Source organism: Anaerovorax odorimutans DSM 5092 (assembly GCF_000426305.1).
Classification (GTDB): domain Bacteria; phylum Bacillota; class Clostridia; order Peptostreptococcales; family Anaerovoracaceae; genus Anaerovorax; species Anaerovorax odorimutans.
This window is the reverse complement of record NZ_AUFC01000001.1, coordinates 115,344-173,014: the sequence shown is the minus strand read 5'-3', so window position 1 is coordinate 173,014 and position 57,671 is coordinate 115,344. Positions and strand designations below refer to the sequence as shown.

Here is a 57,671-nt window from a genome sequence, read left to right as displayed (position 1 = left end):
TGAGCCAATTCTACTTGAAGCTTTCCTTCTCTTGAAACAGCTCTTTTAGCAAATATATCCAATATAAGAATTGTTCTATCAATAACTCTAAGTCCTAATCTCTCCTCTAAATTTCTTATTTGCATACCTGAAAGCTCATTATTAAAAATAACAGTATCTGCTTCCATATTTTCACATAATTCCAATAACTCATCGACTTTGCCTTTTCCAATAAAGGTAGCACTATTTGGTTTTTCTTTATTTTGTACCATCTCTCCAAGGACAACAATTCCCACAGCTTCGGCAAGACCCCAAAGTTCTTTCATATAATAAGAAATATCTTCATCAATCTGAACTCCTACCAATATTGCTCTACATTCATCCTCTTTTATTATCTCATTTTCATCATTGAATTTTACCACTTATTCCTCCATATATATTTATATATTTAATAATACTCTTTCTTTATAAGCATTCAAAAATGCAGTTTTTATTACTTCTTGACCTTTTTCATTTGGGTGTATTCCATCAGCACAAAGATAATCACTATATCGAGGAATAGACAAAAATTTATCTCTGACATTAATAACGTATATATCTTTAATTTTTGCTATATGTTCTATTGCTCTAGAATATAGTTCTTGATGTCTATAAATAAAATTTTTATCACCTAAAAACTTCAATAATAATTCTGCTTTATTTTCATCTCCTTTAACAATCCAATTAAAATATCTGTCCGCATCAATAGGCGGAAGATTCATTAAAACCGGAGTTTTACCAACAGATAAAACTGATTCGATCATATCACTTATGGTTTCTATAAATTTACTGTATGAAGTATTTGGATAATGGTTTTGAAAAGGATTTAAAAATATCTTGTCCCAATCAAAATCACAATCATTTCCACCAAATTCAATAAGTACAACTTCTGAATCATCCGTACCCTTTACAATAAATTTATTTAATTTTTCCATTCCTTTTGAAACAGTACTTCCAAATTTAGAATAGTTTATTACTGCAATTTGGTTTATTTTTTCAAAAGCACTAACTGCGCTCTGCTTTAAAAACTTATATCTTCCGGCTACTTCATCATAAATAACACCTTTTAAAATTGAATCCCCAACCACACTTATTTTATTTAGTGATTTTAATTTTTCCATAATATCACCCCAATCTTAGTTATTAAAAAATAACTACAATCTAATTTTATAAGAACAATAAACAAAAGTAAATAAGTATATAATTATAATATTCTCATTTTTTTTTAATTTATTGCATCCATTATTTTATCTTCTGGTACTTTTACATAAGTGTCTGGAACTCTGCCAACTATAATTGCTTCTGCAACTAAAATTGTATTATTAACATTTATATTATTCATTGAAAAAGGAACTAGAACTTTTGCTTGACTTTCAAATTCCAAAAATACTTTATATTTAGTTTGATTAATACCACAGCTTTCAAATTCCGTTCTAAAATTAGCTTTTGACATACCTATGGGTAAAACCTTTAAATTTACATTCGGACCCATCTGAGATAAAATTTGACTACCTATAAGGCTTCCTACAGGAATTCTAATATCTTGTGGTTCCATATTTTTAAATTTAGTTTGGGCTGCTGTAGCTAATCCCGCTGCTAGTTCATTCATAGCAGAGGCATTTGCTTCTACAAAAGTAACGTTACCATCATTATCAGTTTTCATATCAAGCAATTGACGAATATCCGTATCTAAAATAAATTCCTCTTGAATTGAATCATTTATAGTTTGAGTAATAATAGATTTTACTTTTACTTCTGAAATAGAAGCTATAGTGGGTTTAATAACTTTGTCAACAAAAAGAAACCCATACATTGTTAATATAATTAACAAAACAAGGCTAAAAAACCATTTTATTTTATTTTTTTTTTTGTTGCCCCTATAAGTTTTCATATAAAAACCCCCAACTAACTTGTAATATACTATGTTAATCGGGGGATTTTTGTTACTGATTAATTTTAATTAAACTTCCAATTTATCTAATTCTTCTGAGAATTTACTGTTAACAATCTTTATATGTGTACCCTTCATACCAAGAGAACGAGATTCAATAACTCCTGCACTTTCTAATTTTCTAAGTGCATTAACAATTACAGATCTTGTAATTCCTGATCTGTCAGCAATTTTACTTGCTACAAGAAGACCCTCTGTTCCATTAAGCTCTGTAAAAATTTGTTGTACCGCCTCAATTTCAGAATAAGATAGTGTACCGATTGCCATTTGAACTACTGCTCTTTTCCTTGCATCCTCTTCGATTTCCAAAGTCTTTCTTCTTTGAATTTCAATACCCACTACTGTAGCACCATATTCACCAAGTACTAAATCCTCATCACAAAATTCTGGTTTATATCTTGTAAGAATAAGAGTTCCTAACCTCTGACCACCTGCAACTATAGGAATAATCGTATGCAGCTTATCATAAGTATCATAATCATATTTAAAAATCTCTAAAGCTTCTTCATCAGTTAAGTTAGCCTTTGTCTCTACAATTTTCAATAATTCTTCATTATATTCATTTGGAAACTGCTCGTTTCCTGTTTCCGGATCTGTAATAGTAGCACTATCAGATTTTATTTTATAATGAACTCCTATAACTTTACCTCTTTTATTTGCAATATATACATTTGCATCCATTAAGTCACTTAAAATATCGCAAAGATCATTAAAAGAAAAAACACCAGAAGCACTTTCTTGCAGTACCCAGTTTAACTTTCTCACCTTAGAGAGTATGTCTCTATTCATTCATAAATTCCTCCATTTGTTTATATTATTAAATTTTAATATTTGTTTTAATTATATGAATATTATAACTCAAATTATTTAACTTACAAACATTTTTTTTGATAATAATATAATTTTCTTCATATTTCTACATATATTTATAGTTATTGTTTAATAATTTGTGTTTTTTTATATTTAAACTAATTTTTTTTATATAAATTTTTATTCAAACTGTATAAAAAAGCTCTGCAAAATTCTTTTATATTTATTCAATTAAATTTAATCCGTAATCTTTTTTAAACCTTTTGTTATTATTATAAACCAATATTCTTTACTTTATTAAAAAAGAACAAATTGTGTAATATGCATTTCTATTTTCATATATTGATAGTTTAATATACATATCTTCCAGTTATTTATTTTTCTTATATTACGATTATACAACTTCTATGTCTTACAAGTGTTAATTAATTGAATGGTAACAATAATTCCGAATAAAAAAATTGGATAAGAAATTATTTATCCAATTTTTTATTATAAAATATATTACAAAATAAATCTATCAATATCATCTGCGTGAATCCTATCAATAAACTTATCTCTTACATATTTCTCATCAATAACAATTTCCTCATTTTCCATTTCAGGAATATTAAATGAAATATCTTCAAGTAATTTTTCCATTATTGTATGAAGTCTTCTTGCTCCTATATTCTCTGTCTGTTCATTAGTTAAATACGCCATAGTAGCTATTTCGTTTACAGCATCATCAGTAAAGTTCACATTTACACCTTCAGTTTCCAATAGCATTTTATGTTGCTTCAGCAATGCATTTTCTGGAACAGTTAAAATTTGAACAAAAGCTTCTTTAGTTAAATTTTCAAGTTCAACTCTAATAGGAAATCTTCCTTGCAATTCGGGAATTAAGTCAGTAGGTTTTGAAATGTGAAAAGCACCTGCCCCTATAAATAAAACATGATCTGTTTTAACAGGACCATACTTCGTATTGATTACACTGCCTTCAACTATAGGGAGTATATCTCTTTGTACTCCTTCTCTGGAAACATCTGCACCAGAACGATATTCTGACCCAGCAATTTTATCTATTTCATCAATAAAGATAATTCCGTTTTGCTCTGCATTTTCAAGAGCTTCCGATGTAACTTGATCCATATCTATAAGATTTTGAGCTTCTTGTTCTCTTAAAATCTTTCTTGCATCTTTTACCCTAACTTTTTTCTTCTTTTTTTTCTGTGGCATCATGTCTCCAAAAATATTTCCTATAGCTATACTCATACCTTCGGTTCCAAGATCCAACTGATTCCCTTTTGGAACATCATTTACTTCTATTTCTATAAACTGTTCTTCTAAAAGCCCGTCTTTAAGCTGTTGTTTTACCTGTTCTCTTGCTAATAATTCTTCCGCCTTTTCATCTGAGTTTTTATCTGTCTGTTCTGAAGAAATTTTTTGTTGATTTTGCTGTGCTTGAAAACCTCCTCCAAGTATAAAGTCAAAAGGTCCTCTAACTCCACCTGTATTACCCGATGATGATTTTTTCTTTCCAGGAATAATTGCTTCTATTATCTTTTCTTCTGCAATTTCTTCTGCTATTACATACTTTTCTTGAAGTCTTTTTTGCTTAATAATTCGAATAGAAGCTTCAACTAAATCTCTCACCATAGAATCAACATCTCTTCCCACATAACCAACCTCAGTAAATTTTGTAGCTTCTACCTTTACGAATGGGGCATCCATTAATTTTGCTAATCTTCTTGCAATTTCTGTTTTACCAACACCTGTAGGTCCCATCATTAAAATATTTTTTGGAGTAACCTCTTCTCTCATTTCTTCTGGAAGTAAACTTCTTCTGTATCTATTTCTAAGTGCTATTGCAACAGATTTTTTTGCTTGATCTTGTCCGATAATATATTTATCTAACTCCTGTACTATTTCCTTAGGAGTCATGCTATATAATTCACCCATATTTCTTTCCTCCTATAATTTCTCTACAGAAATATTATTATTTGTATATACGCAAATTGATGAAGCAATATTTAACGCTTCTCTTACAATTTCCTCTGCATTCATATCAGTATGCTTAAATAAAGCATTGGCAGCCGCATAAGCATAGTTGCCACCGGATCCAATAGCTACAAAATCCTCATCAGGCTCAATTACTTCACCGTTACCCGAAATCAAAAGCATGCTCTCTTTATCTGCTGCAAGCATTAAAGCCTCTAGATTCCTCATCGCACGATCACTTCTCCAGCTTTGAGCTAAAGCAACAGCTGCTCTCTTTAAATTTCCAGAATGTTCTTCTAGCTTTTTCTCAAATTTTTCTGTTAATGTAAATGCATCCGAGACTGAACCTGCAAATCCTGTAACAACTGTATTTTTATATATTTTCCTCACTTTTTTAGCAGTATGTTTCATAACTGTAGTTTCACCCATAGTAACTTGACCATCTCCGCCAATACAAATATCATTTTCTCCTCTTCTCACCGCTACAATAGTAGTAGCATGAAAATTTCCCATAAAAAGACCTCCTTAAATTTATAATTATTATTCTTTATACCCGCATTCACTATTTGAACACACATATTTCGTAGTTTTTGTTGGTTTTTCCATTAAAAGAGAGCCACATTCCGGACATTTTTTATCAACTGGTTTATTCCAATATAGTTGATCACACTCCGGATATCCACTGCATCCATAGAAAATTCTTCCTTTTTTGCTTTTACGTGCCACAATATCTCTTCCGCATTTAGGACACTTAACTTCTATTTTATTTACTTTTGTTTTTGTATTTTTACATTCTGGATAACCAGAACATGCTAAAAATTCGCCGAAACGACCATGTTTTATAACCATAGGTTTTCCGCAAATCTCGCAAACTTCATCTGTAACTTCATCTTCTATTTTTACTTTTTCAATAGCTTCATCAGCAATTTTAAGTTCTTCTTCTAATGTCTTATAGAAATCTACTATAATATTTTTCCAATTATTACCCTTTACTTCTACTTCATCCAACTTATCTTCAAGTTCAGCTGTAAAGCTTGCATCAACAATTTGTTCAAAATAAGTCTCCATTAAATCTGTTACAATAAAACCTAGTTCTGTAGGTATTAAAGTTTTCTTTTCTCTTGTAACATATTTTCTTTCTATTAAAGTCGCAATAATAGGCGCATAGGTACTTGGTCTGCCTATATTTTTATCTTCTAAATATTTTACAAGTCCGGCTTCACTAAACCTTGATGGTGGTTGTGTAAAGTTCTGTTCGCTTAAAATTTCAATTTTATTAAGCTTGTTTCCTACTTCTAATTCGGGAAGAGTTTTTTCATTATCTCCGTCATTAATATTCTTATATACTTTCAGAAATCCTTCAAACTTTAGTTTTGAACCATTTGCCTTAAAAGTGTAATCATTATTTTTAATTTCAGCACTCACACTGTCATAAACTGCCGGTTTCATTCTACTAGCAACAAATCTACTCCAAATAAGCTTATATAAATTATATTGATCTTTTGTAAGAGATTCTTTAATGTCATCAGGTTTTAAGTTAACATTACTTGGTCTTATGGCTTCATGTGCATCTTGTACATCCTTTTTCTTGTTTAAGAACACATTATTGCCTAAGTAATCTTTAGAATAGTTTTCAGTTATAAATTCCGTTACCGAAGCTTGTGCTTCATCAGAAATCCTAACTGAATCGGTCCTGATATATGTTACCAAACCAACAATTCCATAACCTTTTATTTCAATTCCTTCATAGAGCTGCTGTGCTATTAACATGGTTTTTTTAGTATAAAAGTTGAGCTTATTTGATGCCTCTTGTTGAAGACTGCTGGTAGTAAACGGTGCCTGAGGATTTTTAAGTCGTTCTCTTTTATCTATTTTATTAATAACAAAATTATCATCATCTAATTCAGAAAGAATCTTATCTGCCTCTTTTTTATTATTGATTGTGATTTTTTTTCCTTTATATTCTGTCAATCTAGCAGTAAACTGTTTTTTCTTTGCAGAACTTTTACTTGCATTAATCAGAACAGCACTTATTTCCCAATATTCTTTTGGTATAAACTCCAAAATTGATTTTTCTCTGTCACAGATTATTTTCAAAGCTGCAGATTGTACTCTCCCTGCACTTAAACCTCTTCTTATTTTTCTCCATAACAAAGGACTAATCTGATAACCTACTAATCTATCTAAAACACGTCTCGCCTGCTGTGCATCCACAAGTTTTTTATCAATAACTCTTGGATGCTTAACAGCATTTTGTATAGCACTTTTCGTAATTTCATTAAAAACGATTCTACATGGTTTATTATCATCAATTCCAAGCAAATACGCAATGTGCCATGATATGGCTTCACCTTCTCTATCAGGGTCAGTTGCTAGGTATATTTTACCTGCATTCTTAGCTGCCTTTTTCATTGCTTTAATAACATCACCTTTTCCCCTGATGGAAATATATTCAGGAGTAAAATTATTCTCAATATTAATACCAAGCTTACTTTTAGGTAAATCTCTTACATGTCCCACCGAAGCAACAACTGTATATTTGCTCCCCAAAAACTTACCTATAGTCTTAGCTTTTGAAGGTGATTCTACAATAACTAAATTTTTATCGGCCATAATATAGCCTCCTTTGTGAATTTACTATTACAAAAATTGATTATATTTGTAAAATTATTATTTTGCAACAAAAATTTTTCCCAAAGCTGTTTGAATAATTCCTTTAATTTCTAAAATTGTTATGATTGAATTTACTTCAGACACTGATTTTCCCGTAGTTCTGCAAAGAAAATCTGAAGTTACTTCACCATTTTGTAACAGTATTTCATAAAATAATTTTTCGTCTTCACCAAGTAAAAGTTTATCTTTTTCATCTATAGATTTTCTTTCTATACAAAGTTCATCTATTATATCATCTATTACTATTATGGGAGTTGCTCCATCTTTTATCAATTTATTTGAACCTATACTATTCATATTATTTATATTCCCTGGTACAGCATAAATATTCCTCCCTTGTTCTGCTGCATATTCAGCTGTAATAAGAGATCCGCTGTTCAATCCAGCTTCCGCAACTATTGTGCCAATGGAAATTCCACTTATTATTCTATTTCTTAGAGGAAATCTATAAGGTAATGGCTTTGCTCCTGGTTCAAATTCTGACAGAATCAGCCCATTTTTTGAAATTCTTTCCATCAAATTTTGATTAGAAACTGGATAACAAATATCTACCCCGCAACCTAAAACCGCAATTGTTTTTCCCTCATTTTCCAATGCGCCTTTATGTGCAAAAGTATCTATTCCATATGCCATTCCACTAACTGTAACAATATCATACTCTGCAAGTTTTACTGCTAAATTATAGGCTGCCCATTTACCATAGTCGGATGCTTTTCTTGCTCCTACAATTGCAATAGAAGCTTTATTTGCTAATTTAATATTACCTCTATAGTATAATTCTTTAGGAGGTTCATTTATATACTTCAGTAAATTAGGATAGTCTTCTTCATTTATTTTAACTTTTTTTATATCTAAAAATTTCATTTTATATTCCTCTGACAATTTTATCTAAGCTTCTGTACTGAATTGCTTCAGCTATATGTTTAGCTTCTATTTGATTTATTCCATCAATATCCGCTATGGTTCTGGATAATTTTATAATTTTATTATATGCTCTTGCACTTAAAGAAAATTTATAAAAAGCCTCTTTCATTAAATCCTTACTTTCTTTGTTTAAAATACAATATTTCTTTATCAAATTGGGATTCAACTGAGAATTATAGTTAATGTCTTCTTTTTTATATCGTTCTAATTGAACAGTTCTTGCTCTTTCAATCTCTTTTCTCATTTCTTCAGAATTTCTTGGTTTTATCTTATTATTACCTATAAGTGAATCATAATTTACAGGCATGATTTCTATTTGAATATCCATTCTGTCCAGAAGAGGACCTGATATTTTAGATAAATAATTATGTATTTGATAAGGCTTACAAGTACATTCATGGTTTGAGTCACCATAATAACCACAAGGACAAGGGTTCATTGCCGCAACAACCATTATTTTACTAGGGAAAGTCAATGAACTAGAAATTCTATTAATTGTAATTTTTTCATCTTCCATAGGCTGTCTTAACATTTCAATAACTTTCCTGTTAAATTCGGGAAATTCGTCTAAAAATAGCACGCCATAATGAGCTAGAGAAACTTCTCCAGGACGAGGTTTAGAACCCCCTCCCACCATTGCAACCGCAGATATAGTGTGATGCGGTGCCCTGAAAGGTCTGTCTAAAATCATAGGTGATCTTTCTGATAGTTCTCCCGCGATACTATATAATTTGGTTACTTCCAACTTTTCTTCATATGTCATAGGCGGCATAATAGAAGGTATCCTTCTTGCAACCATAGTTTTACCTGCACCGGGAGGACCTATCATAAGTATGTTATGTGATGCTGCTACTCCTATTTGTAAAGCCCTTTTTACAGTTTCCTGTCCTGATACATCAGAAAAGTCAGCTTTATCTTTTCTTAGTGTAGTTATTATATTATATCCACTATTTTTATAAGGTTTTATAATAGTTTTATTAAGAAAATAGTCAACTATTTCATCTATTTTGGAAATAGGATAAATTTCAACATCATCTATAATACTCACTTCTTTTGCATTAGATATAGGTAAAACAATTTTTTTTATACCCTTATTACGAATACCAATAACTAATGGCAAAGCACCATTAATATGATTAACTTTACCGTCTAAGGAAAGTTCTCCAATAAATGCAAAATCTTTTATTGTCATACTGTCAATAATTTTTATACTGGCTAAAATACCTATGGCTATGGGCAAATCAAAGTGAGTACCTTCTTTTTTTGTACTTGCTGGTGCAAGATTTATTGTAATTCGCTTTGCCGGAAATTTATAATTACTATTAATAATTGCCGATCTAATCCTTTCCTTAGATTCCTTAACTGTCAAATCAGGTAATCCTACCAATGTAAGAGCAGGTAATCCTGCAGATAAATCAGTTTCTACAGTAATAAGTTCAGATTCAAGCCCATATAGAGATCCTGTAAATACTCTTGATAACATTCTATTCCTCCAACTCATGTCAAAATGCATTTTTTATGTGATGCAAATAGACTTTATCTTTTATTTTTAATATTTCTACTACATCAATTCGCATGTCAAAATATCGTAATTCATTTTTCGCTATATAGTAATTTGCAACTCTAATTATATGTCTTTTTTTATTTTCAGTAATGGATTCACACGGCAAGCCGAAATTTAAATTGTTTCTTGTCTTAACTTCAACAAACACAATAGTATTATTTGTTCTTGCAATAATATCAAGTTCACCAATTTTACACGAATAATTACGTTCCAAAATAAAATAATCTTTTTTTATAAAATATTTTGCAGCCACTTCTTCTCCCCAAGTTCCTAAGAGCAAATGTAATCATCCTTTCAATATAAATTTTACATTTTTAATTATTTCATTAATATTTTTACTTGTCAACCATATTTTTACATTTATAGCTATGTTTCAATCACAAAAATTAAAGATTTTGTTTAAATAAGCTAAATATTATTTAATATATCCAAAAATTCTTTATTGTATTTTCTTATAAATTTCATATTGCATGAATCTCCGTGCCCTGGATAAATCATTATTTCATTACTCCAATTATTAATAATATCTAAAATTGAATGCCTCATTTCATTTTCATCACCATCAATGAGATCAGTTCTTCCTAAGTCTACATTAAATATAGTATCACCTGTAAATGCAAGCTTACTCTTATCCGAAAAATAACAAACACTTCCTTTTGTATGCCCTGGGGTATTTATTACTGATATTTCTTCTGATCCAAGCATTATCTTATCACCATCTTCTAAAACACAATCTACTCCATTTTTATATAAATCCAAATCACCTCTGTGCATATAAACAAGGCAACCTGTATTATCTTGTATTTTTTTTACACCCCCTATGTGGTCATAATGATGATGAGTCAATAAAATACCTTGTATTTTCAATTTAAGCTCTTCAACTTTTTTTAAAAAGCTATCAGGATTATAGCCTGGATCAATAATAAAACATTCTTTAGTAGTTTTATCGTATATTATATATCCGTTACTTTGAAGATTTCCTCCAATTAATCTTATTATCTTCATTCTATGTCTTCCTTTCATATAGATCAACAAAACTTTCTATATTTAAAATTCTAATTTAACTATTATTTCTATTATAATTCATGTTAAAGAAAATGTATAATTTGTATGTAAAAATTAGAAAAATATAATAATAAATAGCTATTTTGAAAAGACTATACTATTTTTATTAACCAAATTAATTATCTAAAAATCATGTATATTACAAAAATTTTTTTACTTCTTTTTTGTATATTTAACCAATATTTTAGCTTATTTAAAGCAATAATAACAAATAATTATTGCTTTAAATAAAAATAGTGATAGAATAATGTGTATGTCAATATAAAAAATGTGTATGTCAATATAAAATGAAAGGAAAAATTTAAAAGGAAATAGTTATGAAAATAGCAATAGCTGGTGCAGGTAAATTAGGTATTAAAATTACAGAAGCACTTTTAGAAGGTGACCATTCTGTTACCTTAATAGATAAAAATGAAGCACTTTTACAAAGGCTTTCTTCACAAATGGATTTAATGACAATACCAGGGAACGCGAAACAAATAAGTCTATTGAAAGGTATGGACATACAATCCTATGATTTTCTCCTTGCCGCTACAAATTCAGATGAAAAAAATATTGTTATTTGTGCATTTGCAAAGAGATTGGGTTGTTCAAAAGTAATAGCAAGAGTTAGAGATCCCGAACATATGAATCAACTTGATTTCATAAAAGATACAATGAATATAGATTATATTGTAAATCCCGACCTATCCATTACTATGGAAATATATAAATATTTAATAGAAAAATACACGTTAAGCAATGGTATCTTTTCTAGCGGAAAAATTGCAATAATAGAATTTTTATCGGATAAAATGCCTGAAATTATTGGACGACCTATAACCGAGATTATTGAAAGTTTAGGGAATATGCTTGTAATTGCAATTTCAAGAAATGGAAAGGTAATTATTCCAAACGGATCAACAATTATTTTAGAAAATGATAGTCTGTATGTAATTGGAGAAAAAGAGCCTATTCTTGAATTAAATAACAAGGTTCATGAAAAAGGTAAATATACAAACTTACAAAGAGTAATGATTGTTGGAGGTGGAAAAACAGGTTTATATCTTGCAAAAAAACTATCAGAATTCGGTGTATCTGTTAAAATAATTGAAAATAATAAAGCTAGATGTCAATATCTAAGTAGTCATTTAAATGATGTTCTCATTTTACATGGTGATGCTACCGATATTGATTTACTTGAAGAAGAAAATATAGATGAAATGGATGGATTTGTAACAGCGACAGGCTATGATGAAGAAAACCTCCTCTTAGCACTTATGGCTAAACAACGAGGAATTGAAGATGTAATAGCTAAGGTTAGCCGAGAAAGCTATGCAACTCTTATCGAAAGTATGGGAATTGATATGGCTTTAAATCCTTTGGATATGACAGCAAGTCATATTCTTCGTTTTATACAAGGTTCTAAACGAATAATATCTTCACAACTGATACAGGGTCAAGCGGAAATAATAGAAATTATTGCCGATGAGCATATGAGATTAATAGATCGACCTATTAATTCTTTACAACTTCCTGATGATGTTATAATCGCGGCTATTCATAGAGGAACAAATGTAATAATTCCAAATGGTGACACTGTTATAGAACAAGATGACCGAGTTATTATAATTTTTCTTTTATCAGATGTTTCAACTTTGGAAAAAGTTCTTCGTTGTGATAGAACAGGTATATTTAAATAAGGTGGTGCAGTTTTATGGTTTTAAATTATAAAGCAATAACAAAAATAATTGGTATGATTATACTTATTATTGCAATATCAATGCTGCCATCTGCTTTGGTATCATTAATCTATAATGAATTTTCTACCTTATTTGCTTTTATTAAATCAATAATTCCAATGTTTATTATAGGATTGATTTTAACATTAAAAACAAGGCCAGATTCTACTAATCTGAAAATGCGTGATGGTTTTGCAATTGTTGCGTTATGTTGGCTTTTAGCTTCACTTTTAGGCTCTGTGCCTTTTATGGTCTCAGGTTATATACCTAGATTTGCCGATGCTTTTTTTGAAACTGCATCCGGATTTAGTACAACAGGTGCATCTATACTAACAAATGTAGAAGCCTTACCAAAAGGGCTTTTATTTTGGCGCTCTTTTACACATTGGCTTGGAGGTATGGGTATTCTAGTTTTCGCTATTGCCCTATTACCTACACTGGGAATTGCCGGTCACAGAATAGCAAAAGCAGAAACAACCGGGCCTACCTTAGGAAAATTAATGCCTAAAATGTCTGATACTGCTAAAATATTATATATAATATATATGGTATTTACTATAGTAGAAACAATTTTATTATTATTTGGTGGTATGGATCTTTTTGATTCATTAATACATACCTTTGGTTCAGTAGGAACAGGGGGATTTTCAAGCTATAATGACAGCATTGGTCATTTTAACAGTGCGTATATTGATTTTGTAATATCATTTTTTATGGTTTTATGTGGAATTAACTTTACTTTATTTTACTGTGTTGTACATAAACATTACAAAGATTTATTCAAAGATGGTGAATTTAAAGTATATATTACAATTTTAATTAGTTGTATATTACTGATATCAATAAATTTATTATATAACAATACATATGATACACTTGGAGATACAATAAGATACTCAATATTTCAAACATCTTCCATAATAACCACAACCGGTTATGCAACAACAGATTTTGATTTATGGCCATCCTTCAGCAAGATGATTTTATTTTTCTTAATGTTTGTGGGAGGGTGCTCATCTTCTACAACAGGATGTATGAAAGTAATAAGAATTTTAGTTCTGTTCAAACTTATTAAGAGAGGCATAGCACTAAGGCTTCACCCACATGCAGTTATTTCTGTTAAACTAGACGGTAAAGCTATTCCAGCAGACAGAGTTTCAGCTATTACAAATTTTATCTTCTTATATCTTGGTATTGTTGTACTAGGTTCAATAATTATTTCGTGGGATAATTTTGACTTAATTACAAGCTTAAGTGCCATGGTATCTTGTATAGGAAATATAGGTCCGGGATTTGGATTAGTTGGTCCATCTATGAATTACAGTATTTTTTCTGAACCTATAAAAATTTTCTTATCATTTGTGATGCTAGCAGGACGTTTAGAATTATTTACAATATTATTATTATTGACTCCATCTTTTTGGAATCCAGATAAAGCTATTAGAGTATAGTTTAAAACTAATAAAAATATTCTAATATTTAGAATAAAAGTGGACAGTCTAATTATATAGGCTGTCATTTTTATTTTAATCTTATAATTATTAAATGGAGGAATACATTTTGAAAGTAAAAGATTTAATGTCTACTTCTATAGTATGTGTGCGACCTGAAACATCATTAAAACAGATTGCATCTTTAATGAAACAAGAAAATATAGGTGCAATTCCTATTTGTACAGATCGCAATGAAATTTTAGGTATAATCACTGATAGGGATATTGTCCTTAGAGGTATGTCTTCATCACTTGAAAATCAAACAGCAGAAAGTATTATGTCGAGAAATATTGTATATGCAACTCCAAATATGAATAGCCATGATGCAGCACTTTTATTATCAAAAAATCAAGTCAGAAGATTACCTGTTTTAGAAAATGGTAAGTTAGTTGGAATACTTGCACTTGCTGATATAGCAAGAAAACCTATGTATATTGATGAAGCCGGTGATGCACTTAATTCTATATCTAAAATAAATAATCTATATTGATAAGCTGTCATAATGATTTTTATGACAGCTTTAATTCATTGAATAAAATAAAATTAATTTCTTTATTTAAAAGATCTACGGAATGAACTATTATTCTAACTTTATTTCCCAATGAATAAATATTATTGGTATGTCTACCTATCAACCTATACATATTTGGCTCATAATCATAATAGTCATCTGTTAAAGACTCTACTCTTACCATTCCTTCAATAGTATTTTCAATCTCAACAAAGAATCCAAAGGATGCAACACCACTGATTATTCCCTCATATACTTCATTTATATGATAAGACATATATTCTGCCTTCTTTAATTTTTCAACTTCTCTTTCTAATTCTTGTGCCTGTCTTTCAGTGATAGAAGATTGATCTGCGGCAATATTTGTTCGTTTTTTTAAAATTTTTATCCGTTTATCATTTAGATTTCCATTTATAGTTTCTTTTATAATTCTATGAATAATTAAATCAGGATACCTCCTTATTGGTGAAGTAAAATGACAATAATATTTTACTCCTAACCCAAAATGCCCTTCACATTCTGTTCCATAAAAAGCCTTTTTCATTGCGCGAAGCATTATCGTATTAACAATATGTTCTTCAGGTTTTCCCTCTACAGATTTAATAATTTCATTCAAAGCTTTAGGATGTATATTCTCCAAATTACCTTTTAATGTTAAGCCAAAACTGGCAATAAATTTTTTAAACTCTTCTATTTTTTCTAAATCCGGTTTTTCATGAACTCTGTATACAAAAGGTATTTGCATCCAATAAAAATGTTCTGCAACAGTTTCGTTAGCAATAAGCATAAATTCTTCTATTAAACGATTTGCTACTCTTCTCTCCGCAGTTTCTACACTAGTTGGTATACCTTTGTCATTAAGTGTAATATATGCTTCATCAAAATCAAAATCTAAACTTCCTCTTATATCTCTGGATCTCTTTAATAACTTTGCTAATTCTCCCATTAATAATATATCTTCATATATATCTTGATACTTTTCAATTAAATCTTTAGAATGATATTCTAAAATATCAGATACATCTGTATATATCATTCTCGCTTTAGATTGTATAATGCTTTCAAATATTTCGTGTGTTAAAACTTTACCATCTTTACTTATTTCCATTTCTATAGATAAAGTTAAACGATCAACATTAGGATTTAAACTACATATTCCATTAGAAAGCTTTTCAGGCAGCATTGGAATAACTTGATCTATTAAATATACACTATTACCTCTTTTCAAAGATTCATTATCTAAATTGCTGCTTTCTTTTACATAATGGCTCACATCTGCAATATGAACTCCTAATAAATAGTTTCCATTATCCAGTTTTTCTACTGAGACTGCATCATCAAAATCCTTAGAATCTTTTCCATCTATAGTGATAATCGTTTTACCTCTTAAGTCTTTTCTATTAATTATTTCATCTTGTAAAATATCTTCATTTATTTTATTTGATTCATTTATAACTTTTTTAGGAAATTCTTTAGTTAAATTATATTGCCTTATTAAAGCTTTAATATCTCCACCCTGTTCATCTTTTCTGCTTATAATCTCTGTTATTATTCCTTCCGCACTATTTTCCTTATTAGGCCATTTGGTTATGGTTGCAACTACTTTATCTCCTGTATTAGCACCATTAAAATCTTTTTTTAATACAAAAATATCATCATTAATTTTTTTATCATCCGGAACTACAAATCCAAATCTTTTATTTTTTTCAAAAGTACCTATTATTTCTGTAATCGATCTTTTTACAATATTTTCTATAATCCCTTCTCTAGTTTTCTCAGAATTATTTGAATCTAGTAATTTGACATTAACTATATCTCCATTCATCGCATTCTTTATATTATTATTTGATATAAAAATGTCTCCATTCTTATCATTTTGAGGAATTACAAATCCAAACCCTTTTCTGTGTTTTTGTAATGTTCCTATAATTAAATCCACATCTTTTAATGTTTTTCTATGTTTTTTATTATCATTTAATACTTTAATATTCATAATTCCTCCAAGTAACAATACTTTTACATTATTATAATAACATATTTATGTAAAAAGCACAAAAGGATTAAATCCAATTGTGCTTCTGCTTCTGTTGCTTTGTTATTATCAAAGTAATAATATATTTTATTACCTTTTATTTTAATTATTCATTTAAAGCACTTGGAGTAACATCATTATCAGTAATGTTATCATTATTAATATCATTATCATTATCCGTAATATCGTCGGTTATATCATCAACTCCATTTTTAATATCATCTGCTCCATCTTCGATATCATCTTCAATATCATCTGTTAACTTATCATCTGTTATGTCATTAGTTTCATTTGGTGTATCTGGATCAATTGTATCATTTGTATTTCCACAACCATAAAACATAAACAAAGATAAAATTAATAATAATACTAGAAAAATCCTTTTATTATTTTTCATTTTTTCAACTCCTCTCTTTTATATTTCTCTAACTTATTATTTGCTAAATAATAAAATTTTAATCTAAATAAAAAGAAAAGCTTTTAAAAAAAGAGGAAATCTCTAAATTTCATATATTTATATATTTTGACTTTTTGTATTTTTAAAAATGTTTAATTAATTATTTTTTATATTTTTTTAAATTTTATCTTTTATAGTTAATATTTACTACATAACAAAAGCCTGAAAAGATTAATCTCTAACAGGCTTATTTTTATTTTATCCTTGATTTTTGATTACATTTAATACTAAATATCCTCGCTTTTTAAGTTCTTCTTCAATATCATCAGTATTAAGTGCATTTGTTCTGATTACCACATCACTCTTTCCTCCGCTGCCTCTGTAATCTGCTATATGAGTAATATTTGCATCAAAGGAACTGAAAATATTTCCTATATCTGCCAAAGCACCAGGAACATCATTAGCTTCTACAGTAATTCTACTTCCTATATCTCTAAATCCCAGTATATCGATAAAGGCATCAAAAATATCACTTTCAGTTATAATCCCTACTAATTTATTCTCTTTCACAACTGCTAATGTACTAATTCTATAAGACCTCATTAAAACTGCAGCTTCTTCCAAAAGTGCATCAGGTGAAATGGTAATTACTTCTTTTGTCATAGCATCTCTTACTAATGTCTTTGAAAGTAAATAATTAATTTCATATATACTTAGAGTTGTGGCTTTTGTTGGAGATACTTTTTCTAAATCGCTACTTGTAATGATTCCAACTACTTTTTCATCATCAACAACTGGTACTCTTTTTAAGTTTTTTTCATGCATCAATTCAATAACTTCATTAATAGGTGCATTAAATGCAATAGTATACGGATTTGCAGTCATTCTACTTTTTACATACATACTATTCCCCTCCTAAATAAGCTTTCTGTATTTCGTTGCTTTTAGCCAATTCTTCACCTGTACCACTGATAACTATAGCTCCTGTTTCAATAACATACGCTCTACTTGCAATAGAAAGTGCCATACTAGCATTTTGTTCTACTAATAGTATTGTCGTTCCAGTATTATTTATATCTTTAATTATATTGAAAATTTCACGAACTAAAAGAGGTGCAAGTCCCATAGAAGGTTCATCTAAAAGAAGAATTCTAGGTCTTGACATAAGAGCACGGCCCATAGCTAACATTTGCTGTTCTCCACCTGATAAAGTTCCTGCCGTTTGTCTTTTTCTATTTCCTAAAATTGGAAATCTATTGTAAATTTTTTCAATATCTTTTTTAATTTCAGCTTTATCATTTCTTAAAAATGCACCTAGTTCAAGATTTTCTAATACACTCATCTCTGGGAAAATTCTTCTACCCTCAGGGACTTGTGAAATTCCCATTTTAACTCTTTGAGGAGGCGCAATATTTGTTATATCTTTTCCCTCTAATGAAATTTCTCCGCTGGTAGCTTTGTTTAAACCAGATATTGTACGTAATGTTGTTGTCTTACCTGCACCGTTTGCACCAATAAGTGTTACAATTTCACCCTCATTTACTTCCAAAGAAATATCTTTTAGGGCATGAATAACTCCATAATGGACATTAAGATTTTTTATACTAAGCATTGTTAACATCCTCCCCTAAATAAGCTTCAACAACTTTTCTGTTTTTCCTTATATCTTCAGGCCTTCCGGATGCTATCATCATGCCGTAATCCAATACGTAAATACGTTCACATATTTTCATAACCAATGACATATCATGCTCAATGAGGAGAACTGTAAGATCAAACTCTTTTCTGATTCTTGCAATAGTTTCAGTTAAAGCTGCTGTTTCATTTGGATTCATTCCTGCAGCAGGCTCATCTAACAATAGAATTGCAGGCTTTGTAGCTAAGGCTCTTACAATCTCCAAATGACGTTGTTCTCCATAAGGAAGATTTTTAGCTAATTCATTTTTTTTATCCGATAAATTAAAAATATCTAAAAGCTTTTCCGCTTCTTCTTTTAATCTATCTTCTTCTTTATAATATTTATTAAAGTGAAAAAAGGCAGACATTAGTTTATATTCAATATTTTGATGCATTGCTATACGTACATTATCTAGAACTGTTAAATCCTTAAAAAGTCTAATATTTTGAAAAGTACGGGCAAGCCCTGCTTTTGTAACATTATAAGGTTTCAATCCTCCTAATTCCCTTGAATTCTTGTCATCCAAGCTTAGTTTTATAGAACCTGATGTTGGAACATATACTCCTGTAAGAAGGTTAAATAAAGTCGTCTTACCCGCTCCGTTAGGACCAATAAGCCCCACAAGCTCTCCTTTTTCAATATTGAGGCTTACATTGGATACGGCTGTAAGGCCACCAAAGGATTTTGTCAATTTATCTACTTTAAGTAATGACATTATCTATTCCTCCTTCCGTTAAGTCTCTCTTCACGTTTACCAAACTTAAAAATATCAGTAATTTCTTTCGTACCCATCAAGCCTTGTGGTCTAAAAATCATAATAAGTACAAGCAACGCTGCGTATATAATCATACGAACTGCCGTAAATTCTTGAAGGAATGTTGTAAGAACAGCCAATATTGTAGCAGCAATAACAGAACCGGTAATACTTCCCATTCCACCTAATACTACTATAACTAAAATATCTATGGACTTTAGGAAACCAAAAGCATCCGGCTTTATAAAATAAAAATACGAAGCAAACAATGCACCTGCTATACCTGCAAAAAATGCACCTATTGTAAAAGCCATTACTTTATATTTTGTCGTATTTATCCCCATAGATTCTGCCGCAATTTCATCTTCTCTTATTGAAATACATGCACGTCCATGAGATGATCTTATAAAATTATTTATAAGAATAATAGAACCTGCAGTAAATATAAACAACCACATCCAGTTAGTGTATCTTGGAATACCTGAAAACCCCGCAGCACCATTTGTAATTTTCAGATTTAGAAATATAACACGAATAATCTCTGCCATGCCTAAGGTAGCAATCGCCAAATAATCACCCTTAAGTCTCAAAGTTGGAATACCTATTATAACACCAACTATTGCTGCTGCAACAGCCCCGGCTAATATACCAATAAGAAATCCTAAAGTAGAATCCATCCGTGAATTAATTATTGCACAAACATATGCCCCTATTGACATAAATCCTGCATGCCCGAGGGAAAATTGCCCTGTAAAACCAGTTACTAAATTTAAACTGACAGCTAAAATAATATTAATACATATAGTAGCTATAGTAATTTCGTGAAATCTGGTAATAATCCCATTCATAATCAATACTTGAACAATTACAAAAGTCACAATAAGGCATAGTAGTATCAATAAATTCTTTTTCATTAATATACGCATAGTTACACCTTCTCTCTTGTATTTTTACCAAGTAAACCTGCTGGCTTAAGAATCAATATAATAATCAAAAATGCAAATACCGCAGCATCACGATACATTGAATTCCAATATCCCGAAACTAAAGTTTCCATAATACCAATTCCAAGTCCTCCGATCATTGCACCTGGAATACTTCCGATCCCACCAAATACAGCAGCAACAAAAGCTTTTAAACCAGGCATTATCCCCATAAGAGGATCAATAGAATTATAATATATACCAACCAAAACACCTGCTGCGCCTGCAAAAGCTGATCCAATTGCAAATGTAAAAGAGATTGTTCTATCAACTTTTATTCCCATAAGCTGAGCCGCATCTTTATCAATTGAAACCGCTCTCATTGCTTTACCTGTTTTAGTTTTATGTACAATAAATTGAAGTACTATCATAAGTATTATAGCAGTAGCTATAATATACAGTTGCTGAGCTTTTATATAAACATTGCCTATTTCAAAAACTCTTTCTGATAATAATTTAGGATAAGAACGGACTTCAGCACCTACAAAAAACATCATAACATACTCCATAAGAAGAGAAACTCCAATAGCTGTAATTAGAACTGCTATTCTGGAAGAATTTCTAAGGGGTTTGTATGCAATTCTTTCCACAAATACTCCTAAAACTGCACAAGCAGCCATTGAAATAATAAGTGCTGGAAAAAATCCCAGCTGCGCATATGTAGTTGCTGCAAATCCTATATACGCACCTATCATATATACATCACCATGTGCAAAATTAATAAGTTTGATAATTCCGTAAACCATAGTATATCCTAAGGCAATTAAAGCATAAATGCTACCTAGGGAAATACCGTTTACCATTTGTTGTAAAAATTCGCTCAAGGTTTGCACCTCCAAATAATAAAGTAATTTTGACCATTAACTAATTAAGTTAGAGCAAAAATACTCTAACTTAATTAGTATACCTTCTTTTATAAAATTAGTCAATTATGTAACTTTGACCATAATAGCCATTAAATAAAAAATCATAAAATACTACTTAAGTAAGTAGTATTTTATTTATAGACTATTATAGTTAATTCCTATTTAGGTTCTACTTTTACTGATGTTGCTTGAACACCATCTTTTAATTCTATTACTACAATTGATTTTATCGGATTATGATTTTTATCCATACTGAATGATCCTGTAACTCCTGCAAAGTCCTTTGTTGAAGCAAGGGCATTTTTAATTTCTTCAGGCTTAGTTGATCCTGCTCTCTGTATAGCGTCTGCTATAAATTTTCCAAGATCATATCCTAACGCTTGAAACGCACCTGGATCAGTATTATATTTTTCTTTGTATGCAGCAATAAAATCCTGTACTAAAGGATCCTTGTCTAATGATGAATAGTGATTTGAAAAATATACTTTATTTAATGCTTTAGCACCAGCAAGTTCTAAAAGTACAGGTGAATCAAATCCGTCAGCACCTAGTATAGGTGTATCAATTCCTAATTCACGAGCTTGCTTAATAACAAGTCCTGCTTCTTGATAATATCCAGGTAAAAAGATAACATCAAAATCTTTAGACTTAACCTTAGTTAAAATTGCCATAAAATCTTTTTCTTTAGTCACATAACCTTCTTCAGCAACAATTTCTCCACCGTTACTTTTAAAAGTTTTAGCAAAATTTTCTGCAAGTCCTTTAGCATAGTCACTGGAAGTATCTTTTATTATAACAGCCTTCTTAGCCTCTAGATTATTAGAAGCAAAATTTGCCATAGTTACTCCCTGAAATGAATCGTTAAAACAAAGACGGAAAACATATTCATTAACTTTCCCATTTTTATCAGTTGTAACACCTTCATCTCCAGTTGCAGAAGCAGATATAATTGGAATCTGGTTTCCTATAGCTTCCGGAATTGTAGCTTGGAAATTTCCTGTTGTAGCAGGTCCCAAACAAGCCACAACATTTTTTTGAGTCATTAATCTTGTTGCAACAGATGTTGCTTCTGCTGAATCAGATTTATTATCAATTTCTACCGGATTTATTTTCATACCATCAATACCACCAGCATCATTGATTTCATCAAAAGCCATCATTATACCTTGTACCGATGCTTCACCATAAGAAGCATTTGGTCCTGTTAATTCATAATTAATACCAATATTCAACTCTTTGGTACCATCTTCATTTGCATTTTTATCACCGCAGCCGGCTAAAGAACCAGCAACAAGTATAAATGCAAGCATTAATACTAATAATTTCTTCATAATTTTTTTAATACACCACCTTAATATATTTTACAATTAATCTTAATATGTATACCTAATTTTGTCAATGTATTTGACATATATACCTATAAATATTTTCCATTTAAATAAATGTATTTTAACTTTATTTAAATTTTAAAAAATATAAACAAAAAAAATAAAAGCCCTTAAAATAAGGACTTTTATTAGTTATAAGTAAAATACTATAATAGACCACCAATAGCTACGAAAAGAGGTGCAAATACTACTGCTACTATAGTCATAAGCTTAATTAAAATATTAATTGAAGGTCCGGAAGTATCTTTAAATGGATCACCTACTGTATCTCCAACTACTGCAGCTTTATGAGAATCACTGCCTTTTCCGCCATAATTTCCTTCTTCAATATATTTCTTAGCATTATCCCATGCACCACCTGCATTTGCCATCATTATAGCTACTAATACACCTGCTGCTAAAGCTCCTGCAAGCATTCCTCCAAGCGCTTCAGTACCCATAATAATACCTACTGCTAAAGGAGCTATTATTGCAAGCAATCCTGGAGCTACCATTTCTTTTAATGCAGCCTTTGTACTGATGTCTACGCATCTTGCATAATCAGGCTTTGAAGTACCTTCCATAATTCCTTTATCCGATCTGAATTGTCTTCTAACTTCTTCGATCATCATATTAGCTGCTTTTCCAACAGAATTCATTGTTAAAGCAGAGAATAAGAAAGGAAGCATTGCTCCGATAAATAATCCTGCAATTACTAATGGATCTAATAAGCTTATTGATTTTAAACCTGCAACCTGAGAATAAGCTGCAAATAATGCTAGCGCAGTTAAAGCAGCTGAACCAATTGCAAAGCCTTTACCAATAGCTGCTGTTGTGTTACCAACAGAATCAAGTTTGTCAGTAATTGTTCTAACTTCATGAGGAAGTTCTGCCATTTCTGCAATACCTCCAGCATTATCAGATACTGGTCCATAGGCATCTACAGCAACTACCATACCTGTTGTTGAAAGCATACCTACTGCTGCAAGAGCAATTCCATATAATCCTGCAAATGAATTTGCAACAAGAATTCCTACTGCAACAAATATAATTGGCCATACTGTAGATAACATACCTACACCAAATCCACTGATAATTGTCGTTGCAGCACCTGTTTGACATTGTTCTGCAATACCTTTTACTGATTTATAATCAGCTGATGTATAGATTTCTGTAATCTTTCCGATTGCTGTTCCTACAATTAAACCAGCAACTATAGAAATTGCGCAATTAAAGCTACCAAAGAACACATTACTTAAAATAAATGAACAAATAATTACGATTATACTGCTAATATAAGTCCCTGCATTTAATGCTGTAGCAGGATTTGAATTTTCATTACCTCTAACAAATAAAATACCAATAATAGAAGCAACAATACCAATAGCCGCTAATATTAATGGGAAAACTGCTCCCTCTACTGCAGGCAGATCAAAAGCTGCCCCAATTGTAGGTTTAATAACCGGAATCATAGCTGCTAATGTTATCGCTGAAATAATAGATCCAACATAAGATTCAAATAAGTCAGATCCCATACCTGCAACATCACCGACATTATCACCTACATTGTCTGCGATTACAGCTGGATTTCTTGGATCGTCTTCTGGAATTCCAGCTTCTACTTTACCAACTAGGTCTGCACCAACGTCAGCAGCTTTAGTATAAATACCACCGCCTACACGACCAAACAATGCCATAGAAGATGCTCCAAGACCAAATCCTGTTATTACTTCTGCACTATCTATTCCAAGCAGTACAAAAATACCACCAACTCCCAAAAGACCAAGACCCGTTACACAAAGTCCCATTACTGCACCACTTCTGAATGCAACTTTTAAAGCTTTGCTCATTCCGCCTTCTTTTGCTGCATTGGCAGTTCTTACATTACCTTTAGTTGCAACTCTCATTCCAAAGAATCCTGCAAGTACTGAGAATAAAGCTCCAATCACATATAAAACCGCAGTAGTCCAATTATGAAGTCCTACTCCAAGAATTATAAACAAAACAACAATTACGATTACCATTGTTTTGTATTCTCTTCTTAGGAAAGCCATGGCACCTTCTCTTATATAGCCTGCAATTTCCTTCATTCTGTCCGTACCTTCGTCTACTTTTCCAATCCATGATGACAAGCCATAGGCAACAATTAATGCCAAGACAGCTGCGATAGGTGCGACAATTGCCAATCCACTCATTTTCTGTATCTCCTCCTCTTTACAAAAACAAAATATTAAGAGGCACTTTTTTTAATACCTCTTATATAAAAAATATAATAAAATTAATTATTACCAAAATAATATGTTTGCTATTCTATAGCTACCAAAAATAGTGAGCATAAAATGAATATTACTGCACCAACAGTACTAATTCTACTTAAAATTGCTTCATATCCTTTACTTTTCTTTTTCCCAAAGATTTGCTCAGCACCGCCACCGATAGAACCGGAAAGACCTGCACTTTTGCCGGATTGAAGTAAAATACTTGCTATTAACACTATACTGGCAATGGAAAGTAGAATCATTAAAAATATCTTCACTGTTGCACCTCCTATTATAAAATATGTTATCTTAACACAAAAATGACTTCAGATTAACTTCTAAAGTCTATCATATTAAACTCTAAAAATCAAGCAAATTTTGCCTTTAAGCCATGCCACTTAAATTATAAAAATAATAATTAAGCCTTATTTTTTAGATTATAAAAAGCATCATTTCCTGCATACTTAGCAGAAACATCAAGAAGTTCTTCCAATCTTAATAATTGATTATATTTCGCAATTCGGTCTGTTCTTGAAAGTGAACCTGTTTTAATCTGACCTGCATTTAATCCAACTACTATATCTGCAATAGTAACATCTTCCGTTTCACCTGATCTATGAGAAACTATAGCTGTGTACCCTGCTTTTTTAGCCATTTCTATAGCATCAAAAGTTTCTGTCAGAGTTCCTATTTGATTTACTTTTATCAAAATAGAATTTCCTATTCCCTTTTCAATTCCTTCTGCAAGTCTCTCTGTATTAGTTACAAACAGATCATCCCCAACAAGCTGAACCCTGTCACCAAGTTTGTCAGTCATAAGCTTCCAACCATCCCAGTCATCTTCAGCAAGTCCATCTTCAATTGATATTACAGGATATTTAGCAATAAGCATTTCATAATATGCTACCATTTCTTCAGCGGTTTTTTCAACACCTTCACCCTTTAAGTTATAAATCTTATTATCAGCATCATACATTTCCGATGCTGCTACATCCAAAGCAATTTTAATGTCTTCACCAGCTTTATAACCAGCTTTTTCAATAGCTTCTAAAATAACTTGGATAGCTTCTTCATTAGTTGCAAGATTAGGAGCAAATCCACCCTCATCACCTACTGCAGTATTCATTCCTTTATTTTTTAATACAGATTTCAGGCTATGAAATACTTCTGTACCCATTCTAAGTCCTTCTTTAAAGCTTTTTGCTCCAACAGGCATTATCATAAATTCTTGAATATCAACAGTGTTATCAGCATGTTCACCACCATTTAAAATATTCATCATAGGTGTAGGTAAAAGTTTACCATTTACGCCTCCAAGATATTGAAACAATGGAAGGCCAAGACTATCAGCTGCTGCATGGGCTACCGCCATAGACACTGCTAAAATTGCATTTGCACCTAATTTTCCTTTATTTGGCGTACCATCAAGTTCAATAAGAAACATGTCCAAACCTACTTGATCAAATACATTCATTCCAATTATTTCATCAGCAATAATGTTATTAACATTATCTACTGCCTTTTCAACTCCTTTTCCAAGGTATCTTCCTTTATCACCATCTCTTAGTTCCACTGCTTCATGAACTCCTGTTGAAGCTCCTGATGGAACAATGGCTCTTCCCATACTTCCGTCTTCTAAATATACTTCTACTTCTACTGTTGGATTTCCTCTTGAATCAAGTACTTCTCGTGCTATTACGTCTTCAATATATGACATACTTCCACCTCCATATAATTTTACATTAAACTATTAGAAATTTATTATTTGCATAAAATCCGCAGGTTTTAAACTAGCCCCTCCTACTAATGCGCCATCTATTTCTTCCATATTCATAAGTTCAGTTGCATTTCCGGGTTTAACACTTCCTCCATATTGAATTATAACATTTTCGGAAACGTCATCTCCATATAATTCTTCAATCACCGTTCTGATATATCCGCACATTTCATTTGCTTGCTCAGGAGTTGCAGTTTTTCCCGTTCCAATTGCCCAAACAGGTTCATATGCAATCACAATTTTTGAAACAAATTCTGCTGATAAGTTTAAAAGTGCACCTTTTAACTGGGACTTAACTACGTTAAATTCTTGCCCTGCTTCTCTTTGTGCGAGAACTTCACCAACACAAAGAATCGGAATAATATTATGTTTAAATGCAGTATGTAGTTTTTTATTAACTGTATCATCAGTCTCATTAAAATATTGTCTTCTTTCAGAATGTCCTATAATACAATACTCAATATCCATTTCATTAAGCATATCAGCTGAAATTTCTCCCGTAAATGCTCCGCTTTCTTCAAAATGCATATTCTGAGCACCAACAACAATTCCAGTTCCGTAAAATTCATCAGAAAGTGCTGCAAGTTGAGTAAATGGGGCACAAATTCCTACTTTTACATCACTTTTATGATATAGTGATTTAAATTCTTTTGCAAAGGAGACTGCCTCTTTTGTTGTTTTAAACATTTTCCAATTACCCATTATAAATGGTTTACGCATATTAAATTCCCCCTTTAATCTACTTATTTATCTTGCAATACTGCTATTCCAGGTAATTCTTTTCCTTCTAAAAATTCTAAAGAAGCACCCCCTCCAGTAGAAATATGAGTCATTTTATCAGAAAATCCAAATTGGGCAACTGCAGCAGCAGAATCTCCCCCACCTATAATAGTAACAGCATCACTATCTGCTAAAGCCTCTGCAATTTTTATAGTTCCAGTAGCAAAATTTGACATTTCAAAAACTCCCACAGGACCATTCCAAATTATAGTTTTAGCTTTCAGCAGCTCTTCTGAAAATAAATCTATTGTCTTAGGTCCAATATCAAGTCCCATATAATCTGGTGAAATTTTATCCGCATCAAATAAAGAAGTCTCTGAGTTATTATCAAATTCTTTTGAAGCTTTTATATCTATAGGAAGTAAAATTTTCACACCTTTTTTGTCTGCTTTCTTTAATAATGATTCTGCAAGATTAATGTTCTCAGTATCTAAAATAGATTTACCAATTTCATAACCTTTAGACTTAAGAAACGTATAAGCCATTCCTCCGCCTATAATTAAGACATCAACTTTTTTCAATAGATTATCAATAACAGATATCTTATCTCCGACTTTAGCACCTCCCATAATTGCTACAAAAGGTCTCTTTGGATTTTCAATAGCACTTCCTAAAAATTTCACTTCTTTTTCAATTAAAAAACCTGATACTGCTGGGATATATTTTGCAATTCCTGCTGTGGAAGAATGGGCTCTATGTGCAGTTCCAAATGCATCATTTACAAAAATATCTGCTAACCCCGCCAATTCTTTAGAAAATTCAGCTCCGTTTTCTGTTTCCTCTTTACGGAATCTTACATTTTCAAGTAAAAGTATTTCTCCATCCTTTAAATTATCTGCTGCATTTTTTACTTTATCGCTTACTACATTTTCATCACTTATAAAATTAATCTTCATATTCAATAATTGTGATAATCTCTCAGCTACAGGTTTTAAGGAATACTTCATATTAGGTTCACCCTTAGGTCTTCCGAGATGTGACATAAGTATAATTTTTGCTTTGTTTTCTAAAAGATAATTAATAGTAGGTAATGCGCTTGTTATTCTAATATCATCTGTAATTTGACCACTCTCATCTAACGGCACATTAAAATCACATCTAACAATAACCTTCTTGCCCTTTACTTCAATGTCCTTTACTGTTTTTTTCATGTTTATCCTCCCTTTGGTTACAAACACAATTAAATCGTCCTTTCAAATAAATTCGATAAAATTATTATGTTGGGACAATTTAATAATGTGTCTATATACTTACTTGCCTTTTTACCTAGCAAACAAAATAAAATACAAACAAGAATGATTAGATTTTAACTTATTATAAACCTTTCTTTATAACATAATTTATAAGATCTATTACTCTGTTAGAATAACCCCACTCGTTATCATACCATGAAAGGACCTTGACCATATTGCCATCCAAAACAATCGTCGATAATGCATCAATAATCGACGAATGAGGATTCTGCTTAAAATCAACCGATACAAGAGGTTCATCACAGTAAGCCAAAATTCCTTTAAGCTCACCTTCAGCAGCTGCTTTTAATACACCATTCACTTCTTCTTTTGTAGTATTCTTCTTTACTTCAAATACTATATCAACTACAGATACCGCCGGTGTTGGAACACGCATAGCCATTCCATTAAGCTTATCTTTAAGCTGCGGTAATACTAATGATACTGCTTTTGCAGCACCAGTTGTTGTCGGAATCATAGAAACTCCTGCAGCTCTTGCCCTTCTTAAATCCTTATGTGGTAAATCAAGAATTCTTTGATCATTAGTGTAAGAATGAATAGTCGTCATTAATCCTCTTTCAATACCAAATTGCTCATCGATAACCTTAGCAAAAGGTGCTAAACAATTTGTTGTGCATGATGCATTAGATATAACATTATGAGTGCTTGGATCATATTTATCTTCATTTACACCCATTACTATCGTAATATCTTCTTCCTTACCCGGAGCTGATATAATTACTTTCTTTGCTCCTGCTTTAATATGTTTTTCAGCATCAACTTTTTTTGTAAACAGTCCTGTTGATTCTAAAACGACTTCAACTCCCATTTCTTTCCAAGGTAATTCTTCCGGATTCCTTATTGCTAAAATTTTTATTTCTTTTTCGTTTACAATAATTGCATCTGATTTTGCTTCAATAGCACCATCAAACGTTCCAAAGCAACTATCATATTTTAATAAATGCGCTAAAGTTGCAGGATTAGTTATATCATTTATAGCAACTACTTCAAAATCACAATTTTTATTAAGTGCAGCTTTCAATGCATTTCTTCCAATCCTTCCAAATCCATTTATTCCAACTTTTATCATGTTCAGTCACCCCTGTATTCAATTTTTATATATAACAGCATTAACAGCAAAAATTATTTTCTGTCAATACTATACATATGCTTAATCAACATAAGAATTTTGCTAGAGTAACCCCATTCATTATCATAAAATGCAATGAGTTTAAAAAATCTTTCATTTAGCATTATTCCTTCTCTAGCATCAAATATAGATGTATGATAATCTCCGATAAAATCAGAAGACACTACTTCATCATCAACATATTCAAGAATATCTTTTAAATAAGTCTGTGAAGCTTCTTTTATTTTATTACACATATCCTCATATGTAGTCGGTTTATTTAACATTATGTTTAAATCAATAACAGACACATCCGCAACAGGAACTCTGTATGAAATTCCTGTTAATTTACCCTTCAATGAAGGAATAACTAAACCTACTGCTTTAGCTGCTCCTGTACTTGAAGGAATAATATTCCCAAATGTAGAACGACCTGTACGCCAGTCTTTAAGTGATCTGGCGTCTACAACCTTCTGTTTTGCCGTTGCAGCATGAATTGTAGACATAAGCCCCTGTTCTATACCATAATTATCTTCTATTACCTTAGCTAATGGAGCCAAACAGTTTGTTGTACAAGAGGCATTGGAGACAACATTAATATCTGAAGTGTACTCTTTATGATTAACTCCCATAACATATGTAGGTGTAACATCATCTTTTGCAGGTGCAGTAATTACTATTTTTTTTGCTCCTGCTTTAATATGCTTTAAAGCCTTTTCTGTTGTTACATAAGCGCCAGTCGCTTCAACTATATATTCTGCACCACATTCAGACCACGGAATATTTTCCGCATCACTTTCACTATATACCGGAATTTTTTTACCATTTACACAAATTCCTTCTTCATACGTTTCCAAAGTACCTTTAAATCTTCCAAAGATTGTATCATACTTTAACATATAGACCATATAATCTTTATCTGCGTTACGAACATTAATACCGCAAATTTCAATGTCTTTCTCCTGCTCAAAAGCAGCACGAAAGACTACCCTACCAATACGTCCAAAACCACTAATTCCTACTTTGATTGACATTTTAATCTAGTTTCCTCCTAATTATTTTAACTATTAAATTTTATTAATATCGTTTTCTTTTTGATGAAGACGGAATATTCATCTCATCTCTGTATTTAGCTACGGTTCTACGAGAAATATCAATACCCCTTTTAGTAAGTAATTCCACTATAGCTTGATCACTAAGTGGTGATTTTGGGTTTTCATTATCTAATATCTCCCGAATAAATGTTTTTATGCTTTCTGATGAAATTCCTTCTCCTGAGGTTCCTGATACTCCACTTGTAAAAAAGTATTTTATTTCAAATACGCCTCTGGGACTTTGCATATATTTTCCATTTATAGACCGACTTACTGTAGATTCATGAATTCCTACTTCATCAGCTATTTGCTTTAAAGTTAAGGTCTTTAAATATTTAGGACCTAATTCAAAAAAATCTATTTGATATTTTACTACTGCACTCACAACATTATATATTGTCTGCTTTCTTTGTTCTATACTCTTTATCAACCATAATGCAGAATTTAATCTACTGCTTAAAAATTTTGATATGTTAGATTCTTTGTCAGAATTTATGAGCATATTTTGATAGTATGAACTGATTGTCATTTTTGGAGCACTGCTTTCACTGACATTAACCACATATTCTCCATTATTTTTTTCTACAGTTACATCAGGTATAATATACCTTGTTTCATTTCCCGAGCTAAACTGTCTCCCCGGTTTAGGTTCCAATCCTTTTATTAGATCTCTTATATCTTGAACTTCTTTTACAGAAATGCCCAGTGTTTTAGCAATATTATTTAATCTGTTACAGGCAATATCTTCTAAATGATTATTTATCACTTTTTCAATAACATCATTTAATTTTCCTTGATACTTAAGCTGGATAATAAGACATTCTTTTAAATCTCTAGCACCAACACCTGCAGGTTCAAATCCTTGAATTGCATCAAGAACTATCATAACTTTTTCTTTGCTAATTCCTAATGCTTTAGAAATTTCTTCTATTGTCAAAGTCATATATCCATTTTCATCTAAAGACTCAATAATATATCTGCCTGCTTGTCTGCAGCTTTTTTTAATTGGTGCAAACTGTAATTGAAACATAAGATGTTCAGTAAGAGTAATTTCAGATGGGACAAATTGCTCATAAGAGTATTCATTTTTATCGTTACTATACTCCCATTGTTTATAACTAATATCATCATATTGTCTTTCTTTAAAATGCTCCGCCCAATCAAATTCATCACGATCTTTTACGAAATTATCATTTTTATCTTCATCTAAAGAAACTTTTAAATCTTCACCTCGCTGCTCATTTTCACTATTTTCAGTTGAATTTAACATAGACGCTGCTTCTAAAATAGGATTCGTTAATAATTGCTCTTCTACATAATTTTCAAGTTCTTGAGTATTAAATTGCAATATCTGAATAGCCTGAATCAACTCAGGTGTCATAACAAGTTTTTGTGATTGTTCAATTGTTAAGTCATATCCTAATCTCATGGCTTCATCCTCGCAAAAAAAACATATTCCTAAGGATATAATACCCTTAGATTTTTACATACTTTTTAATTATATCACAAACTCATTGCTTTTGCTCTTAATTATTATTTATTTTTTACTATTTTAAATACATTACTTTAACTATGTTACTTTAAATCCGGGAAATTATGCTGCCTTAATGCTTCAAATAAAACTATATTTACTGAATTTGATAAATTTAACGACCTTAATCTTGTATCTTTACTCATGGGAATTCGAATTGTATTATCTAAATTTGAATTAATAAAATCCTTTGGCAATCCAGCAGTCTCTCTTCCGAACAGAATCATTGCATTTTCTTCATATTTTACATCACTATACCTTTTTTCCCCTTTTGTTGTTGCCAAATACATTGGTATATCCTTATATTTTTCAAGAAATTCACCTAAGCTTTTATGTACTTCTAACTTTACATATGGCCAATAGTCAAGTCCTGCTCTTTTCACTGCCTTATCATCTATATTAAATCCTAAAGGTTCAACTAAATGCAATTTTGCCCCTGTTGCGGCACATGAACGTGCAATATTCCCAGTATTTGGCGGAATTTCAGGTTCTACTAATACAATATTAATTGTCATTTTTATAATCCTTTCAACTATTATTTATAATTTCTCCATATGACATGAAAATTATTATATAAATTTATTATATAAATATAATAATAAAAATTTGTAATTTTATAAAGACTTTTTTATAATAATATAATATAATAGCATAATATAAATTTTTCAGGAGGTAATATTAAACATGAAAACAATAAAAGTCGGACTATTGGGGCTTGGCAATATCGGTACAGGATCCTATAAAACATTAGAAATGAATAAAAAACAAATTACAGCTAATACAGGCGTAGATATTGAAATCACAAAGATATTAGAAAGGGATGTAAATAGAGAAAGAGATATTACTGTAACTCCTGATATGTTTACACAAAACCCAGATGATATTTTTTTAGACCCGGAAATTGATATTGTCATTGAATTAATCGGTGGAATAGAACCAGCAAGTACTTTCATGCTGAAAGCTTTAGAAAATGGGAAACATGTTGTAACCGCAAATAAGGCAGCTGTAGCTGCAAATTATGATATGCTTATGGAAGCTGCAAAGAAAAATAAGGTAATGTTTAGATTTGAAGCAAGTGTAGGCGGAGGCATACCAATTCTTAATTCATTGACTACTGCACTATTAGCTAATGAATTTGATGAAATTCTTGGAATCATTAATGGTACAACTAATTATATTCTTACTCAAATGACAGAATTCGGACTAGATTATGCCGATGTATTAAAAGTTGCGCAAGAAAAAGGTTTTGCTGAAGCAGACCCAACTGCTGATGTAGAGGGCATCGATGTTGCCAACAAACTTTCTATTTTAATTTCACTAATTTTCGGATCCAGAGTATCCCCGGAAGAAATTCCTACAGAAGGGATTACAAAGATTACAAAAGACGATATAGATTTTGCTGTTCAATTCGGTTATAAAATTAAACTGCTTGCAACTGCAAAAAAAGTGGACAAACAACTGGAATGTCACGTACAACCTGCTTTTGTTCCATCATCTCATCCTCTAGCTTCAGTAAGTAATGAATTTAATGCAATATTTGTTAGAGGTAATGCAGTAGATGAGCTTATGTTCTATGGTAAAGGGGCAGGTCCTCTTCCAACAGGCAGTGCCGTTATGGGCGATGTAATTGAAATTTCAAAAGCTATAGCAAAAGGGTCTGCTTTTGATCACTATGCAGAAGATTCCATTATTGAAAATTTAAACTTTGTAGGTGAAGGTCAAAATAAATATTATGTAAGTTTAACAGCCAAAAATGTTCCAGGTGTTATGGGTAAAATCACCACTGCTCTTGGGGAATACGGAATAGGAATCGACTCTGTAATGCAGCTTGCAAATGATGCGCAAACAGGAGATGACGTTTCTATTGTATTTATTCTACATGAAGTTACCAGAGAAAGATTAGATGAAGCACTAGTTTCCATTATTGGAAATCACTTTGCAACAGCCATTAAAAGTATTATCCGAGTAATGTAATAAGGAGGAGTATAAAATGAGTTTATACCAACAATGGCAAGAATTAATAGATAACCAAACGGACGAAACGTTCGGTGAATTTTGGGAAAAATACAGTTCAACAGAAAAAAGAATTTACAGCTCAATTTTAGAAAAACCAAAAACAAATGTAAAAGGTACTTTTAAAGAACTTGCAGAAAAATATGAAGCCGATCCAATAATCTTTATGGGATTTTTAGATGGAATTAATACGAGTTTAAAAAATAGCCAAGATTTTCAGTCTTTTGATGATAACTCAGAAGTGATTTTAGATATTGACTATGAAAAATTATTTTTTAATATGTTAGATGCAAAAGCTGATTATCTTTATACGTTACCACAATGGGAGGATATTTTATCTAAAGAAAAAAGGGAAGAAATTATAAAGAATTACAAAAAATCAAAGACAGTTAAAAAAGAAAAAGAACCAGGCAGAAATGATCCATGCCCTTGCGGAAGCGGTAAAAAATATAAAAAATGTTGTGGAACTAATAAATAAATTTCAAATATTTATCTAAACAATAAATGCGAATATTTTAGTTACATATTTTTTCTAAATATAAATTAACAAAACAAGAGACAGTTCTGTCTCTTGTTTTGTTATCATCAATAAATAATTATATTATTAAATAAGCTTATCTATTTAAATATAACAATTCATCTTTACTTAAATATATTAATATTACAACTTAAATTTTTATTTATAATTCTTTTGATACGATATCTGGAAGTATTTCTTTTGTATATTCAATAAATTTTTTAGTTGCAGGTGAAGCCGACTTTATCGAAGGAAGTCCAATTCCCAACCTTATATATTGAGGAGGATCAAGAGGAAGCATAACTGTACTTGATTTCCAATTTTTAGTAATTAGTTCATTCATGATACTCATACCAAGACCTTGCTCTATCATAGAAATTGCTGCATAATTTTCTAACGTTGAATAAGCAATATGGGGAGATAAGTTATTATGTTTCAATAATTTGACAACATCATCATCCTGCCCCATGGCAGGCATAATAAAATCTTCATATTGACAATTAGCTAACGGATAAATTAATTCTTTAGCTAATGGATGATCAGAAGGAATTACTGCAAGCATTGGATCATCACATAATGGTATCCATTCATGTTTCATTGGCTGTTGATAAGTATAAAACGCCAAATCAACACGTTTATCACTAAGCCAAGATTCTACTTCCTGCCTGATTCCTTCCATAAGCCGTATTTCTATATTTGGATAGGATTGTTTAAACCTCTTAATAATTTGTGGAAGCCAATGGGATGCAATACTAGAATATGAACCTATTGTAATGCAACCAATTTCCAGTCCATTAATTTGAGAAACTGTTTGTAGTAACTGTTCTTCCCAATGTACAATTTCACGAATTATAGGTAAAATGTGCTCTCCATCTTCAGTTAATTTAATTCCTCGTCTATCACGTAAAAAAACATTAAATCCTAATTCTTCTTCTAAAGAATTCATCATGTGTGTAATACCAGATGGTGTATAACCAGTTAATTTAGCGGCTTTAGAAAAACTTCCACAATCAGCAGCAAATAACATAACTCGGTATTTTATATTTTTATCCATATTTTTACCTCATTTAGTTATGACAAAATGTCAACTCAGTTATTATAAAGTGTCATTTTACTTTATAAAAAATATACTATATACTAATTTTAGTAATTTATCAATATGTAAAAACAACAAACTAATAAATTTATAACATCCAATTAATAAAAAAATAATCTGGAAAGGGCAATGTATATAATGAATTTTCCTATGCTTTCATTATACAAAGTAGTAATATGAGAAAATATATAAATCTAATCATTAATGATTTTGTAAAGAATTATGAATACCTTGAAAATATACAAACAAAATGGGGAAAACCCTTAGTTGGCTTTGCAGACGCTTATGAAAATTATATTCGCAGGTTAAAGGAAATCATAACCCCTAACCATAATTTGCCTGAAGATGTAATTCCTGATGCAAAGGTTATAATCGCTTATTATATACCGTTTACAAAAGAGCTTGCCCTAACAAACAAAACAGGTAACATACTAGCTTCAAAACAATGGGCACTTGCATATGAGGAAACAAATTCAATGTTTATAAAACTGAATGAACATCTAATTAAGAAGCTTAAAGAAAAAGGATATAATGCTTCCATAGCACAAGATTCCTTAACTTTTGATCAAAAAACCTTAAAAAGCAATTGGTCACAAAGACATTTTGCTTATGCCGCAGGTCTTGGAACATTCGGTTTAAACAACATGCTTATTACAAAGCAAGGGTGTTGTGGAAGATTTAGTTCCATTGTTACTAATCTTAATGTAGAAACAGATCATCCTATTAAAGAAGATTATTGTTTATACAAAAAGTATGGTACTTGTGGCATTTGTGTAAAAAATTGCCCAGTAAAAGCATTAAAAAAAGAAGGATATGATAGGCATTTATGCTATGGAGTATTACAAAAAAATGCTGAAATTTATACTGATTTTGGCAGCTCCTATGTTGATGAAACCGGAATAAATCCTAACAGTGTTGGTAGTGATGTATGCGGTAAATGTATAACTCAATCACCTTGCGCATTTTGGAATTTACGATAATCTCTTTATATTTACTAACTATATAATTTAATATTAATTTTATATTCTTATATCTCATTTTAGAAAATTTGATTACATTAAAAAATGGACTGAGCACGAATTCCTGTATCGTCGTACACAGTCCATTTATTATTTTCATTTCTATCAATTTATCTAAATATTTTCATCTTTAAGACCATCTATAATACTTTCTTTCTTTAATTTATTACTTGCATATAACATGGTAACACTAATAAATATAAAGACCGCAATAACAACAGACAAAATGCTATTCCACGGCAAGGAAAAATCATAAGTAAAATTTAATGCATAAGTTTTATATAAAATAATCATTAATAATACACTAATTGGTATACCATATAAAAGTGCTTTTAACCCGTAAAATATACTTTCATACCTAATCATCTTATTAAAACCTTTTGGTGTCATTCCTACAGATTTTAACATAGCAAACTCCCTCTTACGCAATGCAACACTAGTGGAAATGGTGTTAAAGATATTAGCTATACATATTGCAGTAATCAGTGTAATAAAACCATATACAAAAATGCCAAGAAGCAACATTACTTGATCTTCATTGTTTTTTTGCTGATAAACATTATAAACGTATAATTCGCCATATTTTAAATTATTTACGCTTTTCTGTGTTAAAGATTCTATATTTTCCTGCAGCAGTGCAGTATTATCACTATTTAAATATAATTGCCTTTGTAATTGAATGTTTTTCTCCTCATTAAAATTTTGATTTTGTAAAAATAATTTATTAAAAACTCCTTTTGAAACAATCAGATGACCTGTAGCTCCCTCAGATGCTGTTTGCACTCCTATAGGTAATTTATCAGTAAAATATTCCATATATAAAGAGCCTATTGTTTTTTCTTCTTCATTATTATCGTAATAGTAAACATCGAATTTATCCCCCTCTACCCCTTCTATAATATTCTTAGAGATAACTTTTCCTGCCCCCATATCTCTATATGTTACAGGTTGTATTACTATAGCATTCATTTTTTCTGTATCCATTAAGTCTTTATAATTCACACCAATCTCTTTTGAATAATCTCTTAAATATATATCATCTAGAGCATATATATAATATGACGGGTTTTGGCTACCTTGAGGTGACATGGAAAAAAACTTACTTGTGTCAGCACCTTTAGAAACTTGATCCATATTTAAAATTGCAGATGTAATTTGATCTAAATTTTTCGATTCTGAGCGTATAGAAACCATCATATCAAAGTTTATGTCTGATTGACTCATATCCATAGCTTGCTGCAATCCAGTTGCAAAATATGAAACACAGAGGAATAACACGATACTTATAACTAAAGAAAATATAGTGGCTCTGTATCGCCTTTTATTCCTTTTTAAATTTTTAAGTGCAATTTCTCCTTCTATACCAAAGATTTTTCTTGTAAGCTTAGAAGTTTTGACTGACTTTCGCGAAAGCTTAATATCTGATGTCTGCCTAATTGCATCAATAGGTGTAATTTTAGAAGCCCTAATTGCAGGAATATATGATGAAATCAAAATTGTAAAAATGGAAATCAAAACAGCACTGATAATAACAGTAGGTGATATTACTAATTTAAAATTTTCATCTAATGCCAATATACTCTGCATAATAGAATTAATAAATATAAAAGTAATACCAATTCCTAAAATTCCACATACTATACCAATTGGAATACTAATCGTACCAATAACTATACTCTCAAAGAAAACGGAATTTCTTTTTTGTTTTCTTGTAGCGCCTATACTTGAGAGCATCCCTAAATGCCTGGAACGTTCTGATACTGAAATGGCAAAGGCATTATAAATTAACGAAACAGATCCAAATACTATAATTACCATAACTATAATAGTCAATGTTTGCAGCATTTTTTTAACTTGATCATTGCCCTCTATACCATAATATCGTAAAAGATCACTATTAAAATAATATTCCGAAATACCTTCTTTTTGTGCAAATTCATTTCCTTCAGTAAGAATATTTGAGTTTATATTCTTTGAAACAATATAAGCATCAATAATTTCTGATTCAGATACAGCTTTTTCATCTAAATATGAAATAGCTGTATATCCAGGTGACCAGCCTGGCTCCCATTTTGGGCTTTCTACTATACCTACGATTTCATATTTCATTGTCTTTTCTAATACAAGTTTCTCTTTTGGATTTCCATTATCATCCCATTCAATATTATAGCTTTGATTTAGGATTGTTTCTTCATCAGATGTTAAATGTCTCTGTCCTATTTGTAAATTTAAAACTGAGCCTATTTTATAATTTTCATCAGTATTTTTTAATACACTATCTGATATAACAATTTCTCCTTCTTTTTTAGGAAGCCTTCCTTCTTTTAAAGTAATAGGAAAATTTTTAAAGCCGGTATCATTAAACTCTTTAATAAACAAATATGGTTTATTTTTATTCTTACTTCCTTTTAATGAAGCATAGCCTAAATCTTTGCTTACTGTTACCTCTTTATAATTATCATTTTGTAGAACTGCTTCCAATTGTCTTTTACTTATATCATTGTAAAACACATGCCAATTACCTGTATTAGCTATTGTCTCTCTTTTCATTAAATCTAAAAATGAAATGCTTAAAGTAGCAACCCCTGTTATCATTGCTACAGATATTATTACCCCTATAATAGTAATTATTGTACGCTTTTTATTAAGGCGTAAATGCCTTAATGTTAATTTATTCATAATATTCATTTAACTGTTACCTCATCTTTGGAAATTTTACCATCTTCTATAACAATAATCCTGTCTGCTTGAAGAGCAATTCTTTCGTCATGTGTTATAACAATTAATGTTTGTTTATAAGTTTTATTAAACATCTTTAAAAGATCAATAATTTCTATACTGTTTTTACTGTCTAAATTTCCTGTAGGTTCATCTGCTAAAATGATAGCAGGATTATTAATTAGAGCCCTTCCAATTGAAACCCTTTGTTGCTGACCCCCTGAAAGCTGGTTAGGCAAATGTTTTAGCCTCTTTTCTAATCCCAAAATTTTAATTATGTTTTCAAAATGTTGTTCATCAACTTTATGTCCATCCAGTAATAATGGTAAAGTAATATTTTCTTCTACACTTAATACAGGTATAAGATTATAAAATTGATATATTAAACCTATCTGCCTTCTTCTAAAAATAGCTAAATTTGTTTCATTTAAGTTATAAATATCCGTATCACTTACATAAACCTTACCGGAAGTTGGCTTGTCTACACCTCCAAGTAAATGTAAAAGTGTAGATTTTCCTGACCCCGAAGGACCAATAATTGCTACGAATTCACCTTTCTCCACTGAAAAAGAAACATCATCTAACGCTTTTACAGCAGTTTCACCTTTACCATATATTTTAGATAAATTTTTAATTTTTAATATTTCCATAAAATACCCCTTAAATTATTAAATTAAATGCTTTAACTAATTATAATTTAGTATAATCTAACTATCTGACAATCTAATGACTTTTTTTATTACAATTTTGTCACTTTAATTATTATAAAATTAATACAGTTTCATAAGATTCTAAAAAAAGTTCCTCTATTATGTAGACAAGTTTTCTTGTTACATTTAGGGGAACATATATTATATAGATTATACTGTATGCTTATAAAATTTAATAAAAAAAGAAGTTCCTTTTCTTTCTGTGCTTTCTGCAGTTATATCTCCGCTTTGTCTACCAACAATGCTTTTCGCCATGGCAAGGCCAATTCCAACACTATCCTTTCCTGCATTTTTACCTCTATAAAATCTTTTAAAAATACATGGTAAATCTTCTTTTGGTATTCCCCTGCCATTATCCTTAATAATTATTTCAGTATAAAGAGGATTATCTTGAAAATTTATTGATATATTTCCACCATCTTGAGTATTTTCTACACAATTTTTTAATATATTAATAACAGCTTCAGTAGACCAATCTAAATCTCCTATATAAGTTACATTAGGATCACCATAAACTGAAAGACTTTGTTTTTTAACTTCCATTGGAATTATAATAGAACTCTTTGCCTTGTTTATTAAATCTAAAACTCTTATATTTTCTTTTTTAAATACAGCCGTTCCTGAATCAATTTTAGATAATTTTAATAAAGATGACAGCAACCATTCCATACGTTCCAGTTGTGTCTGAATACATTTTGTAAATTCTATTCTCTTTTCAGCATCTAAGTCATCATTTCCAAGTAAATCTGCCATAATCATCATTGAAGTCAATGGTGTCTTTAACTGATGAGAAATATCAGCAATAACTTCTGCCAACCTTTTTTGATCCTTTTCATAAAGATTGCTTTTCTCAGAGAGCATTACCGTCACTTTATATATTTCATTTTTTAGAATACTTAGTTCTCCTTCTTTATTATCCCTTATATCTAAAGAATAATCACCACTGCTAATTCTGCGTAAATATGAGGACAATTTACTAATATCCCTATTAATATGTCTATTATTCTTAAAATAGAAAAAAATAAGAATAACTCCACAAATAAAGCAAGCTATTCCTACAATATTTATAATATTATAATTCATATTCAGCACCCAATTTGTAACCCATACCCCTAACAGTTTGTATAATCTTTGGGTTATGAGGTTCATCTTCCAACTTCTCTCTCAGCCTCTTTATATATACTGTCAAAGTATTATCATTAATAAAATCACCAGCCACGTCCCAAAGACTTTCTAAAAGCTGATTCCTTGAAAGTACTTGTTTAGGATTATTAAGAAAAATTAACAATAATCTATATTCCAATGCAGTAAGCATTATATCTTCACCATTTTTATATACTTTTGCCTCCATGGTATTTATTCTGATGCTACCGATTTTAATTATTGACTTACAATCTACGCCATTTTTATATCTTCTCATAATAGAATTGATCCGTGATATAAGTTCACGAATTCTAAATGGCTTTGTAATGTAATCATCTGCACCCATATCTAATCCCATAACCACATTCACTTCATCATCACATGCAGTCAAAAAAATTACAGGTAAATTATGCTTTTCCTTCGCCACTTTACAAAGTTCATAACCACTTCCATCAGGTAATGCCAAATCAAATATACATAAATTAAAAGTGTCTTCTTGTAAAGCTTTTTTTGTTTCCTTTATAGTTTCACATAAACATGTATTATATCCTTCTTGCTGAAGAGAATATTCTAGTCCTGCAGCAATTGTCTTGTCATCCTCCACTACCAATATATACATATTTCTATCCTTTCAATTCTACTTCCTTATTACTTATACACCATTTACTTATACCACATTCACTGCAATTTGGTTTTCTTGCATCACAACACTTCCTTCCATGCCATATAAGACAGTGATGCGTATTAGTCCATCTGTTTTCAGGTATAACCTTCATAAGTGCTAGCTCTGTTTTTAATACATCTTTTTCACATACTAAGCCAATACGGTTTGCTACTCTGAATACATGAGTATCAACTGCAATTCGTTGCTCTCCAAAGCCTACTGACAAAACAACATTTGCTGTCTTTCTCCCAACCCCCGGAAGTTCTATAAGTTCATCATAATTATCAGGCACTTGTCCATCATATTTTTCATGTATAATTTGGGATAATTTCAATAAATTTTTAGACTTTGTTTTATACATACCAATTCTCTTAATCATAGTCTGAATTTCTTCTTCTGTAAGGTTTGATATTTCATAAGCTCCCGGATATTTTTCAAATAGTTCTTTTGTTACTATATTTACACTTTTATCAGTTGTTTGAGCCGATAATACCACAGCTACCAAAAGCTGAAACATAGAGTTATAGTTTAATGCACATTCAGCATTAGGATACATCTCATCTAGCTTATCCAATACATTAATAATTTCTACCCTTGATAATATTGTCATTTGTATTTCCTTTTCTATTATTTTAATTTATTGTTAATTCTTATTATATCTTATATCAAGTTTCCGTAACCTGCAAACTGTTTTAACAAGATGTAAAAATGATCCAATAATATCTTTATGATATTTTCTGACCTGCGGGTCAGATTTTAGTTGACATATGCTAACTTATGTTATATCATTTAATAGTATATTTTCAATTATAAATCAGTTATTTAAAATATACATACATTATATATCCCCTACTTATGTAAAAAATATCTTATTACTTTTTATAATTATACACTAATTTTTAGGAGGACACATATTTTGAACAAACAAAGCAAAGAAAATGCCTTAGACGGCATACAACCAAATCTTCAAGAAGAAGTAAAAGAAGAAATAAATTTGAAAGAAGGAACAACTTTAAAAGAAGAAGAAACTGATTCAAAAATAAATAAACAAAAAAAAAGTAAGAAAAAGATGATTATTATAATAGTTTTAATTATCCTGTTTATTCTGCTTATAATTTTTAGATTTGTTTCATCAAGAGATAAAGAAACAGAAGATGTAATTCCTCCTGTAAATGTAAAAATTTCTACTGTACAGCTTCAATCACTAGCTACTACTACACCTCTTTCAGGAAGAATAAAACCTATTGAAGAAGTATCAATCATTCCTCTTACTTCTGGTCATGTTACAAAGGTTTATGTAGATTTGGGAGATAAAGTTTCAAAAGGGACATTACTATTTGAAATAGATAAAACTCCATTAATTGCTTCTCTGAATCAAGCTTTAGATGCTTATCAGAATGCACAAACTAATTTTGAAAGAATGAGTACATTATATAATGAGGGAGCGGTTTCCCTTCAAGAATATGAGCAGTCAAGAAGTAAATATATTTCTGCTCAGTCTTCATATACAACAATTAATGACAATGTCAATAATTGTACTGTAACATCTCCAATTGACGGATATGTTACTTCCATTGATGTTTCAACAGGTTCTATGGCATCTCAATCGATAGCCTGCGCAACTGTTGCAAATACTAATCAATTAGAAATAGAAACTAACGTATCTGAATACTTAATAAGCAAAATTAATATAGGTGATCCGGTAAATATTTATATTAAGTCTCTTTCAGAAGAACCGTATAAGGGTAATATAAAAGAAATTTCTCCGGCACCTGCCACTGGCAGTTTAACTTACCCAATTAATATTTCAATTGATAATTCAAGCAAAGAAATAAAAGCAGGAATGTTTGCGGAAATTGAAATTGTATCTGATGAAAAAGATAAAGTTCTTTGTGTACCATCTGATGCAGTTATTATTAGATCAAATGAATCACAAGTTGCAGTATTAAAAAAGGATGTTCCTGAATTTAAAACTGTAGTTACAGGTTTAGATAACGGTAAATTAGTAGAAATCAAATCAGGTTTAAAAGAAGGAGACACTATTATTATACAAGGCCAGAATTATATAACTCCTGGGGAACCTGTATCAATAATTGACTAAGGAGGGACAAAATGAATCTTTCAAATTTAGCAATTAAACGTCCTGTAGCCTCTATTATGCTTATGCTGATAGTTATATTAGTAGGTACAATATCTTTAATAGGTTTACCTCAAGATCTAATGCCTAAAATGGAACTTCCCATAGCATTGGTTATGGTAGACTATCCCAATGCATCACCTGAAGAAGTAGAAAACATGGTAACTAAGCCAATAGAGCAAGCTCTTGCATCTGTTGAAAACCTCGATACTTTGTATTCTATGACTTCTCAAGGTACAGCTATAGCTTTCATAAAATTTCAAAATAATACAGATATGAACTTTGCTACTTTAAATATGAGAGAAAAGATAGCAATGATTTCCGATTACCTGCCTGATGAGTGTAGTGATCCTATGGTACTTAAAATGGATATGAATGCAGCTCCTGTTGTACAGGTATATGTCTCTGGAGATATACCTTTATCTTCCCTTAACAATGAAATTGACGACAATATTTCATCATATTTCGAAAAAGCGGCAGGTGTTGCCTCTGTAAACGTTTATGGAGGTATTGAAAAAGAAATTTCACTTTCTTTTGATCAAGAAAAACTCATGGGCTACGGTTTATCATTGTCTAGTATAAGTCAAATTCTATCAGCAGAAAACATTAACAGACCTAGTGGTGATATAACAAAAGGTTCAAAAGAAATTATTGTAAGAACTATGGGAGAATTTGATTCTGTAGATGATATTAAAAATTTACCTGTTTCCTTGACAGACAGAAGTGTTATACATTTGCAAGATATTGCAAATATTGAAGATCGTTATAAGGAACAAGATTCAATAAGTCGAGTAGACGGACAATCTTCTATTGCAATTACAATAACAAAACAATCTGATGCAAATACAGTAGATGTTTCAGACGAAGTTCACAAACAAATAAAGAAATTAGAAAAAAAATATCCTGATTTAAATTTTGTAGTTGGTTTTGATCAAGCTGATTTCATTAAAAGTTCTATTTCTTCTGTATCACAATCAGCAATTACAGGCGCTATCTTAGCCGCTATTGTAATATTTTTGTTCCTTAAAAATATTAGCACAACTATGATTATATCTATATCTATCCCTACATCTATATTAGCGACTTTTGCATTAATGAAATTACGGGGTATGACATTGAATATGATCACTTTATGTGCACTGACTTTAGCTGTAGGTATGCTTGTGGATAATTCTGTTGTTGTATTAGAAAATATTTTCCGAATAAGACAGGAAACGGAAACTGCTGAAGAAGCAGCAATACTTGGAAGCAAAGAAATTATTATTGCCGTTACAGCATCAACCTTAACTAGTATTGTTGTTTATTTGCCCATTGCATTAAGTAATGGTATTTCGGCTTTAATGTTCAGAGATTTCTGTTATACCATAATTATAGCTCTGATAGCATCACTTATAGTCTCTTTGACTGTTGTCCCTATGCTTTGTTCCAGAGTACTTACAAAGGGTTTTCATACAGACTATATAAGGTTAGGAAAATTTCACTATAGATTTAAATTAGTTCCTTACTTTAGCAAATTAATTAACTGGATCACATTGGAATATGAAGCATTTATTCGCAAATCTTTGATGATAAGAAAAAGAATTATTGCAATCTGTATAGTCATTTTTATCGTTTCTTGTTCTCTCTTAGGAGTTGTTGGTATGGAATTGCTTCCTGCCACGGATGAAGGTACTTTTAAAGTAACTGTTGACTGCCCTTATGGAACATCTCTTGCAGATAAAGATAAAATTATTACGGAATTGGAAACTTACATACTTTCAATACCAGAACTTAAACATTGTACTGTAGATATAGGGAATACTGATTTTTTAACAACAGGGAGTGTTAACGAGTCATCATTAAGTGTGACTCTTGTAAATAAACAAGACAGAAAACGTAGTACAGCTCAAGTTGTAAAAGATGTAAAAAAACATTTTTCAAACTTTGTTGGTGCAGATATTGACGTTAGTGAATCATCTTCCATATCCAGCATGTCCGGAGGAGCAGATATGGAATTAACTATTAAAGGCAAAGAACTTGATAAAATGGAGAAAATAGGTGAAGATTTAAGTAAAATAATTTCTAAAATTGATGGTGTATCTGATACAGATGTAGAATTAAAAGAAGGTAATCCTGAAGTCAAAGTTATTTTAAACAGAGATACTGCTGCATACTATGGTGTAACAGCTTATCAGATGGCAAATACCTTATCATCTTCCCTTGCAGGAACTACATCTACAAAACTAAAAGTATCAGGAGAAGAAACAGAAATAAATCTTTATCTTGAAAATAAGTTTGGTGATTCATTTGATAATATGAAACAAATTATGATTACTACAAATACAGGTCAGGTCGTTCCTGTAGGACAAATTGCAGAATTTGAGTTTGATAACTCTCCTAATGTTATTTATCGTGAAAATCAGCAAAGATATACCACACTATCAATTGATGTTGACGGAAGAGATTTAGGCTCCGTATCTAAAGATGTGCTTGCTAAAGTTGATGAATATCAATTCCCTGAAGGATATTCATATGACACGGGTGGTCAGCAAGAAGAAATGGTAGAAGCCTTCGGTCAATTATTACTGGCTCTCGTAGCTGCCGTTTTACTTGTATATTTCCTATTGGCTGCTCAGTTTGAAGCTTTAATCTTACCTTTAATAGTTATGATGTCAATTCCATTTGCAATGTCGGGGGCATTTATAGCGTTATTTATTTGTGGTAAATCTTTGTCTATGACATCATTTATTGGATTAATAATGCTTATTGGTATAGTTGTAAATAATTCCATACTACTAATAGAATTTATTAAACAGCACAAAAAGACTATGGATAGAAATGAAGCTATTGTTCAAGCCGGAAAACTTCGTTTAAGACCAATACTTATGACTTCTTTAACAACATGTGTAGGAATGGTTCCAATGTCACTTGGTATCGGAGATGGCGGTGAAGTACTATCCCCTATGGGAATTTCCATAATTGGAGGACTTATTGCATCTACACTTGTTACATTAATCTTAATTCCTGTACTATACGCTGTAGTAGATGATAAACAAACAAAACGAAAAAATAAAAAACTGATGAAAAAAGAAAGAATTTATATGCAAGAACAAAAATGGCTTGAGGAGGAACAATCCCATGGAAGAGCGTAAGGAAGCAAAGGGAGACTTAATTTTAGAATCAGCCTATAGGCTTTTTATGGATAAAGGATATATAAATACAAAAATAATAGATATTGCAAATGAATGTGGAATAGGCAAAGGAACTGTATATGAATATTTTTCCAGTAAAGAATCCTTATTTTGCGAAATATTTAAAAAAAAGTTTGTAGCTAAATATATGGAAATAGACAATATTATTAACGATAGTATGACATGTTCCGAAAAACTAGAAGTAGTTATTAACTTTGATATTGAAAATGCTAACCTAACCGGCAACAATAAAAATATTCTGCACTATATAATGATGAAGTCAGATTTAATCAACAATCAAGAATTAATAACTTCTATGAATGAATTAAAAAATTTTAAACTTAATTTAATTCATAAAATTATTAAGGAAGGCATAGATAAAGGTGAATTTGTTGAAGTAGATCCATTAATGGCAGCTGTTTCCATAATCGGTGCTACTCACTTTTATATAAGCTTTGGATATGATTTAAAAAGCCCCCCCGAAAATTTAGAAAAAATAAAAAAAAATCCCTGGGATATTCAAGAGTTTCTAAAATTGATTTTTTATGGTTTAAAAAAATAAATATCTTATTACAAAAACGAGAGTTTATACATTATATAGACTCTCGTTTTTGTATATAAAAACTTTACGTTAAACGTATTATATCTTTGAATAAAAAATTTCTTATTTTTTAAATTTCAAAATAAATATCCAATAATTTTTAAAGTTTGTATATTTATAAAGTTTACAAGAAATACTATAAATAAATTTATAAACTCCTAGATATTGATTTTCTTTAAATTCTGACTATATTTCAAAAAGTATTTTCTATTTTGCAAATTCGCTATTTTAAAAATTTTCTAATTATTTAGAAAAAAACTAGTTACATTTCTATTTTTATGTAGTATAATATGCCTGTAATGATCTTTAACTTGTTATTTTTTTAATTTGGAGGTGTTTAAATGTCAAATTACACACAAAAAGAACGGAATGGTCTATATGAATTAACAGATTCCGCTCGTGCAGAATTGGCGTCATCAAAATATTATAATGAAGATTTAGCGCCAACCAGTTTATCTCAAAGAACTTGGACTACTTACCATATTACATCATTATGGATAGGAATGTCAGTCTGTATTCCATCCTTTACAATGGCATCATCGTTAGTAGTTTTAGGTTTATCACCATGGTTAGCAGTATTTAATGTAGCAATAGGTAATATTCTAATATTAATACCAATTCAATTAAACTCTCATGCAGGTACAAAATATGGTATACCATTCCCTGTATTTGCAAGATTAACCTTTGGTTCTATAGGTGCTCATATTCCATCTTTATCCAGAGCATTAACTGCCTGTGGATGGAATGCTATTCAATCTTGGATTGGTGGTGCAGCGATTGTTACTCTTATAGCTTCCATTATTCCTGCTTTTAATGACATGCCGTCTGCTCCATTTATCGGATTTGGTATTTTCTTACTTATTGTATGGTTTATCACAGTTAAAGGCTCAGAAAGTATTAAATACTTACAAGCTGTGGGTGCTCCTATACTTGTTATTTTAACAATTGCATTATTTATTTGGTCTATAATGCTTGCTGCAAACTCAGGATACTCAATTGGAGATGTAATACAAGCAAAAACCGATATGTCTATAGTAAATTCCAAAGGTGGAATGCTCTACATCTTCCTTGGAGGATTAACTGCAAATATATCTTTCTGGGCAACAATGGCTCTTAATATTCCTGACTTTTCAAGATATGCAAAATCACAAAAAGCACAATTTCAAGGTCAAATATACGGAATGCCTATTATGATGGCAGCTTGTGCTTTTATAGGTGCTTTCTTTGCTCAATCTACAAAACTTGCACTTGGAACTGCAATATTTAATCCAACTGAAGTATTACCGCTTATCAATAATTCATTTATTGCATTTATAGTATCAGTTGGTGTAATTATTGCTACACTTACTACAAATATTGCAGCAAATGTAGTTGCTCCTGCCAATGGTTTTTCTAATATTTCACCTAAGAGGATTAATTATCAACTAGGTGTAACTATTTCCTGTATTTTGGCAATAGCATACAGACCTTGGTGGATATTCGGCGGCGCAGGTTCTTATATTTTTGGATGGTTAAATACCTACGGTGGAATTTTAGCACCAATAGCTGCTATATTTATTGCAGACTACTATATTGTTAAAAAGAGAAATATTGACGTTATGGCATTATACCACGGTCAAAACGGCAGATATTGGTATCAAGGTGGCTGGAATATTAAAGCTATAATCGCTTGGATTTGCGGATTTATCCTTCCAACACTTGGAAGCCTTGGAGTTGATTCTTTAAAATGGGTATCAGCTAATGGATATTTTGTTGGTTTCTTTATTGGTTTAATTGTATATGTAATACTGATGAAAAATGAAACTACTTCATTCATAAGTAATGAAGAAGAAGAAGCAATGACTGAAAGATAAATATTTAAATATTTATAAATTTAACAGAGCCCTTGTTTTTCAAGGGCTTCTGCTTATATCTTACATTAAATTGCATAAAATATAATAATTAAGAAGGAGGTATTTTATATGGATTTATTAATTAAAAACGGTACTATTGTTACTGCAGATTCCACGATTAAAGCTGACATTGCCGTTACAGACGGAAAGATTATGGCAATTGGACAAAACATCAAAGCTGAAAATAACACTGAGGTTGTTGATGCAAATGGTAAACTGGTTCTACCTGGTGCCATAGATGCACATACACATTTAGCAATGCCTTTTGGAGGAACAATTTCTTCTGATGATTATGAAGCTGGCACACGTGCTGCTGCTTGTGGCGGAACTACAACAGTATTTGATTTTGTACTTCAAGATTTTGGAGAAAATTTAGTAGATGCTGTTAAAAGACGTCAAGCAATTTGCGATCCTCAAGCTGTAGTTGATTACGCTTTCCATACCGGAATTAAAGATGTATCAGGCAACTTGATAGATGGTATTGCTGAATCCGTTGAATATGGAGTCCCAAGTTTTAAAGTATTTATGGTTTATGACTTTGGTGTAACTGATGGTACATTTTATAAAGTATTACAAAAATCAAAAGAATATGGTGCTTTAATTGAAGTTCATGCTGAAAATAATGAAATGGTCAACATGTTCACAAAGCAATTTTTAGAAGAAGGAAAAACTTCTGCTTGGTATCATTATATGAGTCGTCCTGAATTTGTTGAGGCAGAAGCTGATGTTAGAGCTATTCAATGGGCAAAAAGCTTAAATGCACCTCTGTACATTGTACATCTAGCTAATGCGCAAGGTATGGCAGCTGTTACCAAAGCACGAGATGAAGGCTATCCTATATTTGCCGAAACTTGCCCACAATACTTATATTTCACAAACGAAGTGTATAAAAGAGAAGACGGAAGGAACTTTGTTTGCTCACCTCCAATGAAAGGACAAGAAAGTCAGGATGCCCTTTGGGAAGGTATAAAAAGAGGTGATATTACTACTGTTGCTACAGATCACTGCCCTTTCCAATCATATGAAAAAGATTGGGGTAAAGATGATTTTAGTAAAATCCCAAATGGATGCGCCGGAATTGAAAATATGTATCCATATATGCTAAGTGAAGCAAATAAAGGAAGAATTTCATTTAACAAGGTTGTTGAACTATGTTCAACAAATGTTGCTAAAATTTTCGGCTGTGCACCGCAAAAAGGTATGTTAGTACCTGGTGCTGATGCTGATATTGTTATATATGATCCTGATAAAGAATTTACGATTACTCAAGATGCAATGCATTCTAACAGCGATCATACAATTTGGGAAGGTGCTAAGTTAAATGGTTATCCTATTGCTACATACAGCAGAGGTAATCTAGTATACAAAGATGGTGAATTCCTTGGTAAAAAGGGATCTGGGAAATTTGTAAAATGCAAACCAATTAAGTTAACAAGTCCAAGTCTTTAATAAATAAAAAAATTGCTGATGTATCATTTTCATCAGCAATTTTTTTATCTTAATATCTTTTTCTTCCGCCCTTTGTTCTAGTTTTACTTTTCGAACGCTGACGTTTATTAGCTTTCTCTATATTTACTATTCTTCCCCTATGTGTAAAATCTCTCATAGACGATAACACATCATCTGCATATTCTTCTGGAACTTCAACAAATGTAAATTGTTTATGAATATCTATTGCCCCTATTAATTTACCTGACAATGATGATTTGGAAGCAATGCCTTGAACTATATTTTTAGGCTGAATTCTATCCATGGAACCCACATTCATAAATAAACGAACCATTCCTTCTCTTCTATATAAAGTCTCATCTCTATCTAAATCTGATTCTTCATAATTCCTGCTTTCTAAGTCATCAAAAGCTAATTTAAATAAAGCAGATGCAACATCCAAAGTAGTAGCATCATCAGATGCCTCTAATATTCTTTCAATAACTGAATTATATTTAGAATAGCCTCCTTTTTCAAGCTGCTGTAACACTTCATTTGTTGCCGCATCCTTCTTCACTTCCTCAATATCAGAAATACTTGGAGGTTTCATCGGCAAAATCTCAGATTTGGTATACCTTTGAATGTCCTTAAGCTTATAAATATCTCTTCCAAATATAAATGAATAAGATACTCCTTTATTCCCTGCTCTGCCTGTTCTGCCTATTCTATGAACATAATATTCTTCATCACTTGGAATATCATAATTAAATACAGCTTCAACATTATTTACATCTATACCTCTGGCAGCAACATCTGTAGCTATGAGAATTTCTACTAAGCCTTTTCTGAATTTATTCATAACCCTATCTCTTTCAGATTGCTTCATATCTCCATGAAGAGCTTCAGCAGAATAACCTCTAGTCTGAAGTGAAGTCGTAAGTTCGTCTACACGCCTTTTGGTATTGCAAAACACTATACCCAGTTTAATATTTTTAGCATCAATTAGACGGCATAATAACTCAAGCTTTGACGATTCACGAACTTCAAGATAGTATTGATCTATAGTTGGTATTGTAAGTTCTTTATGGACTGTTTTTATATGATATGGATTACTCTGATAAAGTTTTGTAATTTCCAAGATTTCTTTTGGCATAGTAGCAGAAAATAATAGAGTTTGTCTTTCTTTAGGTAACTCTTTTAAAATAATATCTATATCTTCTCTAAATCCCATATTTAACATTTCATCTGCTTCATCTAAAACAATCATCTTTAAATTATGAAATTTCAGAGTATGCCTTCTCATATGATCCATAATTCTCCCTGGCGTTCCGATTACAATTTGCGGTTTATTTTTTAATGCCATAATTTGTCTATCTATTGATTGTCCGCCATAAATAGGAAGGATTTTAATACCTTTTTTAAATTTTGAAACATTTTTTATTTCTTCTGAAACTTGTATTGCGAGCTCTCTTGTGGGACAAAGTGCTAACACCTGAACTCCCTGTATGTTTGGATCTACCTTTTCAATTGCCGGAATACCAAAAGCACAAGTTTTTCCTGTACCAGTCTGCGCCTGTCCAATAATATCCATTCCTTCTAATATATAAGGTATTGCTTTTGACTGTATAGGAGTTGCCTCCTCAAAGCCCATTTGACTTAAAGCTTTTTGAACTTCATCCGACAGATTCAATTCCTTAAAAATTAAATTTTCCATTTATTTCCTTTCAAATAATTCACCTAATATTATTAGTATATTATTTTTTTCATAATTTATATATTATAAATTTTTTAATTAAACTATATCACCAAGTTACTTTCATTAAGACATAACTAACAATTAATTTTATATCAAAACTATAAAATAAGCAAGAAATTTTAATATATATTAATAATAAAAATTAACATCATTTGATTATATCATGACACAAGTTACCAAGCATGATTCAATGATTTCTACCCCTTACAACAGCACCTGGTTCCATCTTATATATCTTTTAATCTTATTTTAAATCTCACTTAATTTATTCTTTTATTTTTGTTAAATAAAAAATAAATCAATTATATTATTTGCTATTTGAAAAAACATTAATCATAAATTAATCCTTAAAATATTTTATTATATGATTTATTTTAATATCATATATTATTTGAATACTTCATAATGAAAAAGTTAAATAAAAATCTTTTTTATATTTATTAATATTTATTGGCTGTTTATTAATTTTTTAAAAACTTAAATCTACAATGTCTTTTACATCTTATTAGAAATATGGTTTTTATGTATAATCAAAATAGCAAGTGTTATCATTATTAACACTTGCTATTTTGATTATTATTTTATGTAATTTATTACATATCTTTTGCTAAAGTTTCTCCAAGTGCTTTGCACTCAACTTTTGCTTTATCATCAGGCATTTCATTTGCAATAACTGGATCGCAAATCAAATTACAACCTGATTTTTGACAATCATCTTCCCAATTTCTCATCCATTCACCGTCACCCCATCCATATGAGCCAAACAAAGCAATAGGCTTCTCATTAAGTAAAGGTTTAACTTTTATAAACATAGGTTCAAATTCTGTTTCTTCCAATACTTCCGCACCCATAGAAGGACAACCAAAAGCAATTCCATCATAATTATTTATTTTTTCAGCAGGAAACTCCAACGGAGTAAACAACTCAACTTCTCCACCTACACTCTTTACACCTTCTGCTACTGAATTAGCCATTTCCCTTGTATTTCCTGTGCCACTCCAATATACTACTGCAATTTTACTCATATTTTTTATACCTCTTTTCTAAAATTAATTTTATATACTAAACAGCTATTATTAGCTGAATAATAAACTTATAAAAAAATGTTGATTAACATTAAGTTTATAACAACCAAATCATCATATTCATCCTATTCTTGATTAAACATATGATGACAATATGTTATTTAATGAAGCAAGACTACTGCTATGACACCTTTCTACTTTTGCACTACATCTCTTTGCTTCACCCAATGCATAGTTAACCATATTATGTGCCACAGTATTTGTAAAAAGAATAATCAAATCTGGAGAACCTATATTATGCATTAATTTTCTTTTCATTTGTGTAAAAACCTTTGCCTTACAGCCATAATTTTTACATGTATCAATATAAAGCCTTTCCATCCGATCATTACCTCCAATTATAACAACGCTCATTAATATCTCCCCCTTTTTCTTTAGTTAGCCACAGCTAACCTGCGTGTAAAAATATATGGGCGCTTAGCATCCCATTACATACTTGCATAGTTAGCATTTGCTAACTATGCAAGTAGTTTATCACAATAATATTTATTTGTCAATCTACAAACTATAATAAAATTTTAGTTGATTGATTTTTAATATAAAAAACTATATATCATTATTATAAATATATTTCAAAAAAATATTACTAAAAAATAAAAGGGCTAATTATAAGTCAAAAGATTTCTAATCAAAGACATTAACACTTTAATGATTCTAATTATTTTCTTCTCTTTTTAGGCTCTCATCCATAGCTTTATAATTTATTCTATAAATAAAAAATAAGTAAATATATTAAAATACACTTACTTATTTTAACTTTTATTATCTTACTGGACAAACCCCATTATCACAGCCTTCATTTCCAATATCATATTCCACTTCTTCTTTTTCATACTTTGAAATTAAAGAAGGAATAAACGGTTTCATTTTACTTATTCTTTCATTATATTCTTCTTCAGAAATTGACTCAAAAGGTAAAAGTTCATAAAAATTATCTTCAAAAGATAGAAATGACAACGCAACTGTATCATCCCAATTATCCCACACCCATTCTTCCACATCGTCCCATTCATCATCCCTAACATGTACAGTTATAGAGCAATTGTGCTCCACATAGTTAGCCATAAACATTTTGTATATTTCAAGTTGCTCAATTGCTGAAACATCACTTTTAATTTTGCCTTCAGGTGCTTTAACAGGAAATTCAACTACTTTCGTTGTACAATTTTCTAAGGTTTGACCAACTTCGGGAAATACAGGATAACCAAGTTCTTCACAAACTTTCACTAGTGGATCATCACTGTTTATTCTAATTCTCCTTATAAAATATGTTGAATGAGAAAAGTGTACTCCGCTAGAGACAACTGGAAGCAAACTTAAAGTGCCTTCCGGTTTTATTGTAGTAATAAGCAAAGGTTCTTTCATTCCTAATTCTTTTGCATATTCTGTTGCTGCATTTCTAGCTGTATTTTTTAAATCTCTTAAAAGGCTTTCTTGTGACTCTTTATCAAAACTTAATGCATTAACCATATCTTGCCATCCCGTTAAAGAACATCCAAGCAATTTATCTCTTTGTTGAATGTCATTCCATTCAGGTATCTCAAGCTCTGTACAGGTCATACGATAACCGGCTCTTGCAGACAGCCTTTGAGCTTCCATTAATCCTTTATAATCTAATTTACCATCTATTACAAAAGACATGGCATTAACAGTAGTCAAGTTACATAACCCCTTTGAATCTAATAATATCTCTGCACAAGGATTTACACCTTGAAAATTAGGTCTTCTCTTTTTGCCCGCATCCTCGTTTACCCACCCAGGTTCACCAGAATACCTCATTTGCTCTAAATGCCAATGTAATCCTTCTCTGCTAGGTTTACGTGTATAATAAATAGAATTATTACTCATTTGTCTATGAGATATCTCCTGATCAATAATCCACTTTTCTTCAACTTTCTTATAAAGCCCGCTTTTCGCTTGAATACAATCTTTATCATCTTGATCTATAAGTACGATTTCAGCCGTTCTCCGAACTCCCCCTACGACAACATTTTCTCCAATAATATTTACTATATCCAAACAATCAAGAGGTTTTAATTTAACCTTATTGGAAGTGGAACGCATACTGGCCTTTTCAACAACTTTATATATTTTTATAAACATATTTTTCATGCTGGTATGCCCACTTGCCGTTCCTCCGAAGGTTTTTAATTTTTCTCCTTTTGGCCTTACGTTATCATAATTTAATATTACTGTCTTTATCTTTCTGTATTCATTACTATAAAATATCTTAAAAAAATACTCCATAGACTGTACCCAGCCTTCTTTACTGTCTCCAATAGTTATTTTAACAGTATCATTATGTGTGAAATCAAGGGAAGTATTATCTTGCCTTAAATTTTTTAATATTGGAGTATAAGATTCATGTATTAATTCAACATCTGTCCTGACCATTGGCAATTTTTCAACGTCCGATTTTAGTACCCTAACACCTACTCCTGAGCCTACCATTAATAAATAAAAAATATCTCTAAAAGAGATAAAATTATCAATTACTTGAAATGAGCAATTGTAATTTGACATGGGATAATATTTTGACACTTCCGTACTTCCTACCCAAAAAGTTCTGCCTGAAAGAAATTGCTTTAATTCATATATATTCTCATACAATTTTTCAGCTTCTTCCTTTGAAGTGGGAACTAAGCTACAATTATATTCAACAGCACGCCTTACTGTTTCCCACCAATATTCTCTGCGTTTTTCCTCAGGAATCCATCTTGAATAGGTTCTGTAATAAACAAAACTTCCAAGCTGTCCCATTGGAGAAGAAGCATGTTTGAATTTGCTTATAAACTCATCAGATATAATTCTTCCATCCTGTCTCTTTCTTATACCTCTTGTCTTATCCCTTTCGTATCTATAAATGATAAATTTTTTAGCTGCATCTTTCCTATCACTAGCCATAAGAAAGTCTTCAACTAAATCTTGAATATCTTCAACATTTAAAGTTCTCGATGCTTTTTCAATATGATTTTCTATAGCTGCAGAAATATTACTTGCTAATTTAGAATCAATACCACCAGTTGTTTCAAGCATAGCTTTTTCAATAGCGGTTTGAATCTTTATATGATTAAATTTTACTTTTGTTCCATTCCTTTTTATAACTATCTTCACAAGCTTCCCTCCCATATATT

Annotated in this window: 49 protein-coding genes (1 of these 49 only partly in view); 11 read left to right on the top strand and 38 right to left on the bottom strand. The window is 30.8% G+C overall.

Going from position 1 to position 57,671, the window contains the following annotated elements; genetic code table 11:
* The 11 genes from hflX to K292_RS15460 form a co-directional block, all read right to left on the bottom strand.
* Positions 1 to 401 carry the 5' portion of a GTPase HflX gene (gene hflX, locus K292_RS0100765; RefSeq protein WP_245570810.1) on the bottom strand. The gene continues 907 nt to the left of window position 1, outside the view, so the window shows 401 of its 1,308 coding nt (coding positions 1-401); the start codon lies at positions 399 to 401; its stop codon lies beyond the left edge, outside the window.
* An 18-nt stretch (positions 402 to 419) separates the two neighbouring features.
* On the bottom strand, positions 420 to 1,139 hold the full coding sequence (locus K292_RS0100760) for an SGNH/GDSL hydrolase family protein (protein WP_027398240.1): 720 nt from the start codon (positions 1,137 to 1,139) through the stop codon (positions 420 to 422).
* Positions 1,140 to 1,243: 104 nt separating this feature from the next.
* Positions 1,244 to 1,909, bottom strand: coding sequence for a sporulation protein YunB (yunB, locus tag K292_RS0100755; protein ID WP_027398239.1), 666 nt, complete (start codon positions 1,907 to 1,909; stop codon positions 1,244 to 1,246).
* A gap of 69 nt (positions 1,910 to 1,978) precedes the next feature.
* Positions 1,979 to 2,758: a GTP-sensing pleiotropic transcriptional regulator CodY gene (gene codY, locus K292_RS0100750; protein ID WP_027398238.1), complete on the bottom strand. Its 780-nt coding sequence runs from the start codon at positions 2,756 to 2,758 to the stop codon at positions 1,979 to 1,981.
* A 525-nt stretch (positions 2,759 to 3,283) separates the two neighbouring features.
* A complete protein-coding gene (hslU, locus tag K292_RS0100745; RefSeq protein WP_027398237.1) occupies positions 3,284 to 4,720 on the bottom strand; it encodes an ATP-dependent protease ATPase subunit HslU in 1,437 nt (478 codons plus the stop codon).
* Positions 4,721 to 4,732: 12 nt separating this feature from the next.
* Positions 4,733 to 5,272, bottom strand: a complete 540-nt coding sequence (gene hslV, locus K292_RS0100740; RefSeq protein WP_027398236.1) for an ATP-dependent protease subunit HslV — start codon at positions 5,270 to 5,272, stop codon at positions 4,733 to 4,735.
* Between the two features lie 27 nt (positions 5,273 to 5,299).
* Positions 5,300 to 7,372: a type I DNA topoisomerase gene (topA, locus tag K292_RS0100735; protein WP_027398235.1), complete on the bottom strand. Its 2,073-nt coding sequence runs from the start codon at positions 7,370 to 7,372 to the stop codon at positions 5,300 to 5,302.
* A gap of 57 nt (positions 7,373 to 7,429) precedes the next feature.
* Positions 7,430 to 8,296 carry a DNA-processing protein DprA gene (gene dprA, locus K292_RS15465; protein WP_051280094.1) on the bottom strand — a complete coding sequence of 289 codons (867 nt, stop codon included), beginning with the start codon at positions 8,294 to 8,296 and terminating at the stop codon, positions 7,430 to 7,432.
* Position 8,297: 1 nt separating this feature from the next.
* Positions 8,298 to 9,839, bottom strand: coding sequence for a YifB family Mg chelatase-like AAA ATPase (locus K292_RS0100725; protein ID WP_027398234.1), 1,542 nt, complete (start codon positions 9,837 to 9,839; stop codon positions 8,298 to 8,300).
* 19 nt (positions 9,840 to 9,858) lie between these two features.
* Positions 9,859 to 10,200, bottom strand: a complete 342-nt coding sequence (locus K292_RS0100720; protein WP_027398233.1) for a YraN family protein — start codon at positions 10,198 to 10,200, stop codon at positions 9,859 to 9,861.
* A 128-nt stretch (positions 10,201 to 10,328) separates the two neighbouring features.
* Positions 10,329 to 10,925, bottom strand: coding sequence for an MBL fold metallo-hydrolase (locus tag K292_RS15460; protein ID WP_051280092.1), 597 nt, complete (start codon positions 10,923 to 10,925; stop codon positions 10,329 to 10,331).
* A gap of 377 nt (positions 10,926 to 11,302) precedes the next feature.
* Here K292_RS15460 and trkA point away from each other — a divergent pair, with 377 nt between their 5' ends.
* The 3 genes from trkA to K292_RS0100700 all read left to right on the top strand — a co-directional run bounded on the left by trkA (position 11,303) and on the right by K292_RS0100700 (position 14,689).
* Positions 11,303 to 12,667, top strand: coding sequence for a Trk system potassium transporter TrkA (gene trkA, locus K292_RS0100710; protein ID WP_027398232.1), 1,365 nt, complete (start codon positions 11,303 to 11,305; stop codon positions 12,665 to 12,667).
* Between the two features lie 14 nt (positions 12,668 to 12,681).
* A complete protein-coding gene (locus K292_RS0100705) occupies positions 12,682 to 14,157 on the top strand; it encodes a TrkH family potassium uptake protein (RefSeq protein WP_037372096.1) in 1,476 nt (491 codons plus the stop codon).
* Between the two features lie 109 nt (positions 14,158 to 14,266).
* Positions 14,267 to 14,689, top strand: coding sequence for a CBS domain-containing protein (locus K292_RS0100700; protein WP_027398230.1), 423 nt, complete (start codon positions 14,267 to 14,269; stop codon positions 14,687 to 14,689).
* A 19-nt stretch (positions 14,690 to 14,708) separates the two neighbouring features.
* Here the strand turns inward: K292_RS0100700 and rnr are convergent, their stop codons facing one another.
* From rnr to trmL, 17 genes are all read right to left on the bottom strand, one after another.
* Positions 14,709 to 16,703: a ribonuclease R gene (gene rnr, locus K292_RS15455; RefSeq protein WP_051280090.1), complete on the bottom strand. Its 1,995-nt coding sequence runs from the start codon at positions 16,701 to 16,703 to the stop codon at positions 14,709 to 14,711.
* Positions 16,704 to 16,848: 145 nt separating this feature from the next.
* Positions 16,849 to 17,139 (bottom strand): hypothetical protein, encoded by a 291-nt coding sequence (locus K292_RS15450; RefSeq protein ID WP_037372092.1) that lies wholly within the window; start codon positions 17,137 to 17,139, stop codon positions 16,849 to 16,851.
* A gap of 258 nt (positions 17,140 to 17,397) precedes the next feature.
* The gene (locus tag K292_RS0100685; protein WP_027398229.1) at positions 17,398 to 18,042 is read right to left on the bottom strand and encodes a CBS domain-containing protein; all 645 of its coding nucleotides are present in this window, start codon (positions 18,040 to 18,042) and stop codon (positions 17,398 to 17,400) included.
* A 1-nt stretch (position 18,043) separates the two neighbouring features.
* A complete protein-coding gene (locus tag K292_RS0100680) occupies positions 18,044 to 18,751 on the bottom strand; it encodes an ABC transporter ATP-binding protein (RefSeq protein WP_027398228.1) in 708 nt (235 codons plus the stop codon).
* Positions 18,744 to 19,532 carry an ABC transporter ATP-binding protein gene (locus K292_RS0100675; RefSeq protein ID WP_027398227.1) on the bottom strand — a complete coding sequence of 263 codons (789 nt, stop codon included), beginning with the start codon at positions 19,530 to 19,532 and terminating at the stop codon, positions 18,744 to 18,746. The genes K292_RS0100680 and K292_RS0100675 overlap by 8 nt, the downstream gene beginning before the upstream one ends.
* The gene (locus K292_RS0100670) at positions 19,532 to 20,497 is read right to left on the bottom strand and encodes a branched-chain amino acid ABC transporter permease (RefSeq protein WP_027398226.1); all 966 of its coding nucleotides are present in this window, start codon (positions 20,495 to 20,497) and stop codon (positions 19,532 to 19,534) included. The genes K292_RS0100675 and K292_RS0100670 overlap by 1 nt, the downstream gene beginning before the upstream one ends.
* Before the next feature lie 2 nt (positions 20,498 to 20,499).
* Positions 20,500 to 21,378: a branched-chain amino acid ABC transporter permease gene (locus K292_RS0100665; protein WP_027398225.1), complete on the bottom strand. Its 879-nt coding sequence runs from the start codon at positions 21,376 to 21,378 to the stop codon at positions 20,500 to 20,502.
* Positions 21,379 to 21,578: 200 nt separating this feature from the next.
* Positions 21,579 to 22,751, bottom strand: a complete 1,173-nt coding sequence (locus K292_RS0100660) for an ABC transporter substrate-binding protein (protein ID WP_027398224.1) — start codon at positions 22,749 to 22,751, stop codon at positions 21,579 to 21,581.
* A 203-nt stretch (positions 22,752 to 22,954) separates the two neighbouring features.
* The gene (locus K292_RS0100655) at positions 22,955 to 24,982 is read right to left on the bottom strand and encodes a sodium-translocating pyrophosphatase (protein WP_027398223.1); all 2,028 of its coding nucleotides are present in this window, start codon (positions 24,980 to 24,982) and stop codon (positions 22,955 to 22,957) included.
* 110 nt (positions 24,983 to 25,092) lie between these two features.
* Complete coding sequence (secG, locus tag K292_RS0100650) at positions 25,093 to 25,323, bottom strand: preprotein translocase subunit SecG (RefSeq protein ID WP_027398222.1); 231 nt, start codon at positions 25,321 to 25,323, stop codon at positions 25,093 to 25,095.
* A 140-nt stretch (positions 25,324 to 25,463) separates the two neighbouring features.
* On the bottom strand, positions 25,464 to 26,762 hold the full coding sequence (gene eno / locus K292_RS0100645) for a phosphopyruvate hydratase (protein WP_027398221.1): 1,299 nt from the start codon (positions 26,760 to 26,762) through the stop codon (positions 25,464 to 25,466).
* 33 nt (positions 26,763 to 26,795) lie between these two features.
* Complete coding sequence (gene tpiA, locus K292_RS0100640) at positions 26,796 to 27,542, bottom strand: triose-phosphate isomerase (protein ID WP_027398220.1); 747 nt, start codon at positions 27,540 to 27,542, stop codon at positions 26,796 to 26,798.
* Positions 27,543 to 27,565: 23 nt separating this feature from the next.
* Entirely contained in the window at positions 27,566 to 28,753 is a 1,188-nt protein-coding gene (locus K292_RS0100635; protein ID WP_037372090.1) for a phosphoglycerate kinase, read from the bottom strand.
* 163 nt (positions 28,754 to 28,916) lie between these two features.
* On the bottom strand, positions 28,917 to 29,924 hold the full coding sequence (gene gap, locus K292_RS0100630; RefSeq protein ID WP_037372088.1) for a type I glyceraldehyde-3-phosphate dehydrogenase: 1,008 nt from the start codon (positions 29,922 to 29,924) through the stop codon (positions 28,917 to 28,919).
* A 53-nt stretch (positions 29,925 to 29,977) separates the two neighbouring features.
* Positions 29,978 to 30,997: a type I glyceraldehyde-3-phosphate dehydrogenase gene (gene gap / locus K292_RS0100625; RefSeq protein WP_027398217.1), complete on the bottom strand. Its 1,020-nt coding sequence runs from the start codon at positions 30,995 to 30,997 to the stop codon at positions 29,978 to 29,980.
* Positions 30,998 to 31,040: 43 nt separating this feature from the next.
* Entirely contained in the window at positions 31,041 to 32,486 is a 1,446-nt protein-coding gene (gene rpoN, locus K292_RS0100620) for an RNA polymerase factor sigma-54 (protein ID WP_027398216.1), read from the bottom strand.
* A 146-nt stretch (positions 32,487 to 32,632) separates the two neighbouring features.
* Positions 32,633 to 33,103 carry a tRNA (uridine(34)/cytosine(34)/5-carboxymethylaminomethyluridine(34)-2'-O)-methyltransferase TrmL gene (gene trmL / locus K292_RS0100615; RefSeq protein WP_027398215.1) on the bottom strand — a complete coding sequence of 157 codons (471 nt, stop codon included), beginning with the start codon at positions 33,101 to 33,103 and terminating at the stop codon, positions 32,633 to 32,635.
* Between the two features lie 169 nt (positions 33,104 to 33,272).
* On the opposite strand from trmL, the gene K292_RS0100610 reads away from it, so the two are divergent.
* On the top strand, positions 33,273 to 34,562 hold the full coding sequence (locus K292_RS0100610; RefSeq protein ID WP_027398214.1) for a homoserine dehydrogenase: 1,290 nt from the start codon (positions 33,273 to 33,275) through the stop codon (positions 34,560 to 34,562).
* A gap of 16 nt (positions 34,563 to 34,578) precedes the next feature.
* Complete coding sequence (locus K292_RS0100605; protein WP_027398213.1) at positions 34,579 to 35,079, top strand: SEC-C metal-binding domain-containing protein; 501 nt, start codon at positions 34,579 to 34,581, stop codon at positions 35,077 to 35,079.
* A 202-nt stretch (positions 35,080 to 35,281) separates the two neighbouring features.
* On the opposite strand, the gene K292_RS0100600 is transcribed toward K292_RS0100605, so the two are convergent.
* Entirely contained in the window at positions 35,282 to 36,172 is an 891-nt protein-coding gene (locus K292_RS0100600; protein ID WP_027398212.1) for a LysR family transcriptional regulator, read from the bottom strand.
* Between the two features lie 218 nt (positions 36,173 to 36,390).
* Between K292_RS0100600 and K292_RS0100595 the strand changes: the two genes are divergently transcribed.
* Positions 36,391 to 37,194, top strand: coding sequence for an epoxyqueuosine reductase (locus K292_RS0100595; protein WP_027398211.1), 804 nt, complete (start codon positions 36,391 to 36,393; stop codon positions 37,192 to 37,194).
* Positions 37,195 to 37,347: 153 nt separating this feature from the next.
* Here the strand turns inward: K292_RS0100595 and K292_RS0100590 are convergent, their stop codons facing one another.
* The 5 genes from K292_RS0100590 to nth form a co-directional block, all read right to left on the bottom strand.
* A complete protein-coding gene (locus tag K292_RS0100590; protein ID WP_027398210.1) occupies positions 37,348 to 39,921 on the bottom strand; it encodes an FtsX-like permease family protein in 2,574 nt (857 codons plus the stop codon).
* Positions 39,918 to 40,601, bottom strand: a complete 684-nt coding sequence (locus tag K292_RS0100585) for an ABC transporter ATP-binding protein (protein WP_027398209.1) — start codon at positions 40,599 to 40,601, stop codon at positions 39,918 to 39,920. The genes K292_RS0100590 and K292_RS0100585 overlap by 4 nt, the downstream gene beginning before the upstream one ends.
* Before the next feature lie 210 nt (positions 40,602 to 40,811).
* Positions 40,812 to 41,744, bottom strand: a complete 933-nt coding sequence (locus tag K292_RS0100580) for a HAMP domain-containing sensor histidine kinase (protein ID WP_245570809.1) — start codon at positions 41,742 to 41,744, stop codon at positions 40,812 to 40,814.
* Entirely contained in the window at positions 41,734 to 42,423 is a 690-nt protein-coding gene (locus K292_RS0100575) for a response regulator transcription factor (protein ID WP_027398207.1), read from the bottom strand. The genes K292_RS0100580 and K292_RS0100575 overlap by 11 nt, the downstream gene beginning before the upstream one ends.
* Positions 42,424 to 42,427: 4 nt before the next feature.
* The gene (gene nth / locus K292_RS0100570) at positions 42,428 to 43,078 is read right to left on the bottom strand and encodes an endonuclease III (RefSeq protein WP_027398206.1); all 651 of its coding nucleotides are present in this window, start codon (positions 43,076 to 43,078) and stop codon (positions 42,428 to 42,430) included.
* A gap of 306 nt (positions 43,079 to 43,384) precedes the next feature.
* On the opposite strand from nth, the gene K292_RS0100565 reads away from it, so the two are divergent.
* The 5 genes from K292_RS0100565 to hydA all read left to right on the top strand — a co-directional run bounded on the left by K292_RS0100565 (position 43,385) and on the right by hydA (position 51,717).
* Entirely contained in the window at positions 43,385 to 44,569 is a 1,185-nt protein-coding gene (locus K292_RS0100565) for an efflux RND transporter periplasmic adaptor subunit (RefSeq protein WP_027398205.1), read from the top strand.
* Positions 44,570 to 44,580: 11 nt separating this feature from the next.
* Entirely contained in the window at positions 44,581 to 47,736 is a 3,156-nt protein-coding gene (locus K292_RS0100560) for an efflux RND transporter permease subunit (protein ID WP_027398204.1), read from the top strand.
* Positions 47,723 to 48,337: a TetR/AcrR family transcriptional regulator gene (locus K292_RS0100555; RefSeq protein ID WP_027398203.1), complete on the top strand. Its 615-nt coding sequence runs from the start codon at positions 47,723 to 47,725 to the stop codon at positions 48,335 to 48,337. The genes K292_RS0100560 and K292_RS0100555 overlap by 14 nt, the downstream gene beginning before the upstream one ends.
* Positions 48,338 to 48,717: 380 nt before the next feature.
* The gene (locus K292_RS0100550; protein ID WP_027398202.1) at positions 48,718 to 50,229 is read left to right on the top strand and encodes an NCS1 family nucleobase:cation symporter-1; all 1,512 of its coding nucleotides are present in this window, start codon (positions 48,718 to 48,720) and stop codon (positions 50,227 to 50,229) included.
* A gap of 108 nt (positions 50,230 to 50,337) precedes the next feature.
* Positions 50,338 to 51,717 carry a dihydropyrimidinase gene (hydA, locus tag K292_RS0100545; protein WP_027398201.1) on the top strand — a complete coding sequence of 460 codons (1,380 nt, stop codon included), beginning with the start codon at positions 50,338 to 50,340 and terminating at the stop codon, positions 51,715 to 51,717.
* A gap of 49 nt (positions 51,718 to 51,766) precedes the next feature.
* On the opposite strand, the gene K292_RS15445 is transcribed toward hydA, so the two are convergent.
* The 4 genes from K292_RS15445 to nrdJ all read right to left on the bottom strand — a co-directional run bounded on the left by K292_RS15445 (position 51,767) and on the right by nrdJ (position 57,651).
* The gene (locus tag K292_RS15445; protein ID WP_037372087.1) at positions 51,767 to 53,410 is read right to left on the bottom strand and encodes a DEAD/DEAH box helicase; all 1,644 of its coding nucleotides are present in this window, start codon (positions 53,408 to 53,410) and stop codon (positions 51,767 to 51,769) included.
* Positions 53,411 to 54,045: 635 nt separating this feature from the next.
* Positions 54,046 to 54,477, bottom strand: a complete 432-nt coding sequence (locus K292_RS0100535; RefSeq protein ID WP_027398200.1) for a flavodoxin — start codon at positions 54,475 to 54,477, stop codon at positions 54,046 to 54,048.
* A gap of 135 nt (positions 54,478 to 54,612) precedes the next feature.
* Positions 54,613 to 54,891 (bottom strand): DUF2325 domain-containing protein, encoded by a 279-nt coding sequence (locus tag K292_RS0100530; RefSeq protein ID WP_027398199.1) that lies wholly within the window; start codon positions 54,889 to 54,891, stop codon positions 54,613 to 54,615.
* Positions 54,892 to 55,299: 408 nt separating this feature from the next.
* Positions 55,300 to 57,651, bottom strand: coding sequence for a ribonucleoside-triphosphate reductase, adenosylcobalamin-dependent (gene nrdJ, locus K292_RS0100525; RefSeq protein WP_027398198.1), 2,352 nt, complete (start codon positions 57,649 to 57,651; stop codon positions 55,300 to 55,302).
* Positions 57,652 to 57,671 lie beyond the last annotated feature (20 nt).

Bases quoted from the DNA above. Each gene is read 5' to 3' on its own strand.
- K292_RS0100760 (WP_027398240.1), bottom strand. From the start codon at position 1,139: ATGGAAAAATTAAAATCACTAAATAAAATAAGTGTGGTTGGGGATTCA.
- yunB (WP_027398239.1), bottom strand. From the start codon at position 1,909: ATGAAAACTTATAGGGGCAACAAAAAAAAAAATAAAATAAAATGGTTT.
- codY (WP_027398238.1), bottom strand. From the start codon at position 2,758: ATGAATAGAGACATACTCTCTAAGGTGAGAAAGTTAAACTGGGTACTG.
- hslU (WP_027398237.1), bottom strand. From the start codon at position 4,720: ATGGGTGAATTATATAGCATGACTCCTAAGGAAATAGTACAGGAGTTA.
- hslV (WP_027398236.1), bottom strand. From the start codon at position 5,272: ATGGGAAATTTTCATGCTACTACTATTGTAGCGGTGAGAAGAGGAGAA.
- topA (WP_027398235.1), bottom strand. From the start codon at position 7,372: ATGGCCGATAAAAATTTAGTTATTGTAGAATCACCTTCAAAAGCTAAG.
- dprA (WP_051280094.1), bottom strand. From the start codon at position 8,296: ATGAAATTTTTAGATATAAAAAAAGTTAAAATAAATGAAGAAGACTAT.
- K292_RS0100725 (WP_027398234.1), bottom strand. From the start codon at position 9,839: ATGTTATCAAGAGTATTTACAGGATCTCTATATGGGCTTGAATCTGAA.
- K292_RS15460 (WP_051280092.1), bottom strand. From the start codon at position 10,925: ATGAAGATAATAAGATTAATTGGAGGAAATCTTCAAAGTAACGGATAT.
- trkA (WP_027398232.1), top strand. From the start codon at position 11,303: ATGAAAATAGCAATAGCTGGTGCAGGTAAATTAGGTATTAAAATTACA.
- K292_RS0100705 (WP_037372096.1), top strand. From the start codon at position 12,682: ATGGTTTTAAATTATAAAGCAATAACAAAAATAATTGGTATGATTATA.
- rnr (WP_051280090.1), bottom strand. From the start codon at position 16,703: ATGAATATTAAAGTATTAAATGATAATAAAAAACATAGAAAAACATTA.
- K292_RS15450 (WP_037372092.1), bottom strand. From the start codon at position 17,139: ATGAAAAATAATAAAAGGATTTTTCTAGTATTATTATTAATTTTATCT.
- K292_RS0100685 (WP_027398229.1), bottom strand. From the start codon at position 18,042: ATGTATGTAAAAAGTAGAATGACTGCAAATCCGTATACTATTGCATTT.
- K292_RS0100680 (WP_027398228.1), bottom strand. From the start codon at position 18,751: ATGCTTAGTATAAAAAATCTTAATGTCCATTATGGAGTTATTCATGCC.
- K292_RS0100675 (WP_027398227.1), bottom strand. From the start codon at position 19,532: ATGTCATTACTTAAAGTAGATAAATTGACAAAATCCTTTGGTGGCCTT.
- K292_RS0100670 (WP_027398226.1), bottom strand. From the start codon at position 20,497: ATGCGTATATTAATGAAAAAGAATTTATTGATACTACTATGCCTTATT.
- K292_RS0100660 (WP_027398224.1), bottom strand. From the start codon at position 22,751: ATGAAGAAATTATTAGTATTAATGCTTGCATTTATACTTGTTGCTGGT.
- K292_RS0100655 (WP_027398223.1), bottom strand. From the start codon at position 24,982: ATGAGTGGATTGGCAATTGTCGCACCTATCGCAGCTGTCTTGGCATTA.
- eno (WP_027398221.1), bottom strand. From the start codon at position 26,762: ATGTCATATATTGAAGACGTAATAGCACGAGAAGTACTTGATTCAAGA.
- tpiA (WP_027398220.1), bottom strand. From the start codon at position 27,542: ATGCGTAAACCATTTATAATGGGTAATTGGAAAATGTTTAAAACAACA.
- K292_RS0100635 (WP_037372090.1), bottom strand. From the start codon at position 28,753: ATGAAAAAAACAGTAAAGGACATTGAAGTAAAGGGCAAGAAGGTTATT.
- gap (WP_037372088.1), bottom strand. From the start codon at position 29,924: ATGATAAAAGTTGGAATAAATGGATTTGGAAGGATTGGAAGAAATGCA.
- gap (WP_027398217.1), bottom strand. From the start codon at position 30,997: ATGTCAATCAAAGTAGGAATTAGTGGTTTTGGACGTATTGGTAGGGTA.
- rpoN (WP_027398216.1), bottom strand. From the start codon at position 32,486: ATGAGATTAGGATATGACTTAACAATTGAACAATCACAAAAACTTGTT.
- trmL (WP_027398215.1), bottom strand. From the start codon at position 33,103: ATGACAATTAATATTGTATTAGTAGAACCTGAAATTCCGCCAAATACT.
- K292_RS0100610 (WP_027398214.1), top strand. From the start codon at position 33,273: ATGAAAACAATAAAAGTCGGACTATTGGGGCTTGGCAATATCGGTACA.
- K292_RS0100605 (WP_027398213.1), top strand. From the start codon at position 34,579: ATGAGTTTATACCAACAATGGCAAGAATTAATAGATAACCAAACGGAC.
- K292_RS0100600 (WP_027398212.1), bottom strand. From the start codon at position 36,172: ATGGATAAAAATATAAAATACCGAGTTATGTTATTTGCTGCTGATTGT.
- K292_RS0100595 (WP_027398211.1), top strand. From the start codon at position 36,391: ATGAGAAAATATATAAATCTAATCATTAATGATTTTGTAAAGAATTAT.
- K292_RS0100590 (WP_027398210.1), bottom strand. From the start codon at position 39,921: ATGAATATTATGAATAAATTAACATTAAGGCATTTACGCCTTAATAAA.
- K292_RS0100585 (WP_027398209.1), bottom strand. From the start codon at position 40,601: ATGGAAATATTAAAAATTAAAAATTTATCTAAAATATATGGTAAAGGT.
- K292_RS0100580 (WP_245570809.1), bottom strand. From the start codon at position 41,744: ATGAATTATAATATTATAAATATTGTAGGAATAGCTTGCTTTATTTGT.
- K292_RS0100575 (WP_027398207.1), bottom strand. From the start codon at position 42,423: ATGTATATATTGGTAGTGGAGGATGACAAGACAATTGCTGCAGGACTA.
- nth (WP_027398206.1), bottom strand. From the start codon at position 43,078: ATGACAATATTATCAAGGGTAGAAATTATTAATGTATTGGATAAGCTA.
- K292_RS0100560 (WP_027398204.1), top strand. From the start codon at position 44,581: ATGAATCTTTCAAATTTAGCAATTAAACGTCCTGTAGCCTCTATTATG.
- K292_RS0100555 (WP_027398203.1), top strand. From the start codon at position 47,723: ATGGAAGAGCGTAAGGAAGCAAAGGGAGACTTAATTTTAGAATCAGCC.
- K292_RS0100550 (WP_027398202.1), top strand. From the start codon at position 48,718: ATGTCAAATTACACACAAAAAGAACGGAATGGTCTATATGAATTAACA.
- hydA (WP_027398201.1), top strand. From the start codon at position 50,338: ATGGATTTATTAATTAAAAACGGTACTATTGTTACTGCAGATTCCACG.
- K292_RS15445 (WP_037372087.1), bottom strand. From the start codon at position 53,410: ATGGAAAATTTAATTTTTAAGGAATTGAATCTGTCGGATGAAGTTCAA.
- K292_RS0100535 (WP_027398200.1), bottom strand. From the start codon at position 54,477: ATGAGTAAAATTGCAGTAGTATATTGGAGTGGCACAGGAAATACAAGG.
- K292_RS0100530 (WP_027398199.1), bottom strand. From the start codon at position 54,891: ATGAGCGTTGTTATAATTGGAGGTAATGATCGGATGGAAAGGCTTTAT.